Raw genomic sequence first — 55929 nt, 5'->3', positions numbered from 1 at the left:
AGGAGAACCTCTACCGGTGCTCTACTTCTACCATGGCTTTGGGGATACCGGGCTCTCGACAATCGAGCAGGGCCGCCTGCCGCAAATGATGGATAACCTGATGGCCGAGGGGAAAATCAAACCGATGCTGGTGGTCGTTCCCGACACCGAGACGGAGAGCGCTGAGGCCATTCCCGAAAATTTCCCCCCGGCAGAACGCCGGAAATCCTTCTACCCGCTTAATGCGAAAGCCGCAGACCGTGAACTGATGAGCGAGATTATTCCGCTGGTGGATACACGCTTCAACGTGCGTAAAGATGCTGACGGCCGGGCGCTGGCGGGGTTGTCACAGGGCGGCTATCAGGCGCTCGTATCCGGTATGAACCATCTGGAGAGCTTCGGCTGGCTGGGGACGTTCAGCGGCGTTACCACAACAACCGTGCCTGACGACGGCGTGGCCGCACGCTTTAAGCAGCCGGAGGCCATTAACCGTCAGCTGCATAACTTCACCGTCGTCGTGGGAGAGCGCGATTCGGTGACCGGCAAAGATATCGCCGGTCTGAAAGCGGAGCTGGAAAAGCAGGGCATCAAATTCGACTATAAAATGTACCCCGGTCTGAATCACGAAATGGATGTCTGGCGTCCGGCCTATGCTGAGTTTGTTCAAAAGCTCTTCAGATAAACCTGTCGCCCTCCCTGCCGGGAGGGTCTGCTTAACGCGTAATATCCCACCCGCGGGCCTTCCACAGCGCGGGTAGCTGCGCCAGATCGGTGAAGGTCGTGACTTTGGGATGATCGATCGGCTTGTTGTGCGGGTCGGCGCAGAAGTAAAACACCTCCATTCCCGCATCAATCCCCGACTGCGCGCCCGCAGACGAGTCATCCACCAGAATGCAGTTCTCTACGTTAACGTTCATCGCCTTTGCCGCATGGAACATCAGTGCCGGGTCCGGCTTCCAGCGCTGGATATCGTAGCCGCTGAACAGTTTTTCCGGGAAGTGGTGCAACATCTCAAGCTTGCCCAGCGAGTGCTGCATTTTGCTGACCGGACCGTTGGAGACCACGCAGATCGGCACCGTCATGGCATCCAGGAGCGCGTTTGCGCCCGGAATCACCTCCAGCTCCGAATCGAACAGGCGTGCAACCTCGGCGCGGTACACCGGTTCCAGAGCCGCTTTCTCCAGAACGACGCCGTGTTCTTCGTTAATGATGTCGATGATCTCGTAGAGCTTCACGCCCTTAAAGCGTTTAAACACCTCTTCGAGTTCCAGCGTAATGCCAAATTCCTGGAACATGGCCACATACGCGCGGGAACAAATGACCTCACTGTCGACCAGCGTACCGTCGCAGTCGAAAAATACCGCTTCAATTCCGGACATGCCTTTCCCTTTTAACCAGTTTAACGTTTACGTACGGCAGTTCACCGGAACGCAATCGTTGCCGTATAAGCAAATTCAATGAAAAAAGTATCACGTAACCGCCACTATTGTCGCATTTTGGTATAGGATAGCGACGAATTTTCCCTCCTTGTTCGGAAATTGATGATGAGTCAACAACACACTACCCAGACATCTGGTCAGGGTCTGCTTGAGCGCGTGTTTAAACTGCGCGAGCACGGCACGACGGCACGCACCGAAGTGATCGCCGGTTTCACCACCTTCCTGACGATGGTCTATATCGTTTTTGTTAACCCTCAAATTCTGGGCGTTGCTGGCATGGATACCAGCGCCGTCTTCGTAACAACCTGTCTGATCGCGGCCCTTGGCAGCATTCTGATGGGCGTGTTCGCTAACCTGCCGGTCGCGCTGGCACCGGCGATGGGCCTGAATGCGTTCTTTGCCTTCGTGGTGGTTCAGGCGATGGGTCTGCCGTGGCAGGTGGGTATGGGCGCCATCTTCTGGGGCGCGGTTGGCCTGCTGCTGCTGACCATTTTCCGCGTGCGTTACTGGATGATTGCGAACATCCCCGTGAGCCTGCGCGTGGGCATTACCAGCGGTATCGGTCTGTTTATCGGGATGATGGGGCTGAAAAACGCCGGTGTTATTGTGGCGAACCCGGATACGCTGGTGAGCATCGGTCACCTGACCTCTCATAACGTGCTGCTGGGCGTGCTGGGCTTCTTTATCATCGCGATCCTGGCTTCCCGCAATATTCATGCGGCGGTGCTGGTGTCCATCGTGGTCACCACGCTGCTGGGCTGGATGCTGGGCGACGTTCACTATAACGGCATCGTTTCCGCGCCACCGAGCGTCTCTACCGTTGTTGGTCATGTTGATCTGGCGGGTTCCCTGAACCTGGGCCTGGCGGGCGTGATTTTCTCCTTCATGCTGGTTAACCTGTTCGACTCCTCCGGTACGCTGATCGGCGTGACCGACAAAGCGGGTCTGGCAGATGAGAAAGGCAAATTCCCGCGCATGAAGCAGGCGCTGTTTGTGGACAGTATCTCCTCTGTGACCGGCTCATTTATCGGGACCTCGTCTGTTACCGCTTACATTGAATCCTCTTCCGGCGTGTCCGTGGGCGGCCGTACCGGCCTGACGGCGGTTGTGGTGGGTATTCTGTTCCTGCTGGTGATCTTCCTCTCGCCACTGGCGGGCATGGTGCCTCCGTACGCGGCGGCGGGTGCGCTGATCTACGTGGGGGTGCTGATGACCTCCAGCCTGTCTCGCGTGAAGTGGGATGATTTAACCGAAGCGGTGCCGGCGTTTATTACCGCCGTGATGATGCCGTTCAGCTTCTCGATTACCGAAGGTATCGCGCTGGGCTTTATCTCTTACTGCGTAATGAAGATCGGTACCGGCCGCTTCCGCGACCTCAGCCCGTGCGTCATCGTTGTGGCGCTGCTGTTTGTGCTGAAGATTGTGTTTATTGACGCACACTAAGGTGCGGTTTGTGGTGTCAGGTGGCGCTTCGCTTACCTGACCTACCGACGAGTGTAGGCCCGGTAAGCGCTAGCGCCACCGGGCTTTTTTATCAGGCTTTAACCCGCTTAATATAATCCCCGAACGCCGTCAGCTGGCCAGAGAGATGGTCGCGCGTGCTCTGATCCACCACCTCACCCGTTTGCGGGTCGACCTTGTTCTGAATCACTCCGCCCATAAATTCTGGCTTGTTCATCACCATCGCATCGAGGAAGACCAGGATCTGACGCAGGTGATACTGGCAGCGCGCGCCGCCAATCGCGCCCATGGAGCTGGTCTGGATCAGCACCGGTTTGCCTGACAGCGGCTGCTCAGGTAAACGGGACAGCCAGTCGATGGCATTCTTCAGACCACCGGGTACAGAGTAGTTGTACTCTGGCGTGACGATAACCACGCCGTCAGCCTGGCGGATCTGTTCGGCCAGCGCCTCAACGCTCTGCGGGAACCCTTCTTCCTGCTGTACGTCAGCATCATAAAGCGGAATATCGCCAATAGACGGCAGGGCGTTAATTTCCATACCTGCAGGCGCCAGCTGTGGCAGCGTGCGGGCGACCATCCCGTTAAATGAACCTTTGCGCAGGCTTCCCAGTAACGTAACGACTTTCAACGTATCAGACATGATTACTCCTGTTTCATCATGATGACCCTGATTGGATCAGCTTAGGGTAAATGCTTTTTCTGCCGGTAAACTGGTTAATCGCATCAGACGTGCGGCGGGCTCGTTGGCGCGCTCGGGCACATCAGGAAGGCTACGCCATCCCTGTTGACTGTCAAATTCCCAGATTTTCATGCGTTCGATGGCGGGGGTCACCGCGATGGACCAAATGAGCACATCCTCAGCGTCGCAGAGCGCTTCTACCAGCGTGGCCTGCGTGGCGCGCAGACGTCCAGAGCCAGGCAACAGCTGCAGCAGGCTGGCGTCGTCTGAGGCGCATCCGCAGAGCTTACGAATGCTCTGGCGCAAGGTAATGAGCTGCGCTCTGGCTTCGACAGGATCGTTCTGGTTGCGTACCCACAGCTTCTCATTGCTGGAGAGCGGATAGTCTTCATGCGCGTTACCACCGTGGAAGCTGCGCGTCGCGCGCTGAAGCTCCATATCGAGCCCACAGTCCCCTTCGGTGGTCAGCGCGACCCCAATGATATTGCCCGTGTAGGCAATGGAAAAACGAGGGAGATCCGGGTCAGCAAAGACCGGACGGCCTTCTGGCTGGGTTATGATATCCGGCAGCTCGCTGGTGCCGTACAGCATAAACAGCAGTTCCGCGAGAAGCGCCCGGGACGCTAAAAACCGCGACCTGCGGTGCTCCGGAAGCGTGAGTGCTTCACGGTGACAGGCTGAAGAAATTCTTGCCGATACGAGACGTCCTTCTGTCAGTATCCCTCTTGCAAAGTGCGTAGCCATTTTTCGCTCCTTGATAATGGTCGTAATCGGTTAAACGGTTACATGATTATCGCTTAACTTGCCTCCTGTTTTAATCAGTAAATGGGCGTAAGAGAAGCCTTAGGACCGAACTTTACATTTTCTTAGGCAAAAATTGGATCGCTCGCACCGTACAGCGCCTTGATGGTCTCCCGCAGCCAGAGGATTTTTGGATTGTGGCTGTTCCGTTTATGCCAGATCAGCGTGAAGGGCACGGTCAATTTTTCCGCCTGCTCCTCATCAATCGGAATGGGAAGGGCGATCAGCTTCCGCTGGTGGAGTTCATTGTAGTGGTGACAGTAGTGCGGGGCGGTGGCGATATAGTGATGGCCGGGCTGCGCCGCCATAAACATCGCCTGTTCGAAGCCCGGCAGGCTCATGGCGATCGTGCGCTCGCGTCCCATCTCCTTTAGCACCTCATCCAGCGCCCAGGTATCGCTGCGTTCCCAGAAGATGCTGATATGGGGATAGCGCAGGAAGGTCTCCAGATTCCACTCTTGCTGAAGCGCCGGATGATCCTCGCGCAGATAGACGCAGGGGCGGTCGCTGAACAGGATTTCGTAGTCGATAAACCACGGCATCAGCTTAAGCAGCTCGCGGGATCGCGGATGCGTTTCACGCCCGGTGAAGCCCAAATCCACCTCGCCACGCGTAATCGCGTCCAGCGAGTCGTAATCCCACTGGCGCATTTTCACCGTCGCCTGCGGATAGCGCTGGTTCACCTGCTCCAGCAGGGTATTGAAGCGGATCAGCATCAGCGGCGTTTCCGCGGCCAGCACGAACGTCAGCCCGCCCGGAGAGTCATGGTGGAATTTATCGAGGATCTGGTTGCCGATTTGCATCCAGTCAGCCAGATCCTGCTCCAGGCTCACCGTCAGCGGCGTCGGCAGCAGCCCTAGCGGCGTTTTGACAAACAGCGGATCATCGAACCAGTCGCGCAGCTTAGCCAGCGATTTGCTCACCGCTGACGGCGTCACGTTCATCCGCTTCGCCGCTTTGGTAACGCTGCGCTCCTGCAGCAAAAGCTGCAGGCACAGCAACAGGTTAAGATCGAGACTGCTGATGGGCTTCTTCATAGTGCGCCGCGGGCTGGATGACCATAAGTAAGGTAATGCAGACTATGCTACAGCCAATCAGAACCCCGATCAGCATATTCAGCGCGTTAAGCCCGATGACCGCCGCCAGCCAAATCCACAGCGACGAGCCGCAGACCTGCGCGATACCCAGCACCGAGCTGGCCACGCCTGCCCGCAGCGAGAAGGGACCAAGCGCCTGGCTCATCGCCACGCCAAAGCCAACCGAGAACCCGGCGCAAATGAGCGTAATGCCCACCAGCATCACCGCATGCGAGCTGGTGGTCGCCAGGATCGCGCCTGCGGCGAGGAATAAAACTTGTGAGGTCAGCATCAGCGTGCGCTGGCGGAAGATATTCAGCGCAAACGGGGTGGAGAACGACACAGCCATACTGACCAGAGCGGTTAATGCCATCACCGTGGAATACTCACCGCGATCGAAGCCCATGGTCTCCATCAGCAACACCGGGGAAACGTTTACATAGGTCAGGATCACCGCCATGCTTAACGTGGTCACGGCCAGACGGCTGAGGAAAAAGCGGTTGAGAAGCTTCTCTGCCGGGTGAATGGTTGCGGTATGGCCGGTATTCTGCGAGCCAGGGTGGGTCTCTTTTAGCACAGCGATCGACAGGATAAACACCAGCGCGCCCATCGCCGCCATGGTCCAGAACAGGCTCTGCCACGGGAATTTCAGCATGATCAGATAGCCCACGACCGGGGCCAGCACCGGGATGATGCAGGTAATGCCGTTCAGCATCGACAGCACTTTGGCGCGACGCTGGGCGCTTAAGGTGTCGCGCAAAATGGCAAACGCCACCACGTAGCAACCGCCCGCCCCGATGCCCTGGATAAAGCGCCCGGTCAGAAACACGGTGCTGTTTTGCGCCTGTGAGCAAAGAAGGGACGCCAGGGCAAAAACGATGGCTCCGGCGATAGCGACAGGCTGACGGCCTGCTTTATCCGCGATCTTCCCGGCAAAGACCATCGACGACGCCATCCCCGCAAGGTAGGCCGAAAACGCAATATGCAGCTGCGCTTCGCTGGCGCCCAGATCGCGGGCGATATGCGGTAATCCCACCAGATACATATCAATACCGGACGGATAAAGCAGAACTAATGCGAAACTACAAAACAGAAAACGCGCCATAAACCCCCCATAGATGCAGGCATGCAGGATAGAGGGTGAAAAGGGATTAGGCGAGTTGCCATTTGGACAATGGTGATTTCCCTGGAGGAAATCACCATGGATTAGCGGGAATTACTTACCAATACAGAAGCTCGAGAAGATCCGTCCCAGCAGATCGTCCGACGTAAACTCCCCGGTGATCTCGCTCAGATTCTGCTGCGCCAGACGCAGCTCTTCCGCCAGCAGTTCCCCCGCCCACGCGCCGATCAGCTGTGCTTTACCCTGAACAAGGTGGTTCGCCGCCTCTTCCAGCGCCTGAAGGTGACGACGACGCGCCAGGAAGCCGCCTTCCATGCTGGTGTCAAAGCCCATGCTCTGCTTGAGATGGTTACGCAGGTCGTCCACGCCTTCACCGGTCCGCGCCGACAGGCGAATAAGTGAGTGACCATTCACATCGCTGATACCGAGCGTTTCGCCGGTCACGTCCGCTTTGTTACGCACCACGGTGATCGGCAGTTTTGCCGGCAGACGGGCGATAAAGTCTGGCCAGATCTCCGCCGGGTCAACGGCGTCGGTCGTGGTGCCGTCCACCATAAACAGCACGCGGTCGGCCTGCTCGATCTCCTGCCAGGCGCGTTCGATACCGATGCGCTCAACCTCGTCGCTGGCATCGCGCAGACCGGCGGTATCGATGATGTGCAGCGGCATGCCGTCGATGTGAATGTGCTCGCGCAGCACGTCGCGAGTGGTACCGGCAATGTCGGTCACGATTGCCGCTTCACGTCCCGCCAGGGCGTTCAGCAGGCTTGATTTCCCGGCGTTAGGGCGTCCGGCAATCACCACCTTCATCCCTTCGCGCAGCAGGCTGCCCTGGCGCGCTTCGGCGCGAACGGCGTCGAGATCGGCCATCACCTGGTTGAGCTGGGCTTCAATTTTACCGTCAGAGAGAAAATCGATCTCCTCATCCGGGAAGTCGATAGCCGCTTCCACGTAGATGCGCAGGTGAGTAAGCGCTTCCACAAGGTGATTCACTCGCGCGGAGAATGCCCCCTGCAGCGAGTTCAGGGCGGAGCGGGCCGCCTGTTCAGAACTGGCGTCGATCAGGTCAGCAATCGCCTCCGCCTGCGCCAGGTCGAGCTTGTCGTTGAGGAAGGCACGTTCGGAGAACTCGCCCGGCTTCGCAATGCGCAGGCCCGGCAGGGTCAGGATCCGTTTTAACAGCAGGTCGAGGATAACCGGGCCGCCGTGGCCCTGTAGCTCCAGCACGTCTTCACCGGTAAAGGAGTTCGGGCCGGGGAACCACAGCGCAATGCCCTGGTCCAGCGGCGTGCCGTCGGTATCTTTAAACGGCAGGTAATCAGCGTAGCGCGGCTTTGGCAGCTTACCCAGTACCGCTTCGGCCACCTCGCGTGCCTTCAGGCCGGAGATACGCAGAATGCCTACACCACCGCGTCCCGGTGGGGTTGCCTGGGCGACGATAGTGTCGTTATGGCTCATGGTTGCTCTCGTTCAATACAAATAAAAAAGGCGGTCAATCGACCGCCCTTATTTTAGCGTTAACTTATCGGATCAGGACTTTTTCTTTTCGCGGCTATGCAGGCCACGTTTTTCCAGACCACGGTAAATCAGCTGCTGCTGGATAATGGTCACCAGGTTGCTGACGATATAGTACAGCACCAGACCTGACGGGAACCACAGGAAGAACACGGTGAAGATGACCGGCATAAAGGTCATAATCTTCTGCTGCATCGGGTCGGTCACGGTGGTCGGCGACATCTTCTGGATGAAGAACATCGTCACGCCCATCAGGATCGGCAGGATGTAGTACGGGTCCTGTGCGGACAGGTCATGGATCCACAGTGCGAACGGCGCGTGGCGCAGCTCAACGGAACCCATCAGCATGTAGTACAGTGCAAGGAAGATTGGCATCTGAATCAGCAGCGGGAAGCAACCACCCAGTGGGTTCACTTTCTCTGCTTTATACAGGGCCATCATCTCCTGGCTCTGACGCTGTTTGTCATCGCCCAGACGCTCACGCATTGCCTGAATCTTCGGCTGCAGCATGCGCATCTTCGCCATGGAGGTGTACTGCGCTTTGGTCAGCGGGTACATGATGCCACGAACGATGAAGGTGATAACGATGATGGAGAAGCCCCAGTTACCCAGGAAGCTGTGGATGAACTTCAGCAGCTTAAACAGCGGCTGAGAGATGAACCACAACCAGCCGTAATCCACGGTCAGATCCAGGTGCGGCGCAACAGCGGCCATTTTGTCCTGAATTTCCGGGCCGACCCACAGGGTGCTGGCCAGCTTACCGGTTTGACCCGGCTGTACCAGAACCGGCTGAGATTTGTAGCCGATGGCTGCAAGACCGTTACCCAGGTTCGCGGTGTAGAAGTTGTTGGTACCGTCGTTGTTTGGCACCCACGCCGTTGCGAAATACTGCTGCAGCATCGCCACCCAACCGCCTTTAGCGCTGACGTTCAGGTTTTCGTTATCGGCAATGGTGTCGAATTTGTATTTCTCGTACTTCGCGTCAGGCGTGGAGTACGCCGCGCCACGGAAGGTATGCAGCGCAAAGTTGCTGCTTCCGGTGTCACGGTGTGACGGCAGATTGATGGACTGCTTCAGCTGGCCAAAGGTCGACAGCTCCAGCGGTTTCGCACTGGCGTTCTGTACGCTGTAGCCCACGTTCACCGCATATTCACCGCGCTTCAGGGTGAAGGTTTTGGTGAAGGTGTTGCCTGCGGCGTCGGTGTACGTCATCGGGATCACGAGTTCGTTCTGACCATCAGCCAGCACAAAGGTGTCGTTCTCGACGTTATACAGTGGACGCGCACCGTTAGCCGGGTTATCCGGGCCATCACGACCGGTCAGGCCGCTCTGCGCCTGGTAGATAAACTCAGGCGTGGTTTCCAGTAACTGGAACGGTTCGTTAGACTTCAGCTCTTTCGGGTAGGTTAACAGCAGCGCCTGCTCAACATCACCACCACGGGTGTTGATAGTCAGCTCAAGCACATCGGTCTTAACCGTAATCTGTTTCCCCTGGCCACTGGCCGGTACGCCCTGGTCGGCGGCGCTACCCGCTGCGGTGGTCGTTGTCTGCGTGACCTGCTGTTGTGGTTGAGGATTTTTATCCTGCTCCCACGCCTGCCAGATCATGAAAGACACGAACAACAAAGCGATGATAAGAAGATTGCGTTGCGAATCCATCGTTAGTGTTCTCTGGTATCAAAGGGTCCTGGAGGGACGGGGTCGTCTCCACCTGGGTGTAAAGGGTGGCATTTTAATACGCGTTTCACCGTCAACCAACTGCCTTTTATCACTCCAAACCTGCGCAATGCCTCAATTCCGTAGCTTGAGCATGTTGGTGTGAAACGGCAGTGCGGCCCGAGTAGCGGACTAATCAGGCGTTGATAGACCCGAATGAGGGCTATCAGGACCCGTGAGCCAGGCGACAGTGGCGGCGCCATAATTTTTCCAACGCTTCCGAGAGAGCACGGTTATCGAGGTCGGCAACCCCTTTCTTCGCCACCACCACGAAATCCATTGAAGGCAGTTCGTGCTGACGTAAACGGAAGCTTTCACGCGTCAGACGTTTAATCCGATTGCGTTCATGCGCACGCTTAACATTTTTCTTGGCGACTGTGAGACCGATGCGGGGATGCCCCAGCGAATTTTGGCGGCCGAGGATGGTGATTTGCGGCGTGCCAGCCCGTTGTGGCTGCTGGAAGACGAAAGTGAAATGAGCGGGAGTTAACAAACGTAACTCCCTGGGAAATGCTAGCTTAACCACTCAGGGGTTAGCTTTATTACTTGGAAACGGTCAGACGAGCGCGGCCTTTAGCACGACGACGTGCCAGAACCTGACGACCATTTTTAGTAGCCATACGAGCACGGAAGCCGTGAGAACGGTTGCGCTTCAGTACAGACGGTTGAAAAGTGCGTTTCATGGCGATTTCTACCTAAACTTGAATAAATTCACTGACTTTTGCGTATACCCGAACGAGTTTCGAACGACTAACGCCTCAGCGTGGGTGATTAAAGAGGCCGGATTGTAATAATTGTACACTCCGGAGTCAATTCTCTTTCCTTATTTCCCGCGTATTTCCGCACGTTTTCGCGTGGAAAATGAGCAACGGACGACGCAGGAAGATGAGCATCACGCGCCGGGTCGAGGATTATACGGGCTCACCGACAAAGCGCAAGGATCGTCCCGGATCTTCGTTAGATCATTTAAGCAATAAATTGTCTGTGCTCATTAATTTTTCCAATATGCGGGCTAAATCGTGGGGCACTCGCGCCAGGATCGTTTACACTTAACCGGTTTCTGATCTTCCTGTGGATAAATCGGGAAGAATCTGTGAGAAACAGAAGATCTCTGGCTCAGTTTAGGCTATGATCCGCGGTCCCGATCGGGATCCCAGGATCCTGGTCAGGATAAATTGCAGATAGCAATTCGCACGTCCCCCTTTACACAGGGTCATGCCGATGTGCGCCAACAATCATGAATATTCAATAGTTTTCTTTTATTGTTCGAGTGGAGTCCGCCGTGTCACTTTCGCTTTGGCAGCAGTGTCTTGCCCGATTGCAGGATGAGTTACCAGCCACAGAATTCAGTATGTGGATCCGCCCGTTGCAGGCGGAACTGAGCGATAACACGCTGGCTTTGTATGCGCCAAACCGTTTTGTGCTCGATTGGGTAAGGGACAAATACCTTAATAACATCAATGGACTGCTGAACGATTTCTGCGGGTCAGATGCCCCACAGCTGCGCTTTGAAGTGGGTACAAAGCCGGTCACCCAAACCGTTCGTGAAACCGTGAACGTCGCAGCGCCTGCTCAGGCCGCTCCTGTTCCGGCCCCTCGCGTCGCACCCGCTCGTCAGGGCTGGGATAATGTTCCCGCACCGGCTGAGCCAACCTACCGCTCTAACGTAAACGTGAAACACACGTTCGATAACTTCGTTGAAGGTAAGTCGAACCAGCTGGCGCGCGCGGCGGCTCGCCAGGTTGCTGATAACCCCGGTGGGGCCTACAACCCGCTGTTTCTGTATGGCGGCACGGGTCTGGGTAAAACGCACCTTCTTCATGCGGTGGGCAACGGCATTATGGCGCGCAAGCCCAATGCTAAAGTGGTGTATATGCACTCCGAACGCTTCGTTCAGGACATGGTAAAAGCCCTGCAAAACAATGCGATCGAAGAGTTTAAACGCTACTATCGTTCCGTTGATGCGCTGCTGATCGATGACATTCAGTTCTTTGCCAACAAAGAACGATCGCAGGAAGAATTTTTCCACACCTTCAACGCCCTGCTGGAAGGTAATCAGCAGATCATTTTGACCTCGGATCGTTATCCAAAAGAGATCAACGGCGTTGAAGATCGTCTGAAATCCCGCTTCGGCTGGGGCCTGACCGTGGCGATCGAGCCACCGGAGCTGGAAACCCGCGTCGCGATCCTGATGAAGAAAGCCGATGAAAACGACATTCGCCTGCCGGGTGAAGTGGCGTTCTTCATTGCCAAGCGTCTGCGCTCCAACGTGCGTGAGCTGGAGGGGGCACTGAACCGCGTTATCGCCAATGCCAACTTCACCGGTCGTGCGATCACCATCGATTTTGTGCGTGAAGCGCTGCGCGATTTGCTGGCATTGCAGGAAAAACTGGTCACTATCGACAATATTCAAAAGACGGTGGCTGAGTACTACAAGATCAAAGTGGCAGATTTACTGTCTAAACGTCGTTCCCGCTCGGTGGCGCGTCCGCGTCAGATGGCGATGGCGCTGGCAAAGGAGTTAACCAACCACAGTCTGCCGGAAATCGGGGATGCGTTTGGTGGCCGTGACCATACGACCGTGCTGCACGCTTGTCGCAAGATTGAGCAGTTACGCGAAGAAAGCCACGACATAAAAGAAGATTTTTCCAATCTAATCAGAACATTATCATCGTGACGCTATGAAATTTACCGTTGAACGTGAACATTTATTAAAACCGCTGCAACAGGTGAGTGGCCCACTAGGTGGCCGCCCAACGCTGCCTATTCTCGGAAACCTGCTGCTTCAGGTCGCGGACGGTACGCTGTCGCTGACCGGTACAGATCTGGAAATGGAAATGATCGCGCGCGTTACGCTGACGCAGCCGCACGACGCGGGCGCGACCACGGTTCCGGCACGTAAATTCTTTGATATTTGCCGCGGGCTGCCGGAAGGCGCTGAAATCGCCGTGCAGCTAGAAGGCGACCGTATGCTGGTGCGCTCTGGCCGCAGCCGTTTCTCGCTCTCCACGCTACCTGCTGCGGACTTCCCGAACCTGGACGACTGGCAGAGCGAAGTGGAATTTACCCTGCCGCAGGCAACGATGAAGCGTCTGATTGAAGCCACGCAGTTCTCCATGGCGCATCAGGACGTTCGTTACTACTTAAACGGCATGCTGTTCGAAACCGAAGGTGAAGAGCTGCGTACCGTGGCGACCGACGGCCACCGTCTGGCGGTCTGTTCCATGCCGATTGGCGACTCACTGCCAAACCATTCGGTGATCGTGCCGCGTAAAGGGGTGATTGAGCTGATGCGTATGCTCGACGGTGGCGACACGCCGCTGCGCGTGCAGATCGGCAGCAATAACATCCGCGCTCACGTGGGCGACTTTGTCTTCACATCGAAGCTGGTTGACGGCCGTTTCCCGGATTATCGCCGCGTATTGCCGAAGAACCCGGACAAAACGCTGGAAGCCGGTTGCGATAGCCTCAAGCAGGCGTTTGCACGTGCGGCCATTCTCTCTAACGAGAAATTCCGCGGCGTGCGTCTGTATGTGAGTGAAAACCAGATCAAAATCACCGCCAACAACCCGGAGCAGGAAGAGGCAGAAGAGATTCTGGACGTCACCTACGCCGGGGCTGAGATGGAAATCGGCTTCAACGTTAGCTACGTGCTGGATGTGCTGAATGCGCTGAAATGCGAGAACGTGCGCATCCTGCTGACCGACTCCGTTTCGAGCGTACAGATTGAAGATGCCGCATCACAGTCGGCTGCCTATGTTGTCATGCCAATGAGACTGTAATGTCGCTCACCCGTCTGTTGATCCGCGACTTTCGCAACATCGAGAGCGCGGATCTCGCTTTATCCCCTGGCTTTAACTTCCTGGTTGGCGCGAACGGCAGCGGCAAAACCAGCGTGCTGGAAGCCATCTATACGCTCGGCCACGGCCGGGCGTTTCGCAGTTTGCAGATTGGTCGCGTCATTCGCCACGAGCAGGAATCCTTTGTTCTGCACGGGCGTTTACAGGGCGAGGAGCGGGAGACCGCCATCGGCCTGACCAAAGACAAGCAGGGCGACAGCAAGGTGCGCATCGACGGTACCGACGGTCACAAGGTGGCCGAGCTGGCGCTGCTGATGCCGATGCAGCTGATCACGCCCGAGGGGTTTACTTTACTCAACGGCGGCCCCAAATACAGAAGAGCGTTCCTCGACTGGGGATGCTTTCACAACGAAGCCGGATTCTTTAACGCCTGGAGCAACCTGAAGCGTCTGCTCAAGCAGCGTAACGCCGCACTGCGTCAGGTGACGCGCTACGCCCAGCTGCGTCCGTGGGACATGGAGTTAATCCCTCTCGCGGAACAGATCAGCCGCTGGCGTGCCGAATACAGCGCAGGTATCGCCGAAGACATGGCCGACACCTGCAAACAGTTTTTACCTGAATTCTCTCTCACCTTCTCCTTCCAGCGCGGCTGGGAGAAAGAGACGGACTATGCCGAGGTGTTAGAGAGAAGCTTCGAGCGCGACCGCATGTTGACCTACACCGCGCACGGCCCGCACAAGGCGGATTTCCGCATTCGTGCTGACGGTGCGCCGGTGGAAGACACGCTGTCGCGCGGGCAGCTCAAGCTCCTGATGTGTGCGCTACGCCTGGCACAGGGGGAGTTTCTTACCCGCGAGAGCGGGCGACGCTGCCTGTACCTGATAGATGATTTTGCCTCGGAACTTGACGACGCGCGGCGCGGGCTGCTTGCCAGCCGCTTAAAAGCCACGCAGTCGCAGGTTTTCGTCAGCGCAATAAGCGCTGAACACGTTATAGACATGTCGGACGAAAATTCGAAGATGTTTACCGTGGAAAAGGGTAAAATAACGGATTAACCCAAGTTGAAATGAGCGAGAAACGTTGATGTCGAATTCTTATGACTCCTCCAGTATCAAAGTCCTGAAAGGGCTGGATGCGGTGCGTAAGCGCCCGGGTATGTATATCGGCGACACGGATGACGGCACCGGTCTGCACCACATGGTATTCGAGGTGGTAGATAACGCTATCGACGAAGCGCTCGCGGGTCACTGTAAAGACATCGTGGTCACCATCCATGCGGACAACTCCGTCTCCGTCACCGATGACGGTCGTGGCATCCCAACCGGTATTCACCCGGAAGAGGGCGTCTCTGCGGCGGAAGTGATCATGACCGTCCTGCACGCAGGCGGTAAGTTCGACGATAACTCCTATAAAGTTTCCGGCGGCCTGCACGGCGTGGGTGTTTCGGTAGTAAACGCCCTGTCGCAGAAGCTGGAGCTGGTTATCCAGCGCGAAGGCAAAATCCATCGTCAGCTTTATACGCACGGCGTGCCGCAGGCACCGCTGGCCGTTACGGGCGACACCGACAAAACCGGTACCATGGTGCGTTTCTGGCCGAGCCTCGAAACCTTCACCAACGTCACCGAGTTTGAGTACGACATCCTGGCGAAACGCCTGCGTGAACTGTCGTTCCTGAACTCCGGCGTCTCGATTCGCCTGCGCGACAAGCGTGACAACAAAGAAGACCACTTCCACTACGAAGGCGGTATCAAGGCGTTCGTTGAGTATCTGAACAAGAACAAAACGCCTATTCACCCGAATATCTTCTACTTCTCCACCGAAAAAGACGGTATCGGCGTGGAAGTGGCGCTGCAGTGGAACGACGGTTTCCAGGAAAACATCTACTGCTTCACCAACAACATTCCACAGCGTGACGGTGGTACTCACCTTGCAGGCTTCCGTGCGGCGATGACCCGTACCCTGAACGCCTACATGGACAAAGAAGGCTACAGCAAGAAAGCGAAAGTCAGCGCCACCGGTGACGATGCCCGTGAAGGCCTGATTGCCGTTGTCTCCGTGAAGGTGCCGGATCCGAAGTTCTCCTCACAGACCAAAGACAAGCTGGTCTCTTCTGAGGTGAAATCGGCGGTTGAGCAGCAGATGAACGAACTGCTGAGCGAATACCTGCTGGAAAACCCGTCCGACGCGAAAATCGTGGTGGGCAAAATTATCGATGCGGCGCGTGCCCGTGAAGCGGCGCGTAAAGCCCGTGAAATGACCCGTCGTAAAGGCGCGCTGGACTTAGCTGGCCTGCCGGGCAAGCTGGCTGACTGCCAGGAACGCGACCCGGCGCTGTCCGAACTGTACCTTGTGGAAGGGGACTCCGCGGGCGGTTCTGCGAAGCAGGGCCGTAACCGTAAGAACCAGGCTATCCTGCCGCTGAAGGGTAAAATCCTCAACGTTGAGAAGGCGCGCTTCGACAAGATGCTCTCTTCTCAGGAAGTGGCGACGCTCATCACCGCGCTGGGCTGCGGCATCGGCCGTGACGAGTACAACCCGGACAAACTGCGCTACCACAGCATCATCATCATGACCGATGCGGACGTCGACGGCTCGCACATTCGTACGCTGCTGTTGACCTTCTTCTATCGTCAGATGCCTGAAATCGTTGAACGTGGCCACGTCTACATTGCCCAGCCGCCGCTGTACAAAGTGAAGAAAGGCAAGCAGGAACAGTACATCAAAGACGACGAAGCGATGGATCAGTACCAAATCGCGATCGCACTTGATGGCGCGACCCTGCACGCGAACTCGCACGCTCCTGCACTGGCCGGTGAGCCGCTGGAGCGGCTGGTGTCCGAGTTCAACGCCACGCAGAAAATGATTACGCGTATGGAACGCCGTTATCCGAAAACGCTGCTGAAGGAGCTGGTTTATCAGCCAACCCTGACCGAAGCCGATCTGAGCGACGAGCAGACCGTCACCCGCTGGGTGAACGCCCTGGTGACCGATCTGAACGAGAAAGAGCAGCACGGCAGCCAGTGGAAATGCGATGTTCAGCAGAACGCCGATCATCAGTTCGAGCCGATCGTTCGCGTGCGTACCCACGGCGTCGACACCGACTACCCGCTGGAGCACGAATTTGTGACCGGTCCGGAATACCGTCGCATCTGTACGCTCGGCGAGAAGCTGCGCGGCCTGATCGAAGACGATGCGTTCATCGAACGTGGCGAACGTCGTCAGCCGGTAGCCAGCTTCGAGCAGGCGCTGGACTGGCTGGTGAAAGAGTCCCGTCGCGGCCTCGCGATCCAGCGCTATAAAGGTCTGGGCGAAATGAACCCAGAGCAGCTGTGGGAAACGACCATGGATCCGGAAAGCCGTCGCATGCTGCGCGTTACCGTTAAAGACGCGATTGCTGCAGACCAGCTGTTCACCACCCTGATGGGTGATGCGGTTGAACCACGTCGTGCCTTCATCGAAGAGAACGCCCTGAAAGCGGCAAATATCGATATTTAATCGACGTTATACCGCACGATAACTGGCCGCGCTTTTAGCGCGGCTTTTTTATGGGCGCAGGCATATCCAGCGACATCACGGACGGTAAACGGCTCGCCAGCGTGTCTATGGCCATTCTTACCCTCAGCGGCAGGTGCGGCGTCTGCTGCCAGACCGCATGGACGTCAAAATGCACATCCGGCGCCTGCTTCAGGAGCGGGACGAGTTTTCCCTGATGGATTTCTTTAACGGCCATCCAGCAGGGGAGCCAGGCAATGCCGTGCCCGGTCAGCGCCGCGTCGCAGATGGCCTGCAAATCATCCATATTGAGTGATGAACGGGGAGTAAAGCTGTGTGAGGTCCCTTCATTATCCATCAGCTGCCAGGAGAGGACTCTGCCTGCGCGCAGATAGTTAATCGCCGTATGATGGGGTAAATCAGCCACGCTTTGCGGCTGGCCTTTCTTCTGCAGATAATCCGGCGCGGCACATAGCACCATGCGGTGTTCCCCCAGCTTTCTGGCGACCAGCACGCTGCTGTCCTGCAGCGTGCCGTTACGCACCGCCATATCAAACCCTTCCTCTACCAGATCCACCACGCGGTCGCTGAACGACATTTCAAGCTCAAGCCCGGGGTGTTCCTGCGCCAGTTCAATCAACAGCGGCGCGACGCACTGGCGACCAAAGAGCACCGGCATGGCAACACGCAGGCGACCACTGACCTGCTGTTTCCCTGTTTCAAGCAGCGACTCTGCGCCCCGAATCTCCTCCAGCGCGCGCAGGCAGCGCTCGTAGAACAGGGCGCCGTTATCGGTCAGCCGCTGGCTGCGTGTGGTGCGTTGAAAGAGCCGTACTCCGAGGCGTTCCTCAAGGCGAGCAATGCTTTTTCCCACCGCCGAGCGCGACAGGTGCAGGCGAACTGCGGCCTGTGCAAAGCTTCCTGCCTCCACGGCAGCGACAAAAACAGGAATATCTTTCAGCGTATCGGTCATGGATTGTATCCATTCAGGCATCAATAAAGAGAAAACTTATCGCCACTGGTGACGAAGAGTCAACGCTAGACTGTCGGTACTGAAGCTTATTTGATCGCAGGAGAGAGAAATGACACAGACAATGCAACGCTGGACGATGAACGCCCTCGGGCGCGAGAGCCTCACACTCACTCAGGAGCCCATTCCACAGCCAGGCCCGGGTGAAGTACGCGTGCGGGTGAATGCCGTTGCGCTCAACTATCGCGATAAAATGGTGATTGAAGGCACGATGCCGATTCCGCTCTCCTTCCCGTTTACCCCGGCGTCTGACATGGCGGGCGTCGTAGACAGCGTTGGTGAAGGCGTCACGCGTTTCCAGCCCGGCGCTCGCGTTATCTCAACCTTCTTCCCGGAGTGGATCGACGGTAAACCGCAGGCGGACGCGCGCAATTTGCCCTATAGAACGTCCGGCGGATACTTCCAGGGAATGCTGGCCGAGTATGTGATTGTGAAGGAAGACGCGCTGGCGGCATCGCCGGAAACCCTGGATGACGCAGAGGCCAGCACCTTACCCTGTGCAGGGCTTACCGCCTGGTTCGCGCTGGTGGAACGCGGCCAGCTGCGCGCCGGGCAATCGGTGCTGGTACAGGGGACGGGCGGCGTGGCGATTTTCGCCCTGCAAATTGCCAAAGCGCACGGCGCAGAGGTATTTGTCACCTCGGGGAGCGATGAAAAGCTGGAGTTGGCCAAAAAACTGGGGGCCAGCCAGGGCATCAACCGCCTGAAAGGCGACTGGGCTGAAAATACGCTGGCACTGACGCAGGATCGCGGTATCGACCATATTATTGAAACCGTGGGCGGGGAGAACCTGAAGCACTCCCTGCGCGCCGTTGCCGTTCATGGACGTATCTCGGTCATTGGCGTGCTGGCCGGCACTGACATTTCGCTCTCTGCTGGCGAACTGTTGCTGAAATCTCCCGTCATTCAGGGGATCGGTGTAGGACACCGCAGGGCGCTGGAAGATTTCGTCCGCGCTGTTGATGTCACCGGCCTGAAACCCGTGATTGAGCATCGCTACCGTTTTAACGAGCTTGAACAGGCACTTGAGCATCTGGATCGCGGTGCGTTTGGTAAAATCGTTCTCACTCGCGAGTAGGTCTTTATTCCCCGGGAGAAGCGTAAAAGGGGGCTTTTGTTGCGCAATATAGCTCTATTTTTGTGTGCTTAATCGCGTTAGCATGAGGCAGCACTCATTTATCCCGGGGAACTCATGGCTATCAAACTTATTGCAATCGATATGGACGGCACGCTGTTGCTGCCAGACCACACTATCTCTCCAGCCGTTAAGAACGCGATCGCCGCGGCACGCGCCAAGGGTGTGAATGTGGTCCTCACCACGGGGCGTCCGTATGCGGGCGTGCACAGCTACCTGAAAGAGCTGCACATGAATCAGCCTGGCGACTACTGCATCACCTATAACGGCGCGCTGGTACAGAAAGCCGCGGATGGCAGTACGGTTGCGCAAACCGCGCTGAGCTACGATGACTACCGGTTCCTGGAAAAACTGTCCCGTGAAGTGGGCTCCCACTTCCACGCCCTCGATCGCAATACGCTTTATACCGCCAACCGTGATATCAGCTACTACACGGTACATGAATCCTACGTGGCGACCATTCCGCTGGTGTTCTGTGAAGCCGAGAAGATGGATCCGGCCACCCAGTTCCTGAAAGTGATGATGATCGACGAGCCGGAGATCCTGGATAAAGCGATTGCGCGCATTCCGGCCGAGGTGAAAGAGAAATACACCGTGCTGAAAAGTGCGCCGTACTTCCTTGAAATCCTCGATAAACGCGTCAATAAAGGCACCGGCGTGAAATCGCTGGCCGACGCGCTGGGCATCAAGCCGGACGAAATCATGGCGCTGGGCGACCAGGAAAACGACATCGCGATGATTGAATTCGCGGGCATGGGCGTGGCGATGGATAACGCCATTCCGTCGGTGAAAGAAGTGGCTAATTTTGTCACCAAATCTAACCTCGAAGACGGCGTGGCTTACGCCATTGAGAAGTTTGTGCTGAACTAAACACCCGCTTGCTATACCCTGATGCGATAACAGCGCATCAGGGTATCCTCATGAAACAAATCACCTTCGCTTCCCGCAACCACCAGCTGACCAACATCAATATCTGGACGCCGGACAGCCAGTGGCTGGTCTATGACGTGCGCCCGTCAGGTGCATCGTTCACCGGAGAAACCATCGAGCGGGTCAACGTCGGCACGGGTGAGGTAGACGTGGTTTACCGCGCCACTGACGGCGCGCACGTTGGCGTGGTGACCGTTCATCCTGCGCAAGAGAAATACGTCTTTATCCACGGTCCGAAAAACCCGGATGCAGACTGGCACTACGATTTTCATCATCGTCAGGGGGTGATTGCGCATCACGGTCAGGTGAGCAACCTGGACGCGATGGATATCACTTCGCCGTACACCCCTGGCGCGCTGCGCGGCGGCAGCCACGTCCATGTCTTCAGCCCGAACGGCCAGCTCGTCAGCTTTACCTATAACGATCACGTGCTGCACGTGCGCGACCCTAAACGTGATTTACGCAACGTCGGCGTGGCGGCGCCTTACGGCCCGGTGAAGCCGCAGGGTAACCATCCCCGCGAATACCCGGGCGCTTACTGGAGCGTGCTGGTCAGCCGCACGACGCCCAACCCGCAGCCGGGCAGCGACGAGATTAACCGCGCCTATGAAGAGGGCTGGGTGGGCAACACCAGGCTGGCGTTTATCGGCGATACCCTCTCTGCGCAGGGCGAAAAAGTTCCGGAACTGTTTATCGTCGACCTGCCGGAAGAGGAGCAGAGCTGGAAACGCGCGGGCGATGCGCCGCTGCAGGGCACCGAAGAGACCCTGCCAGCCCCGCCTGCAGGGGTGAAGCAGCGTCGTTTGACCTTTACGCATCAGAGGGCTTATCCGGGTCTGGTGAACGTGCCGCGTCACTGGGTTCGCAGCAACCCGCAGGGAACGCAGATCGCGTTTCTGATGCGCGACGATAACGGCATTGTGCAGCTGTGGCTGATCTCGCCTGAGGGCGGCGAGCCGCGCCAGCTGACGCAGACCGCGAGCGGTATTCAGTCTGCGTTTAACTGGCATCCGGCGGGTGACCGACTGGGGTTTGTGCTCGAAAACCGGATCGCCTGCTGTGACGCGCAGACTGGAGAGGTGACGTTTTTGACGTCCGATCACGGCAATCCGCCGTCTGCTGATGCCGTCGTGTTTTCTCCGGACGGGCGCTTTATCGCGTGGATGGAAGAGACAGGAGGTTTCCGTCAACTTTGGTTAACGGAAACCGCGCAGAACTAGCGTGGAGGCATGTCAGCGGGCGGGATAACGGCGTTTGTCGCCAGATTCTCCTGCTCGCTTTTTTCTACCCGTGAGCGCACGGAGTTGTCCTTACGAAACATATCCCACGGCAGCAAAAGCGTATCCGCCACAGCCGTAAACGGCATATCCAGGATAACCAGGGATTTGGTGCCCCAGTTTGTATCGTCATCGGAGATCATCGCCGCGCTGGCGCGCGTCCCCGGATATGTTCCTTCTTTACCGCCGGTGTGAGACATCACGCTCGAACACCCGCAAAGTAAAACAACCCCGCTGAACGTCGTCAGCTTTATCAGAACATTTTTCATCATCACTCAGTCATCGTTAATGGCACTGCATAGACCTGCAACTCAGGGTTATAACGAGCCTTAACCAAAATGGATAGCCCGATAACCCCGCACTGTGGCAGCCATCGCAATTTAACCCTTTGTGCTGTTGTCCCAGTCTAAGCGAGATGCAGGAAAGTGCAAAAAAAAGTGCAGTCGTCGTGCTTGAAAAGCCCGGTTGCAGACCCATTTTAAGAATACGACCCGATAATGAACTCGCCTGATGGGTGTTCGGGGGGCGCAAAGGCCTGTCCATGGTGGAAGGCTTAATTTTCTCGCTGATTTCAGGAGTTTTATTTATGCGTAACTTCGATCTTTCTCCGCTATACCGTTCTGCAATTGGTTTTGACCGCCTGTTTAACCATTTAGAAAATAACCAAAGCCAGAGCAACGGCTACCCTCCATACAATGTTGAGCTGGTTGACGAAAACCACTACCGCATCGCCATTGCCGTCGCCGGTTTTGCAGAAAACGAACTGGAGATCACCGCGCAGGACAACCTGCTGGTGGTGAAAGGTTCCCATACGGCCGAGCAGAAAGAACGTACCTACCTTTACCAGGGCATCGCTGAGCGCAACTTTGAACGCAAGTTCCAGTTAGCCGAGAACATTCACGTGAAAGGCGCGAACCTGGTCAACGGCCTGCTGTTTATCGAACTGGAACGTGTGATTCCGGAAGAGAAAAAACCGCGTCGTATCGAAATTAACTAATTATGCGGGTCGCGCGAGCGGCCCATCCAGACTTGCTTGCCGTAACGGGAGCATATGCGAATCCATCCGGATTTGCAGGAACAACTGCGCACAAAATTAAACTGTGCCGAACTCGCTTCTCAGAAGGAGATTTAGTATGCGTAACTACGATTTATCCCCCTTACTTCGTCAGTGGATTGGTTTTGACAAACTGGCTAATGCCCTGCAAAACACCGCTGAGCAACAGACGTTTCCGCCGTACAACATCGAAAAAAGCGACGATAACCACTATCGCATCACCCTGGCGCTGGCCGGCTTCCGTCAGGAGGATCTGGATATCCAGCTCGAAGGCACGCGTCTGACCGTGAAAGGTACGCCAGAGAAACAAGAGACCGAGACCAAATGGCTGCATCAGGGGCTGGTTAATCAGCCGTTTAGCCTGAGCTTTACTCTGGCAGACCATATGGACGTCTCCGGCGCAACGTTTACCAACGGGCTGCTGCATATTGACCTGACCCGTAACGTGCCGGAAGCCATCGCGCCACAGCGTATCGCCATTAGCGACCGGCCGGCGTTAAACAGTTAACAAGCCCGCCGAACCTGTAGGTCGGGTAAGGCGCAGCCGCCACCCGACATCGCTCACAGACCGCACAAGGCCCTGCCCCGGCAGGGCTTTTTTGTGCGCCATCGCCCATACAACCGCCCACGGCTCTGAGAGAATCCTTAGCATAACTAAGGTTATGCCAAGGAAGTGGATCATGAGTGATATCGCGTTAACCGTCAGCGTGTTGGCCCTGGTCGCTGTTGTTGGCCTGTGGATAGGGAATATCAAAATCCGCGGCGTCGGGTTTGGGATCGGCGGGGTGCTGTTTGGCGGCATTTTTGTTGGGCACTTTGCCGACCAGCTCGGGCTGGTGCTGAGCGCCGAAATGCTCCACTTTACTCAGGAGTTCGGCCTGATCCTGTTCGTTTATACCATCGGGATTCAGGTGGGGCCGGGTTTTTTCGCCTCTCTTCGTGTCTCCGGCTTACGGCTCAACCTGTTTGCCCTCGGCATTGTGGTGATGGGCGGGTTGGTCACCGCCATTCTGCATAAAATCTTTGCTATCCCGCTGCCCGTGGTGCTGGGCATTTTCTCCGGGGCGGTCACCAACACGCCCGCGCTCGGTGCCGGGCAGCAAATCCTGCGCGATTTGGGCATCGAACCCGGCATCGTCGACCAGATGGGGATGAGCTACGCCATGGCCTATCCGTTTGGCATTTGCGGCATTCTGCTCTCCATGTGGCTGGTCCGCGTCCTGTTTCGCATTAACGTCGATAAAGAGGCAAAGGACCACGAAACCACCCTCACCAACGGCCATATGCCGATCAAAACCATCAACATTCGGGTTGATAACCCCAACCTGAACAATATGGCGATTCAGGACGTGCCGATCCTGAACAGCGCCAATATTATCTGCTCCCGCCTTAAGCGCGACGATATGCTGATGGTGCCCGCGCCCGGCACCATCATTCAGCAAGGCGATCTGTTGCACCTGGTTGGCCAGCCCGGCGATTTGAACAATGCCCGTCTGGTGATTGGTCAGGAAGTGGATACCTCGCTCTCCACGCGCGGCACCGATATGCGGGTGGAGCGCGTTGTGGTGACTAACGAGCACGTACTGGGTAAAAAAATACGCGATCTGCAGGTAAAAGAGCGCTATGACGTGGTGATCTCCCGCCTCAACCGTGCGGGTGTCGAGCTTGTCGCCAGCCCCGAGGCCAGCCTGCAGTTCGGGGATATCCTCAACCTGGTGGGTCGCCCCTCGTCCATCGACGCCGTGGCGGATATGGTGGGTAACGCCCAGCAGAAACTGCAGCAGGTGCAGATGCTGCCGGTGTTCATCGGTATTGGGCTTGGCGTGCTGCTCGGCTCTATTCCGCTGTACGTGCCGGGCTTCCCGGTTGCGCTCAAGCTGGGCCTGGCGGGCGGGCCGCTGATTATGGCGCTGATCCTCGGGCGTATCGGCTGCATCGGTAAGCTCTACTGGTTTATGCCGCCGAGCGCCAACCTGGCGCTGCGCGAGCTGGGCATCGTGCTGTTCCTGGCGGTGGTCGGGCTGAAGTCCGGCGGGGATTTCGTCGATACGCTGGTCAAAGGCGAAGGGATGAGCTGGGTCGGCTACGGCATCTTTATCACGGCGATTCCGTTGCTGACGGTGGGCATACTGGCGCGGATGTTCGCCAAAATGAACTACCTGACGCTGTGCGGCATGCTGGCGGGCTCCATGACCGATCCGCCCGCGCTGGCCTTTGCCAACAACCTGCACACCACCAGCGGCGCGGCAGCGCTCTCCTATGCCACCGTCTACCCGCTGGTGATGTTCCTGCGCATCATCACCCCGCAGCTACTGGCGGTGCTGTTCTGGGGGATGGGCTAGCAGGTCGTCCGGGTGGATGCGCCGCAGATGGTAGTCCACCTGGTAATCACTGGTATTGCGGAACATCACGGAATAATTGAGGAACTCGCCGCTATCGCTGTAGGAAAGGGAGGTGATACGCAGCAGCGGCGTCTGTTCCGGCAGGTTCATATAACCCGCCAGCTGCTTATCGGCCAGCACCGGCGTCAGGCTCTCGTAGTTGCCGCTGATGGTGATCCCGCACTCCTTCTCTATGTAATCAAACTTTGACCCTTCAAGATGCGCCAGCGACAGATTGCGAAACAGCTTCACCGGCATAAAACTGTCCTCCAGCATCAGCGGCTTTCCGTCCACGTAGCGCACCCGTCGGGAAAAGTAGATCCGCTCATCCACCTGAATTCGCAGCTGGCTGGCGATGGCGGGCGGGGCGGGCATCACTTCGAACTGCAGCACCTTGCTCTGCACTTCTTTTCCCTGCTGACGCAACACCTCCACCAGCCCGGTCAGGTTGGTGGTTTCGTGGTGAACGTCTTTGCGTGACACAAACGTGCCGCTGCCGTGCCGCCGTTCAACCAGCCCCCAGCTCACCAGCAGATCCAGCGCCTTGCGGATGGTCATTCGCGCCACGCCGAACTCCTGCGCCAGCGCTTTCTCGCCCGGCAGCGGACTGCCGATGTTGTAGTCCGACGAATTCAGCCGCAGCCGCAATCTGTCAGCAATGGATTTGTAGATCACCAGTAGACCTCTCTGCCCTTATCAGGGCGTGGATAGCGTCCTGACATGTCCATATTTACCGCAAAAAGTAGACCTGATTGGTCAAAATAAAACCATGAATGCGATCACGAATCGCAGCGGCACGCCATGTTCGCGCATCAGTAAGTTCTTATGCTCACCTCAGGCCAGCAAAAAACCATAAAGGCCTCTACCCCTACAGGTTGTTTCATGAGGATTTAAAAATGCTCAGTCAAATACAACGTTTTGGCGGTGCCATGTTTACCCCGGTGTTGCTGTTTCCGTTCGCCGGGATCGTGGTGGGAATAGCCATCATGCTTCGCAACCCGCTGTTTGTCGGCGAAGCCTTAACGGCCCCCGATCATCTTTTCGCGCAGATTGTTCACATCATTGAAGAGGGCGGCTGGGCGGTGTTCCGCAATATGCCGCTGATTTTTGCCGTCGGCCTGCCGATTGGCCTGGCGAAGCAGGCCCAGGGCCGTGCCTGTCTGGCGGTGCTGATTAGCTTCCTGACCTGGAACTACTTCATCAACGCGATGGGGATGACCTGGGGCCACTTCTTTGGCGTCGACTTCTCCGCCGAACCGACGGCCGGTAGCGGGCTGGCGATGATTGCCGGCATCAAAACGCTCGATACCAGCATCATCGGTGCAATCGTGATTTCAGGCATCGTCACCGCCATCCATAACCGCTATTTTGACAAGCCGCTGCCGGTGTTTCTGGGGATTTTCCAGGGCAGCTCGTTTGTCGTTATCCTCGCGTTCTTCGTCATGATCCCCTGCGCCTGGCTGACGCTGCTGGGCTGGCCGAAAGTGCAGATGGGCATTGAGTCCCTGCAGGCGTTCCTGCGCTCTGCCGGGGCGCTGGGCGTGTGGGTCTATACCTTCCTGGAACGCATTCTGATCCCAACCGGATTGCACCACTTCGTCTACGGTCCGTTCATCTTCGGCCCGGCGGCGGTGGAAGGGGGGATTCAGGTCTACTGGGCGCAGCATCTGCAGGAATTCAGCCAGAGCACCCTGCCGCTGAAAACCCTCTTCCCGGAAGGCGGCTTCGCCCTGCACGGTAACTCAAAAGTGTTCGGCTCGGTCGGGATTGCGCTGGCGATCTGGTACACCGCGTCGCCGGAAAACCGCGTCAAGGTCGCGGGGCTGCTGGTCCCGGCCACGCTTACCGCGGTGCTGGTGGGCATTACCGAACCGCTCGAATTCACCTTCCTGTTTATCTCGCCACTGCTGTTTGCCGTTCACGCCGTGCTGGCGGCGACCATGGCGACGGTGATGTACACCTTCGGCGTGGTCGGGAACATGGGCGGCGGCCTGCTGGACCAGTTCCTGCCGCAAAACTGGATCCCGATGTTCCATAACCACGCCGCGACGGTCTTTACCCAGATCGGCATTGGCGTCTGCTTCACCGGAGTTTACTTCGTGGTCTTCAAAACGCTGATTGCACGTCTGAACCTGAAAACCCCGGGCCGGGAGGAGAGCGAAATCAAGCTCTACAGCAAGGCCGACTATAAGGCGGCGCGCGGGCAAACCACCGCCCCGGCCGCGGCCAGCCAGCAGGTCGGGCAGGCCGCCGGATTCCTGCAGGCGCTCGGCGGCGCGGCCAACATCGAAAGCATCAACAACTGCGCCACCCGCCTGCGCATCGCCCTGGTCGATATGGCGAAAACGCAAAGCGATGACGTCTTCAAAGCCCTCGGCGCCCACGGCGTGGTGCGACGCGGCAACGGCATTCAGGTGATTGTCGGCCTGCACGTTCCTCAGGTGCGCGACCAGCTGGAATCGCTGATGAAAACCCCCTTAACGAATGAACAAACCACCCTGACAGAGGCTATATCATGAAAAAATTCTCAGTTGTCATTGCAGGCGGCGGCAGCACCTTTACGCCTGGTATCGTCCTGATGCTGTTAGCCAACCGTGACCGTTTCCCGCTGCGCGCCCTGAAGTTCTATGACAACGACGGCGCGCGTCAGGAGACCATCGCCGAAGCGTGCAAAATCATCCTTAAGGAGCAGGCCCCGGAGATTGAATTCAGCTACACCACCGATCCGAAAGCGGCCTTTAGCGATGTCGATTTCGTGATGGCGCATATCCGCGTGGGCAAATACCCGATGCGCGAAAAAGATGAAAAAATCCCGCTGCGCCACGGCGTGCTGGGCCAGGAAACCTGCGGCCCGGGCGGAATTGCCTACGGCATGCGCTCTATCGGCGGCGTGCTGGAGCTGGTGGATTACATGGAGCAGTACTCCCCGAACGCGTGGATGCTGAACTACTCCAACCCGGCGGCGATTGTTGCGGAGGCCACGCGCCGCCTGCGTCCGAACGCCAAAATCCTCAACATCTGCGATATGCCGATCGGCATCGAAGGGCGCATGGCACAGATTGTCGGCCTGAAAGACCGCAAAGAGATGCGCGTGCGCTACTACGGCCTGAACCATTTCGGCTGGTGGACGTCAATTGAAGACCTGAACGGCAACGATCTGATGCCGAAGCTGCGCGAATACGTGGCGAAAAACGGTTATGTTCCACCTTCAGAAGATGCGCATACCGAAGCGAGCTGGAACGATACGTTCGCTAAAGCAAAAGACGTGCAGGCGCTGGATCCGGATACCATGCCGAACACCTACCTGAAGTATTACCTGTTCCCGGACTACGTGGTCGCACATTCCAACCCGGAACGCACCCGCGCCAATGAGGTCATGGATCACCGTGAGAAGAACGTGTTCAGTTCCTGCCGGGCGATTATCGAGGCGGGAAAATCCTCCGCCGGCGATCTGGAAATCGATGAACACGCGTCGTACATCGTCGATCTGGCGACCGCGATTGCCTTTAATACCCAGGAACGCATGCTGCTGATTGTGCCAAACAACGGGGCCATCCATAACTTTGATGCCGATGCGATGGTGGAGATTCCTTGCCTGGTAGGCCATAACGGACCGGAGCCGCTCACGGTGGGCGATATTCCGCACTTCCAGAAAGGGCTGATGAGCCAGCAGGTGGCGGTGGAAAAACTGGTGGTGGATGCCTGGGAGCAGCGCTCGTACCAGAAACTCTGGCAGGCGATTACCCTGTCGAAAACCGTGCCGAGCGCGTCGGTCGCGAAAGCGATTCTGGATGACTTGATCGAGGCCAATAAGGGGTTCTGGCCGGAGCTGCACTGATCGTCCCGACCGGCATCGCCCGATGCCGGTCTCCTTGTCCTTGTCGATTTACGCTATGCTGAAGCCTGCCCGTTGCACGACAAGGAACCTTCATGAAAATTTCCCGCCTCGGCGAAGCGCCGGACTACCGCTTCTCGCTGGCTAATGAACGCACGTTTTTAGCGTGGATCCGCACCGCGCTGGGATTCCTTGCCGCCGGGGTGGGGCTCGACCAGCTCGCGCCTGATTTCGCCACCCCGCTGATTCGCGAGGTGCTGGCGCTGCTGCTGTGCCTGTTCGCGGGCGTGCTGGCAATTTACGGCTACCTGCGCTGGCTGCGCAATGAGAAGGCGATGCGTCTGAAGCAGGATCTGCCCTATACGCGTGGATTACTTATCATCAGCGCGATTTTGCTGGTGGTGGCGGGCGTGGTGATGGTGCTGGTGTTCTATGGCGGATAGCCGCAAAGCGCGACGCGAAGCGGACCCCGGCCTGCAGCCGGAGCGAACGTCACTCGCCTGGCTGCGCACGCTGCTGGGGTATGGTGCGCTGATTGCCCTGGCGATTAAGCACAACTGGCACCGCACCGGGGTGCCGTTCTGGATCTCGCTTGTTGTGCTGGCGCTGGTGGCGATCGTTTTATGGCGCTATACCCGCAGTCGTAACCTGATGGACGTGGCAAAAGAGGATGTTGTGCAGCCGAAGGCGGTGCGGGATAAGTTCCTGATCGCCCTGGCCGTGCTTTCTCTCTCACTGCTGTTTGCGATGACCCACATTCAGCAAATTGTGAGCTTTTAAAGCCCGGTGGCGGCTACGCCTTACCGGGCCTACAACTGCCGCGAACCGTAGGCCGGGTAAGGCGCAGCCGCCACCCGGCATAATTACTTCCCTTTAGCCAGATACTTCGCCATCTCGTCTTCCGGCACCATGCCGCCGCCGGTCGCCCACACCAGGTGGGTAACGCTGGCATCTGAAGGCACGCGCAGCGGTCCGGCCATGCCCGCCAGCGCGGACGGTTCCAGCCGAATGCCTTCCTCCTGCGCCAGCCAGCCGAGCATGTCGTACATGCTCTGATCGGAAAGCGTATAGAACCCGTCAAGCAGGCGCTCCATCGCGCGCCCCACGAAGCCGGACGCGCGTCCTACCGCCAGCCCGTCCGCTGCCGTTACGTTATCAATGCCCAGGTCCTGTACGGCAATCTCGTCGTGCAGGCCGGTGTAGACGCCCAGCAGCATGCACGGGGAGTGCGTGGGCTCCGCGAAGAAGCAGTGGACGTTGTCACCAAAGGCCAGCTTCAGGCCAAACGCCACGCCGCCAGGGCCGCCGCCGACGCCGCACGGCAGATAGACGTACAGCGGATGATCGGCATCCACCACGCGGCCCTGTGCGGCAAACTGCGCCTTCAGCCGCTCGCCTGCCACCGCGTAGCCCAGGAACAGGGTGCGGGAGTTTTCATCGTCAATGAAGAAGCAGTTCGGATCGCTTTCCGCCGCTTTGCGTCCCTGCTCCACCGCCACGCCGTAATCCTGCTCATATTCCACGACGATGACGCCGTGGCTGCGCAGTTTGGCTTTCTTCCACTCGCGGGCGTCGGCGGACATATGCACCGTCACCTTAAAGCCGATGCGGGCGCTCATGATACCGATGGACAACCCCAGGTTGCCGGTTGAGCCTACCGCAATGCTGTACTGGCTGAAGAAGTCCTTAAAGCGCGGCTCCAGCAGGATGCTGTAGTCATCCTCAACACTCAGTAATCCGGCGTCCAGAGCCAGCTTTTCCGCGTGGGTCAGCACCTCATAGATACCGCCGCGCGCTTTAATCGAGCCGGAAATCGGCAGATGGCTGTCTTTTTTCAGCAGCAGCGTGCCGGGAATAGACTTAGCAGATTCTTTCTCCAGCCGCGCCTGCATTGCCGGGATCGCGACCAGTTCGGATTCAATAATCCCACCCGTTGCCGCCGTCTCCGGGAAGGCTTTCGCCAGATACGGCGCGAAGCGGTTGAGTCGCGCATGGGCGTCGTCCACGTCGGCTTTGGTCAGCCCGACATAGGGTAGCCCTTCCGCCAGCGTGGTGGTGCGCGGGTTAAGCCAGGTGGTTTCTTTCAGGGCAATCAGATCCTCAACCAGAGGAAACTGTGCGGTTAAAGTAGTGATAGTTGCGTTTTCCATAATACGTCTCTTCGCGCTCAGATAATGAAAGAAAGCAGGAATGTGCCGCCAAGTGCAAGCACCGAGGCGATAAACGTCGCCGTCGTATAGTATTTGAAGGTCTCATTCAGGGTCGCGCCGCAGTACTGCTTCACCAGCCAGAAGAGGGAATCGGTGACGATCGTGCAGCCAATTGCGCCGGAACCGATGGCAATGGTAATGATCTCCGGACTGACGTTCGGGTAGAGCGGCAGCATCGGCGCGACGATGGCCGTGGCGCCCATCATCGCGACCGTCGCGGAGCCAACGGCGGCATGCAGCACCAGCGCCACCAGCCAGGCGAGCAGGATAGGGTGCATGTGCAGGTTCGAGAGAATATGCGCCAGCGAGTCCGCCAGTCCGCTGGTTTTCAGGATGGCGTTGAACGCGCCGCCCGCGCCGATAATCAGCAAAATGTTGGCGATAGAGCCAAAGCCGTGCTCCGTATGGGTCAGCATCGCGCCCATGCCCATGTGCTGGCGGATCCCCAGCAGGTAGTAGGCGACAAACACGGCGATAAACATCGCGGTGATCGGGTTGCCGATAAACTCCAGCAGCGTATACAGCGTGCCGTCTTTTGCCATATTCAGTTCGGCGATGGTCTTCACCAGCATCAGGGCAATCGGCAGCAGCACCGTGAACAGCGTGGCGCCCAGCGACGGCAGGGTATGCTCCTCCCGCACCTTCAGGTCTGAAAATTCCGCCGGAACCGGTTTAAACGGCAGACGATTGCCGAGTAGTTTCAGGAACAGCGGGCCGCCGACCAGAGAGGCCATCAGGCCCACCAGCAGGCCGTAGACGATCACCGTCCCGACGTCCGCCCCTAATTTATTGGTCACAAACAGCGCAGCCGGATGCGGCGGCACCACGCAGTGCACCGCCATCAGCGCGGTACAGAGCGGAATGGCCAGCTTAAGCAGCGACGTGTGGGTCTTTTTGGCGATGGAAAACGCCAGTGGGATCAGCAGGACCACGCCCACTTCCACGAACAGCGTAATGCCGCAGATCAGGCCCACCAGCACCATAATCACGTCTGCTGACAGCCAGCGGCAGCGCTGCAGGGCGATCCCGATGCGTTCTGCCGCGCCGGAAACCTCCATCATCTTGCCGAGAATGGTGCCCAGACCAATCACGGCCGCCAGGAAGCCCAGCGTGCCGCCAATCCCGCTCTCGATGGCGTTTACCATATCCAGCGGGCTCATTCCCATCATTGCGCCGACGAAAAAGCTCGCCAGCAGCAGCGCGAGGAACGGGTGAAACTTCAGTTTTACGATGGTTAAAACAATCAACACAATGCTGACCAGCAGCGTTGCCACAACCCAGACCTGAGATCCCATATCTCACCTCACCCTTATGTCATCTGGGGGTATTGGACGAAAAAGCGGCGTGGGCTGACAAACGATATAAATTGGCGTTCAGGTGAGCCAGATTGAATCAACTGAGTGACTGCGCTCTAAAAAACGCACTTAACTCGCATTAGGTTCACATAAATTCACCCTTAAACGGTATGCTGAGTGCAGAAACCACGCGTGAGAATTGTGATGACCGATGCAAATGAAGCCAGAAACCGGCTGCTCAACGGCTGGCAACTGTCGAAAATGTACACCTTTGAAGTGGCGGCCCGGCATGAATCCTTCGCGCTGGCGGCGGAGGAACTGTCGCTTAGCCCCAGCGCGGTGAGCCACCGCATTAATCTGCTGGAAGAGGAGCTGGGTATTCAGCTGTTTGTCCGTTCGCACCGTAAAGTCGAGCTGACGCAGGAGGGAAAGCGCGTTTACTGGACGCTAAAATCGTCCCTCGACACCCTGAATCAGGAGATCCTGGATATCAAAAACCAGGCGCTGTCCGGCACGCTGACGGTCTACTCCCGGCCGTCGATCGCCCAGTGCTGGCTGGTACCCATGCTGGGTGACTTTACCCGCCGCTATCCGTCAATATCGCTCACCGTCCTGACCGGCAATGATTACGTCAATATGCAGCGAACGGGTGTCGATCTGGCGCTCTATTTCGACGATACGCCGCCAAACCATCTGTCTCACCACTTCCTGATGGACGAAGAGATTTTGCCCGTCTGCTCGCCGCACTATGCCCGCGAGCATGAGCTGTTGAAAAACCCCGACAACCTCAGCCACTGCACGCTGCTGCATGACCGTCAGGCCTGGAGTAATGATTCCGGTACGGATGAGTGGCTGAGCTGGGCGCAGCACTTTGCGGTGAATATGCCGCCATCATCGGGCATTGGTTTCGATCGTTCCGATTTGGCGATCATTGCGGCCATTAATCACGTCGGCGTCGCGATGGGCAGAAAGCGGCTGGTGCAAAAACGGCTTGAACGGGGCGAACTGATCGCTCCGTTTGGTGACAAGACCCTGAAATGTCATCAGCAGTACTATATTTCGACGCTTTCGGGCCGTCAGTGGCCGAAAATTGACGCCTTTATCGGCTGGCTGAGAGAACTGGCAGGTTGAAGAATTATTACGCTTTCGCGCTACACCAAATGTGAAAAAGCGTGCTAAATACAGGTAATGCTTTCGATTTATCCAGGGTAAACCGTGTTAAAGCCTTTTATTGCCTGTGCATTACTGATCTCTTCCGGCTGGGCCATTGCCGCTGAGCCGCCGCTGACGGCCGCCCTTTATGCGCAGCAGCTGGGCGTCGGGATGGATGTGGACTGGGCGCGCACCGAGCGCGGCATACGTGAATTCGACCCGCTGGTGGTACGCGATTTTCGGGCTAAAGGCATTACCCACGTGCGCATCCGTGTCGCCGATGAGCCGACGGAAGCGCGGCTGATCCACCTGCGCAAGCTGGTGGAAGCCTGCGAGCAGTATGGCGTGATCCCGATAGTCGCGTATCAGGCGGATGAATATAAAAACGACCCGAAAGCCGATAACGAGAAAGAGACGGTCAACTGGTGGATTGCCGTGGCGCACTATTTCGGTCAGAGCTACCCGCTGCTGGGTTTTGACCTCATTTATGAGCCGGCCGACAAGCTCAACCACAATCTGGCGTCGTTAAACCGCGTCTATGAAAAAACCATCAAAGCGATCCACGACATCGACCCACAGCGCATGATCTTCATCGCGCCACGCCTGCGTGCCGCGCCGGAGGAGTTATCCAGCCTGAAGCTGCCCGCACACAGCCAAAACTATCTGCTGGCGGAGTGGCATATTTTCCCGTGGGGGCCGCTGAAGAATGGCGGTAAATACCCGTGGACGTCCGGCACGGCGGCGGAGAAAGCGGCAATCCGTAACCGCATCAATGCCGCGCTGCACTGGCAGCAAAAAACCGGGCACGTTAGCTGGGTTGGGGGCTGGGGCGTGGGAGAATCAAGCCGCTTTACGCCAACCGCCTCGCAAATAGCGTTCGCTACCTTTATGGCCTGCGAGCTGCAAAAGGCGAAAATCCCGTATGCGCTTAACGCGGATTTCCAGTTTTACGACGGGGAAGAGGGCGCCTGGCGGCCTGCGCCAGAGCCGTTATTGCAGGCGATGATCGCCCCTGTCTGTGAAAAGCCCGGCGAGAAGCCGGGCCATCATGCGGTTAAACCGGCTGCTCATGATGCGGGACACGCGACGCCAGCGGCAGCCAGCACAGTAAAATCAGCAGCCCCATCAGCGTCATCAACAGGCCCAAACTAGCCTGCCCGGTCTGCGGCATCATCGCCGAGAGCCAGGCCAGCGCGCCGGAACCGATGTTCTGCAAACCGCCCACCAGCGCGCCCGCCGTACCTGCGAGGAACGGGAACGGCTCCATCGCGCCGCTGGTAGCGAGCGGGAACAGCATCCCCGCGCCGAAGAAGAATAGCGCCGCCGGGATGAGCAGCGTCCAGACGGTCATCACGCCAAACAGCCCCGGGATCCACATCATCAGACCCGCCAGCAGACAGCTGATCACCGACTGCCACATCAGGGTGGAGAAGCGTTTGTTTGGTCGCCCGGCAAACCACGCGCCGAAGAACGCCGCTGGGATCGGCAGAATAAACAGAATGCTCACCACCATACTGCTCAGGCCAAGCCCCGCGCCCAGCAGTACACCGGAGCAGGCTTCAAACACCGCGATACCCGCCAGGCCGCCAATCAGCATAAGCAGGTAGCAGGTGAACGCGCCGTTGCCGAACAGCGTTTTATAGCTGGCGAGAAGCTTCGTGCGCGGCGCGTCCTGCGGGCGCGTTTCCGGCATCCAGCGCGCCATGCTGAAGGTGACAATCATGCAGAGCACCAGCAGGAAGGCGTAACAGGCGCGCCAGGACCACATCGTGTCCAGCAGGCCGCCGATCAGCGGGGCCAGCAGCGGGCTGACCAGAATGCCCATATTCAACAGGCTGTTGGCATGGCGCAGCTGGGTACCCTGATACATATCGCGCGGTAAGGTTCGCGCCATCACCCCGCCGACGCCGGTCCCGACGCCCTGCAGGGCGCTGGCGGCAATCAATACGGTCAGGTTATGGGTGGTCATCGCAATGACGGTCGCCACCATGAAAATGCTCATGCCCACCAGGATCACCGGGCGACGCCCGACGCGGTCGGAGAGCGGGCCGTAGAAGAGCTGCGAAACGCCATAGGTCAGCAGGTAAGCTGCCATTACGCTCTGTACTGCGCCCTCGCGGACGTTTAATTCCTTTGCCATGTCGGCAATCGCCGGAATGTAGATGGTTTGCGCCATCTGACCGACGGCCACCAGTAACACCAGCATCAACAATAAGTTAACGTTCCGTTGCTTTTTCATGTCGCTGAATACTTTTGCCAAAAGAGAAAAATGAAGAATAAGTGACTGCGCATTCCCATAAATGCGCGAGGAATCTACCACAGAGAGATGACAATTTAAGCATTGTTGTGGTGAATGAAAAAACCGGTAAAGGCAGGATTTGTAAACAAGAACGGCAACTAATGTTGCCAGTGCTTTACGCCAGACGCAGCAGAATGGCGCCGCCAGCAATGCCCAGCGCCGCCGCGATGCGCAGGCCCGCAACCTTTTCTTTTAAAAGCAAAAATGCGATCAGCGCGCCAAAGAGTATGGAAGTTTCCCGCAGCGCCGCGACCACCGCCAGCGGTGCCTGCGTCATTGCCCACAGCGCCAGACCGTACGAGCCCATGGTGCCAACGCCGCCGAGCAGCCCCTTTTTCCAGTGCAGACGCAGGTAGCCGGACGCCTCACGTCGACGCGCGACCATCGCCCAGCCCAGCAGGCAAAAGCCGTTCATAAAGAAAGTCCACAGCGTATAGCCCAGCGCGGTGTCTGACAGCCGCACGCCGGTGCCGTCCACCAGCGTATACCCGGCGATAAAACAGGCATTTAGCAGCGCCAGCCAGATCCCCTTGCGCGACTGCATGCGCCCGTTCATCGCCATCGCCAGAATCGACAGGCAAATTACCCCAATGCCGGACCAGGCGAGCCAGGAGAGACGATCGCCAAGCGCCAGCACGCTGATCAGCGCCACCAGCAGCGGTGCGGTGCCGCGCATTAGCGGATAGGTCTGGCTCATATCGGAGACCTGATAGGTCTTTGCCACCAGCACGGTGTACACCACCTGTAAGGCGCAGGAGACTAACAAAAACGGCCAGCTTGCGGCAGAGGGCTGTGGAGAGAAGGGGAGCAGCACCAGGGCAATCAGCGTGGCGGAGCCGCTGACGCTAATCGCGGAATAGAGCTTGTCCGTTCCGGCTTTGACAATGGCATTCCAGCTGGCATGCAGCAGGGCGGCGAACAGCAAAATGCAGAATACGGTGATGGTCATGGCGTATCGGGTGATGAATTGTCACTCAACTGTAACATTCACGCCCTGAAGCTGCCAGCCGGTTACACCGCACAAAAAAGGCGGTGCGTCACCCGCGGTTCGTCCGAGACCAGCGTAAAACCTGCCCGGCGATAAAACCCGTAGGCAGCGTCCGGCGCATGGGTGTTGAGGAAATCGAACCAGATGCTGGCATCGGCCATCACGACGGTTAAAAGCTGCTTGCCAATCCCCAGCCCGCGGCACTTCTCGCTGACGTAGAGATGGCGAATACGTCCAGCGCGCGGCTGCTGGCTGAACGGATCGCGGTTGAGGCCGCACACGCCCACCAGCTTGCCGTTAAGAAACGCACCTAACAGCTTTTCGCCCGGCGCGTTAAAGCGGTTCTCACCCCGCTGCCAGCTCTCTTCAAGCCTGCGCAGCATGTTAAAATTCAGTGCAATACTTTCCGCCTTCAGGGCGATATACCCGGGCTCATCCGGTGTGACAGGCTCAATTAACAGACGCGACATAGCATTCCCTCGTTATTAAAGAGGGGCGGTTGCCCGCCCCTCTCAGGTGCGACTTGAACCTGAATTACCGAAGGAATTTCAGGACAGCATCAAGCAGTTGCAGTACTGCAACAATGAGTTTGAGGATAAGTATCACCATATCCACTACGCTCATACGCGTCTCCTTTTGGTTAAAAGGAGCACGATGCTGGCGTACCTTTCCGCCGCCTGTTGCCAGCACCAGGATTGACGTAACACAGTGTGCTCACTTCAGGGGTTAAGGCACTGACGGCACCACCCGTTTCAGCCAGGACTTCGTTGCGCCGGTAGAACTGCGGCCCCCTCGCTCACTGCGAACACCCTCAGTATAGATAAATACTGTATGTATGAACAGTATTTTTTGGACAAAAATCGAAAGGCGATCCATACTCAAAAACGTCAAAATCCGTGCCGGAATTGCGCGTTCGTCTTCGATCGCGTATACTTTTTGCGTTGACGTAACACAGTGTGTTCTGCGGCGACCAACCGCAAAACCCTGATAAAAACCTCGCTTAGGCGGGGTTTTTTGTTTTCATCATCCAACAAACGAAACGTGATCCCTGACGCATTTTTGCGCAGATGAAAATTTTTCCATTGTCACGCCCCAAAACCTGTGTTTGTATAAATTCAATCAATGATTCCAAACACAGGTTCCCAATGACTTCATCCATCTTCACTTCGACCCTACTAAAAACTGCGCAACCAGCCGCAGTGGTCGTCGTGCGTGTGGTGGTGGTCGTCGGCAATGCGCCGTAGGGACTGGATCAACACACGAATCCAAAACCCCGCCGGCGCAAACCGGGCGGGGTTTTTCGTTTAGGACCCTCCCCGGAAAGTCGGCTCAGAAGAAAAGGACTGGAGCATGGCAAGTTCGGGCACAACATCCACCAAGACGCGTTTTACCGGCGCGCAGCTGATCGTTCATCTGCTGGAGCGACAGGGCATTACCACGGTTGCGGGCATCCCCGGCGGCACGGTGCTGCCGCTGTACGATGCGTTAAGCCAAAGCACGCAGATCCGCCACGTGCTGGCACGCCACGAGCAGGGGGCAGGCTTTATTGCTCAGGGCATGGCGCGCACGCAGGGTAAACCGGCAGTCTGTATGGCCTGCAGCGGCCCGGGCGCAACCAACCTGGTCACCGCCATCGCCGACGCGCGTCTCGACTCCATTCCGCTGATCTGCATTACCGGCCAGGTGCCGTCCTCGATGATCGGTACCGATGCGTTCCAGGAAGTGGATACCTACGGCATCTCTATCCCCATCACCAAACATAACTATTTAGTTCGCGACATCGCCGAGCTTCCTCAGGTTATCAGCGATGCGTTCCGCATTGCGCAGTCCGGCCGCCCGGGCCCGGTGTGGATAGACATTCCTAAGGATGTCCAGACCGCAGAAATTGAGATCGACGTTCTGCCTGAACCGGGCGAGCGTGCCCCCGCGCCAGCATTTAGCGCGGAGAGCGTGCGCGACGCCGCCGCCATGATTAACGCCGCCAAACGTCCGGTGCTCTATCTGGGCGGCGGGGCGATCAACGCCGCGGATGAAATCCGCCAGTTTGCGGAAAAAGCCAACCTGCCGACCACCATGACCCTGATGGCGCTCGGCATGCTGCCAAAAGCGCACCCGCTGTCCCTGGGGATGTTGGGCATGCACGGCGCGCGCAGCACCAACTACATCCTGCAAGAGGCGGATTTGCTGATTGTTATGGGCGCACGTTTTGATGACCGGGCGATTGGCAAAACCGAGCAATTCTGCCCGAATGCGAAAATCATTCACGTGGATATCGATCGCGCCGAGCTGGGTAAAATCAAGCAGCCGCACGTGGCGATTCAGGGGGACGTAGCCGAAGTGCTGGCGCAGCTGATCCCGCAAACCGAGGCGACCGGTCGCGCCGACTGGCGCCAGCTGGTGGCCGACCTGCAGCGCGAGTTCCCGGGCGCCATCCCAACCGAAGGCGACCCGCTGAGCCATTACGGCCTGATCAACGCCGTGGCCGCCTGCGTGGACGACAGCGCGATTATCACCACCGACGTGGGACAGCACCAGATGTGGACCGCCCAGGCCTACCCGCTGAACCGTCCTCGCCAGTGGCTCACCTCCGGCGGTCTGGGCACCATGGGCTTTGGTCTGCCTGCAGCAGTTGGTGCGGCGCTGGCGAATCCGGACCGCAAGGTCATCTGCTTCTCCGGCGACGGCAGCCTGATGATGAACATTCAGGAGATGGCGACCGCAGCCGAAAACCAGTTAGACGTGAAAATCATCCTGATGAACAACGAGGCGCTGGGCCTGGTGCACCAGCAGCAGAGCCTGTTCTACAAGCAGGGCGTGTTTGCGGCGACCTATCCGGGGATGATTAACTTTATGCAGATTGCCGCCGGCTTTGGCCTGCACACCTGCGATCTGAACGCGGAAGAGGATGCCCACGCGGCGCTGCAGGCGGCGATCTCGCGTCCGGGCCCGGCGCTGATCCACGTCCGTATCGACCCTGAACAAAAAGTGTATCCGATGGTGCCGCCGGGTGCGGCAAATACTGAGATGGTGGGAGAATAAGCCATGCAGAAACAACATGATAACGTCATTCTGGAACTCACCGTCCGCAACCACCCTGGCGTCATGACCCACGTCTGCGGGCTGTTTGCCCGCCGGGCGTTTAACGTGGAAGGCATTCTCTGTCTGCCGATTCAGGGCAGCGAGCACAGCCGCATCTGGCTACTGGTCAACGATGACCAGCGTCTGGAGCAGATGATGGCGCAGATCGACAAGCTGGAGGATGTCACCAACGTGGCGCGCAACCAGTCCGATCCCACCATGTTTAACAAAATTGCGGTGTTCTTCGAATAGATCGCTTAAGGTAGGCGTCTTTCGCTCTTGTAGGCCGGATAAGCGCAGCGCCATCCGGCTTTTTCAGACCGCAGGAACACACATGACCACCATCGCCCTTATCGACGACCACCTTATCGTCCGCTCTGGCTTTGCCCAGCTTCTCAACCTCGAACCGGATTTCCAGGTCGTGGCCGAGTTTGGCTCCGGTCGCGAAGCGCTGGCGGGCCTGCCGGGGCGCGGGGTGCAGGTCTGTATCTGCGACATTTCGATGCCGGATCTCTCCGGGCTGGAGCTGTTAAGCCAGCTGCCGAAAGGGATGGCGACCATTATGCTCTCGGTCCACGACAGCCCGGCGCTGGTCGAGCAGGCGCTCAACGCGGGCGCGCGCGGGTTCCTCTCCAAACGCTGTAGCCCGGACGAGCTGATTGCCGCCGTGCGCACCGTCTCCACCGGCGGCTGCTACCTGACGCCGGATATCGCCATCAAGCTGGCGGCCGGACGACAGGATCCGCTCACCAGACGCGAGCGTCAGGTGGCGGAGAAGCTCGCGCAGGGGATGTCGGTAAAAGAGATTGCCGCCGAGCTGGATCTGTCGCCGAAGACCGTGCACGTCCATCGCGCCAACCTGATGGAAAAACTCAACGTCAGCAACGACGTCGAGCTGGCGCGCCGCATGTTTGACAGCTGGCAATGAGTCCCGTGTTTTCGCGGCTGATCGCCGTCGTTGCCAGCTTTTTTATCTTCTCTGCCGCGTGGTTCTGCCTGTGGAGCATCAGCCTGCATCTGGTGGAACGTCCTGAACTGGCGGTGCTGTTGTTTCCCTTCGGCCTGCGACTGGGGTTAATGCTCCAGTGCCCGCGCGGCTACTGGCCCGTTTTGCTGGGCGCGGAGTGGCTGCTGCTGGTCTGGCTGGCGCAGGAAGTCGCTCTGGCGCATCTGCCATTATTGATGACCGGAAGCCTGCTTACGCTTCTCCCGGTTGCGCTCATTTCCCGCTACCGTCACCAGCGCGACTGGCGCACGCTGCTGCGCCAGGGGGCGGCGCTGATTGCCGCCGCGCTGCTGCAGTCCCTGCCGTGGGTTGGCGATAAGGAGATGCTCAACGCGCTGCTGCTCACCCTAACCGGTGGCCTGACGCTCGCGCCGACCTGCCTCGTTATCTGGCACTATCTCTCCAGCACCGTCTGGCAACCGCTTGGTCCGGGGCTGGTGTCCCAACCGGTGAACTGGCGCGCCAGGCATCTCATCTGGTATCTGCTGCTGTTCGTGGTGAGCCTCTGGCTTCAGCTCGGTTTACCTGCCGAGCTTTCACGCTTCACGCCGTTTTGCCTGGCGCTGCCGATTATCGCCCTGGCCTGGCACTACGGCTGGCAGGGGGCGCTGATCGCGACCCTGATGAACGCCATCGCGCTGATTGCCAGCCAGACCTGGCACGACCATCCGGTGGATCTGCTGCTCTCGCTACTGGCCCAGAGCCTGACCGGGCTGCTGCTCGGGGCGGGTATTCAGCGTCTGCGCGAGCTGAACCAGTCCCTGCAAACCGAGCTGGCGCGCAACCGGCGTCTGGCTGAACGCCTGCTGGAGACCGAAGAGAGCGTGCGACAGGAGGTCGCCCGCGAGCTGCACGATGATATCGGCCAGACGATCACCGCCATCCGCACCCAGGCGGGGATTGTCCAGCGTCTGGCGGCGGAAAACGCGGGCGTGAAGCAGGGCGGAGCGCATATCGAGCAGCTTTCACTGGGCGTGTATGACTCGGTGCGACGCCTGCTCGGCAGGCTGCGTCCGCGCCAGCTCGATGACCTGTCGCTGGAGCAGGCGGTGCGTTCCCTGATGCGCGAGATGGAGCTTGAAAGCCGCGGCATTGTCAGCCATCTCGACTGGCGAATTAACGAATCTGCGCTGAGCGAAGGCCAGCGCGTGACCCTTTTCCGCGTCTGTCAGGAAGGACTGAACAATATTGTTAAACACGCCAATGCCAGCGCGGTCACGATCCAGGGCTGGCAGCAGGACGAACGCCTGATGCTGATAATTGAAGACGATGGCTGCGGCCTGCCGCCGGGCTCCGGCCACCAGGGCTTTGGCCTGGCGGGCATGCGAGAGCGCGTCAAGGCGCTGGGCGGCACGCTAAACCTCTCCTGCACCCACGGGACGCGCGTCAGCGTCAGCCTGCCGCTACGGAGTTATCATGTTTAAAACCCCTGCCAGCGCCGCGCCGATTGGCGACAAAGCGGAAATCGACGCCCGCTACCGCTACTGGCGTCGCCATATACTGATCGCCATCTGGCTCGGCTACGCGCTGTTCTACTTTACCCGCAAAAGCTTCAACGCCGCCGCGCCGGAAATTCTCGCCAGCGGCGTGATGACGCGCACCGACATCGGCCTGCTGGCGACGCTGTTTTACATCACCTATGGCCTGTCGAAGTTCTTCTCCGGCATCGTCAGCGATCGCTCCAACGCGCGTTATTTCATGGGCGTAGGGCTGATCGCCACCGGCGTGGTGAACATCCTGTTTGGTTTCTCTACCTCGCTGTGGGCCTTTGCCCTGCTGTGGGCGCTGAACGCCTTCTTCCAGGGCTGGGGTGCGCCGGTCTGCGCCCGCCTGCTTACGGCATGGTACTCGCGCAACGAGCGCGGCGGCTGGTGGGCCGTCTGGAACACCGCGCACAACGTCGGCGGGGCGCTGATCCCGATGGTGGTGGGTGCCGCGGCGCTGCACTACGGCTGGCGCGCGGGGATGATGATTGCGGGTGGCCTTGCGATTGTCGCCGGGCTGTTCCTCTGCTGGCGCCTGCGTGACAGACCGCAGACCGTGGGTCTGCCTGCGGTGGGCGACTGGCGGCACGACGAGATGGAGATTGCCCAGCAGCAGGAGGGCGCGGGGCTGACCCGCAAGGAGATCCTCACCAAATACGTGCTGAAAAACCCCTACATCTGGCTCCTCTCGCTCTGCTACGTGCTGGTCTACGTGGTGCGCGCGGCCATCAACGACTGGGGCAATCTGTACATGTCCGAGACGCTCGGCGTGGACCTGGTCACTGCCAACTCGGCGGTCACGATGTTCGAACTGGGCGGGTTTATCGGCGCGCTGGTGGCGGGCTGGGGCTCGGATAAGCTGTTCAACGGCAACCGCGGCCCGATGAACCTGATTTTTGCCGCTGGCATACTGCTCTCCGTCGGGTCGCTGTGGCTGATGCCGTTCGCCAGCTACGTCATGCAGGCGGCGTGCTTCTTCACCACCGGCTTCTTCGTCTTTGGCCCGCAGATGCTCATCGGCATGGCGGCGGCAGAGTGCTCCCATAAAGAGGCGGCAGGCGCGGCGACGGGCTTTGTCGGGCTGTTTGCCTACCTCGGCGCATCGCTCTCCGGCTGGCCGCTGGCGCGGGTCATCGACATTTGGCACTGGAGCGGCTTCTTCGCGGTGATCGCCATCGCGGCGGGAATTTCCGCCCTGCTGCTGCTGCCGTTTTTACATGCGCAGGCCCCGCGTGAAGCCAGTGTGATGTGATGCGCCTCACCTTTTCACCCCGAGTGGCGCAAAACTAAGAAATTTTCCCGGTTTTACCTGGACGCTGTCTCAGGCATCTCTCCCGGCTGATTTTTACAATGCTGCAAAAATCAGCTCAGGAGTAAACCAACCATGCTGGCCTTCTTAAATCAGGTGCGCAAGCCGACCCTGGATCTGCCGCTCGATGTGCGGCGCAAAATGTGGTTCAAACCGTTCATGCAGTCCTATCTGGTGGTCTTCATCGGCTACCTGACCATGTACCTGATCCGCAAAAACTTTAACATCGCGCAGAACGACATGATCTCCACCTACGGGCTGAGCATGACGCAGCTGGGGATGATTGGCCTGGGCTTCTCCATCACCTACGGCGTGGGGAAAACGGTCGTGTCCTACTATGCGGACGGCAAAAACACCAAGCAGTTCCTGCCGTTTATGCTGATCCTCTCCGCCATCTGTATGCTCGGCTTCAGCGCCAGCATGGGCGCAGGGTCCGTTAGCCTGTTCCTGATGATCGCCTTCTACGCCCTGAGCGGTTTCTTCCAGAGTACCGGCGGGTCGTGCAGCTACTCCACCATCACCAAATGGACGCCGCGCCGCAAGCGAGGGTCGTACCTCGGCATGTGGAACATATCCCATAACCTCGGCGGGGCGGGTGCGGCAGGCGTGGCGCTGTTTGGCGCAAACTACCTGTTCGACGGCCACGTCATCGGTATGTTTATCTTCCCGTCGATTATCGCCCTGATTGTCGGCTTTATCGGCCTGCGCTTCGGCAGCGACTCCCCCGAATCCTACGGCCTCGGCAAAGCCGAAGAGTTGTTCGGCGAGGAGATCAGCGAAGAGGACAAAGAGACCGAAGAGAACGAGATGACCAAATGGCAGATCTTTGTTGAGTACGTGCTGAAAAACAAAGTGATCTGGCTGCTCTGCTTTTCAAACATCTTCCTCTACGTGGTGCGTATCGGCATCGACCAGTGGTCTACCGTGTACGCCTTCCAGGAGCTGAAGCTCTCTAAAGAGGTCGCGATTCAGGGCTTCACCCTGTTCGAAGTGGGCGCGCTGGTCGGCACGCTGCTGTGGGGCTGGCTCTCCGACCTCGCCAACGGCCGTCGCGCGCTGGTGGCCTGTATCGCGCTGGCGCTGATTATCGCTACCCTCGGCGTCTACCAACACGCCAGCAACCAGTACGTTTACCTCGCATCCCTGTTTGCGCTCGGCTTCCTGGTGTTTGGTCCGCAGCTGCTGATCGGCGTGGCGGCAGTGGGCTTCGTCCCGAAAAAAGCGATCGGCGCCGCCGACGGGATCAAGGGCACCTTCGCCTACCTGATCGGCGACAGCTTCGCCAAGCTGGGTCTGGGAATGATCGCCGACGGCACGCCAATTTTCGGCCTCACCGGCTGGGCGGGCACCTTCGCGGCGCTGGATGCGGCAGCGATCGGCTGTATCGTCCTGATGGCGATGGTTGCCGTGCTGGAAGAACGTAAAATTCGCCGTGAGAATCGTGCGCAGAAATTAAAAACAGCCTGAGTGTGCAGGTAACTTCTTTGCCCGGTGTGTGATGCCGGGCTTTTTTTATTTTTAGACTAGAAAGACTTCATCTACTCTATTAACATCGCTAACTCACATAAGTCGTGGTAATCTTTTAATGTAATAGGGTTTTCTTCATAATATTTAGCAAAGTAAATGTCAGTTGCCTGATTTATCTTATATTGATTCCCATAAGTATAATATGTTTCCTTTTCAATTTTTTCGTAATCATTCGGAGAATTATAAATATCTCTAAGTAGTTTTTCTTTCTTATTTCGATGATTGTGAACATTACCAAATTGCTGCCTTATTATTATAATTAAATTTAGTGGGTTTATTTTTTCTGAAAATATAAATTCATGAATTGGATGATTATTTAAAGATGATGATCTCAGGGATATATCTTCCGTCGATGTTTGAACAGTAAGATTTGATAAGGGTTTGAACACTTTGCTAATAGGGTCCTTGGAATTGTCTGAAAATAAATCAACCCCAGACAACATTTTTTTATAATATGATTCATGGCGTGTATATATAGCTAGTAAAAATGAAAGGAATACCAATTCAATATTTTTATTTGTATGACTATATATTGATTCAAGTCTTTCAAGCCATAAGTTTGCTGTTCTCAAATCCATAGAAAACCCATCTGCGATATTAGTTAAAACATCTATTACAACAGTTATCTTAGGGTTGTGTTTGTCATGAATTATTAAGTCGCAATTCTGAATGGTTTTGTTAAATGCAATTGAGTCTTTTACTTTTTTCTCAATGAAATCAAATAAACTCCTCTTTTTCAATGTTACAGATCGCATAAAAAACCTATCGAGATATCTTCTGGCATCAAAGCCAGATCCATATACAGAACAAATCGAGTGAATTAGTTGTTCTTTGTCGGTTGCAATAACAAACACAACATTTCTAATGTCAAATAGATGCTTTATTGTTTCAAGCATATCAATCGCATAATTCGGTCGGCAGCGATCTAATTCATCAATGAAAATGAAGAGCGGGTATGCATACTTGCCTTCATTTGTATCAATTACAGCCTCGAGCCACTCATGAATAGAAAGTTTGAAATTTTCGGCTGAAGAGTTTGCTTGCTCATGGGATTTTAGTAATTCATCTACTATTTTTGAACCAAGATCAGCTTCAGAGTCGAGATCTAGATCCGCAGTATCAATTCCAAGTTTGTTTTTAATAAAACACTTAGTTACTTCTGGCGCAATTGATTTCATCAATCGCCATGTGCCTTTAATTACATTGTTTTCTAAAATAGAGAGTTCTGTTTTAGTTGTTAGCGCTGATTTAATCTCTGAAACAACTGTCAGGAAAGGATCCCCAGAGTGATCATTTTTCCATGCATCAATATAAACTGTCGGATAAGTATTGGATATTTCATGCATCCATCTACGTATAAACCATGTTTTTCCTGCCCCCCATTGTGCGTCTAAGTTTAAAACATAATTACCATTTGTTCCTTTATCTACTAAAAAAGATGTTAAGAATCGAGCATATTCACTACGTTCGAGAGTGTCAGGTGGTAAGTCTTCAACTTTATCAGACCAATTAAAAGGTAGTTCTAAATGCTTTGTCATTTTTCTATCCTGTGTATTGACTTAAACAAATAAAAATAAACCTAAAAGAATTTCATGCTATGTTGGTGATGAATTTCAAACAATATATATCTTTTTTATATATTGTCTCAAGATTTTGGAAGCCACTTCGTAAAAATGAAATTGCTTCACCTGTCATTAGCTAAATCCCTTTACCAACTCTTTCTCAAGGCATAAATTGCCCTCGTTGCAGCAAACCTGCAACCGGGCGTAGGAACCTGAATAAATGCACAAAATGACATTTTTTTGTCAGGGCAGTGCACATCTGGATAGAATCATGGTGGCGCTGACGGAGCAGCCGACAGGCTGGCCGGTTTCTTTGTGCATCGGTACTTCCTACCTTCGTCAGCGTCACCACCCTCGGGCGTAGGAACCCAGGTGGTGATAATTCCCTAAAATTGCGCAAAGAGGCTGCCTTATGGCTACTATCCCAACCCTTACTTTCCCAGAACATCACGACGAATTTATCTATCAGCTAATCTCTCATCCGCTTCCCTCTAACGCAGATCTTTTTGATGTTGCAGATTTCAGCGCTGCGTTTGCGAGCGTGCTTGTTGAAACGGACGATGCCGCAGAACGTAATGCCTTATGTGGACGCTTACTAAATGCGCTTATGCATATGGAAAAGCTTTGCGAAAATGATCTGCCAGTGCATTTAATCGACAAGCTTTCTGCGGAAGAATTACCCGCTTCCACTATGCCTGATTGCTGGCAGGAAACGGATATTCCGGTTTCTTATGCAATAGCTCTTACACAGGCTCTGCTAGGTAACAACCTGCCTGACCCAGTAGAAAAAGCACTGACAGGGCTTTTGCATGACCTGGTTTACCTGTTGGCTGAATATGTGAAAGAACCATATCTTCCTCTGCATTAACCATTCTGGTCATCCCGTTGTTGAGCGGCAGGCTTTACACCTGCCGCTGGCTCACATCCAGCAAAAGCCAACCCTCAGCCACCTTTGCACCGTATTAAGGTGTGTTCATTCAGCGTGTGCAAATCCGCTTTCATAGCGATTTTCCACCTCTTTTCCGTTCACTATTATGTTTATGCCTGCTGTCGACGCGGTGCGTTTCCCGCTATGATGAGCGGCTAGTCAAAGGAGAACGCATGGTCTGGATAATGCTGGCAACGCTTGCCGTGGTGTTTGTGGTGGGATTTCGCGTCCTGACCTCAGATTCCCGCCGCGCCATCAAACGTTTAAGCGAGCGTCTGGGCATCACCCCGATGCCGGTCGAGTCGATGATCGATCAGTTCGGTAAAACGCCGGGCAATGAGTTTATCCGCTACCTTGAGCGCCCCGACGAGGCGCATTTGCAAAACGCCGCACAGGTGCTGCTGATCTGGCAGGTCTGCATTGTCGACGGCAGTGAAGAGAACCTGCACACGTGGCACCGCCTGCTGCGTAAAGCCCGCCTGGCCGCGCCGATCACCGATGCGCAAATTCGTCTGGCGCTCGGCTTTATGCGCGAGATGGAGCCCGATCCGCAGGAGCTGAACGCCTTCCAGCTGCGCTATAACCAGCTCTTCCTGCCGGAAGAGGGCGTGTTTTACCTGCACTGATCTCCTCTAAAAACCACAAAAGTTGTCTAAACGTTAAATTCGTCACACTTTTGATGATAAACTGCGCGACTTTTCCGCACGTTTTTATCTTCAGGTGACGCCATGACAGAACATATCCAGCCCTCGACCAGACCGCAGACCAGCGAAGTTTCACGCCCCAACTGGTCGGCCGTTTTCGCCGTGGCATTCTGCGTCGCCTGCCTGATTACCGTTGAGTTTCTGCCGGTGAGCCTGCTGACGCCGATGGCGCAGGATCTGGGCATTTCCGAAGGCGTGGCGGGGCAGTCCGTTACCGTCACCGCCTTTGTGGCGATGTTTGCCAGTCTGTTTATCACCCAGGTGATTGGCGCCATCGACCGCCGCAAAGTGGTCATTCTGTTCAGCGTACTGCTGACGCTCTCCTGCCTGCTGGTCTCCTTCGCGGAAAGCTTTACCCTGCTGCTGCTGGGGCGCGCCTGTCTGGGGCTGGGGCTCGGCGGCTTCTGGGCGATGTCCGCCTCGCTGACCATGCGCCTGGTGCCTGCGCGCACCGTGCCGAAAGCGCTGTCCGTCATCTTTGGTGCGGTCTCTATCGCACTGGTGATTGCCGCGCCGCTGGGCAGCTTCCTCGGCGGGATTATCGGCTGGCGTAACGTCTTCAACGCGGCGGCAGTGATGGGCCTGCTCTGCGTTATCTGGGTGTGGAAGGCGCTGCCGTCCCTGCCGGGCGAAGCGGCGCACCACAAGCAGAACATGTTCAGCCTGCTGAAGCGCCCCGGCGTGCTGGCGGGGATGACCGCGATCTTTATGTCCTTTGCCGGGCAGTTTGCCTTCTTCACCTATATTCGCCCGGTGTATATGACCATGGCGGGCTTTGACGTCGACGGCCTGACGCTGGTGCTCCTGAGCTTCGGTATTGCCAGCTTTGTCGGCACCTCTCTGTCGTCCCAGTTCCTTAAGCGCTCCCTGAAGGTGGCGCTGGCGGGGGCGCCGCTGGTGCTGGCAGTGAGCGCCACGGTGCTGGTGCTGTGGGGCAGCGATAAGTGGGTCGCGTCTGCGATTGCGATTATCTGGGGCTTTGCCTTTGCGCTGGTGCCGGTGGGCTGGTCGACGTGGATCACCCGCTCGCTCGCCGATCAGGCGGAAAAAGCCGGGTCGATTCAGGTGGCGGTGATCCAGCTGGCAAACACCTGCGGCGCGGCGATTGGCGGCGTGGCGCTCGACCACCTGGGGCTGACGTCACCGCTGGTGATTTCCGGCACGCTGATGCTGTTGACCGCGCTGCTGGTGGCGGGCAAGGTTAAAGCACGTTGATTGATAAATAGTCACTTCATCGATATACTTGTACCGTAACTTGTACAGGAGGGAATATGCAGGTTGTGACGTTTACCGAAGCACGAAGCCGACTCAAAGATGTGTTGGACGACGTGAATGACAACGTGGAGACAACCATCATCAGCCGCCGAAACGGGGGTGATGCGGTGGTTATGTCTCTGCAGCACTACAACTCGATGATGGAAACCATCCATCTGATGAGTTCGCCTGCTAACGCCAGCCGACTGATGGAGTCAATCGCACAGGCAAATACCGGAAAAACCACGCAGAGGGATCTGATTGATGACCAGGCTACTGATTTGGACTGATAACGGCTGGGATGATTACCTGTGGTGGCAGGAGCAGGACAAGAAAACGCTTCGCAGAATCAATAAATTGATTGAAGATGCGAAGCGTCAACCCTTCGATGGCCTGGGTAAGCCGGAACCCCTTAAAGGTAACCTTTCCGGATACTGGTCCCGTCGAATCAATGATACTGACCGTCTGGTTTACGGGGTGTCAGATAGCGCTCTTACTATTTTAATGTGCCGCTATCACTATTATTCGTAGATCACGCCGATGTCCTCACCCGTCTTCTTGAATCCATCGAAATCAGCACCACCGACGACACGATTAGCAGCGTCCCCAGCCAGTCCGGCAGGGTAAACGCCACGCCCAGCAACATCACCGACAGCAACGCGCTGCTCAGCGGCTCGGCGCAACTCAGAATGCTCGCCTTTGGCCCGCCGATCATCTGTGCGCCTTTCAGATACAGGCTGAACGTCAGCGCGGTGCCGATCACAACCAGATAGAAAAACGCCAGCAGCAGGCTGCCGTCAATGACGAAGGTCGTCCCGCGCCCGGCGTAGAACGGCGTCAGCATTAACCCGGCAATCAACATACTCCAGCCGACAATCGGCAATGTGCCGTAGCGGGCAATCAGCGTTGACGGATAGGTGGTGTAAAACGCCGCGGCAAACGCCGAGGCGATGCCGAAGAACAGCGCGGCTGGCGAGATGGAGAGCGAGGTTGGGTCGCCGTGGGTCACCAGCAGGAACGTCCCGACAAGCGAGGTCACAATTGCGGACAGAACAAACACGCCGGGGCGCGTTTTCCGCGCCAGCGCAAACCACGCCACGATAATGGTTGGCGACAGAAACTGCAGCACGGTGGCGGTAGCGGCGTTGGATTTTTCAATCGTCAGCAGGAAGGTGAGCTGCACGGTGAGCGCGCCGACCAGCGAGAAAAACAGCAGGCTGAGGGCGTCTTTGCGATGCTTGATGACCGAGAAAATCTTGTCGCCGTGAACGAAGGAGAGCGTCAGGAGGATCACGCCGGTAAACAGCAGGCGAACCATGGTCAGGTAAGGCGAAGAAATGTGGCTTTTCTCCATGATGTACTGCGCGCAAACGCCGGAACTGCCCCATAAAACGGCGGCGATCAGGACGTTCAGCATCCCTTTACGTGTGGAACCCATTTTCTCCCCTGCTATGTTGATTTTTTTCTAGCATAACATGGGATCTTGCCGGGTGGCGCTGCGCTTACCCGGCCTACAAAACCTTGTAGGCCCGTGCAAGCGCAGCGCCGCCGGGCGAAACAAACGACGCTCTACTAGAACCACGCCTCCCACATCGCGCCGACGTTGAAGTCGTCGAGCGTCTCGTCTTTGGTGTTGTTCACGCGCGCGGTGCGTGCGTTATCCACTTTGCCGCCGGTCACGTAGAAGCGCAGCATCGGACGGAACTCTGGCCCCATGGCGATAGACATGTTCTGCGACAGGGTCAGCTTCCAGCCCTTGTTGTCGCCGCCGTTATCGTAGTCAACGTGCTGCCAGCCTGCTTCCAGCCAGGTGGAGTGAACGTCGTTCCACCAGTGCATCGGGCGCACGATGGCGTTGTAGTTCTTACGGTTGTCGGTCTTATCGCGGCTGTTGTCATAGTCGTGGAAGGCGAGGATGTACTCCACCTGCGTCGCCTGGGTGAATTTATACAGCCCTTCGAAGCTGGCGTAGACCGTGGTCAGATCCTCGGTTTTGTTGAACACGCTGTTGTCCGCGTTATCGGAGTAGCGGGCGATCACCTTGTTCACGCCGCTGTCGTTGGTGTGGCTCAGCACCACGCCGCCCTGCCAGGCGTTCAGACGCTCGTCGCTCTCCACCGCTTTCGAGTCAAAGCCGTAGTTGGCGTACAACTCCATATCCAGCGGACCGAGCTTCATGCCGTGGATTTTAGACGTCGCGGCGTAGTTGCCTTTGTCGCCCGTACCGGAACCGCCGGTACAGGTGATGCGCGACGGGTTCGCTTCGTCTTCCATCACTTCCGGGCTACAGGATTCCACCGCCGCCACGGCGGCGACGTCAAACTGCACGCCGCCGATGTCGAAGTTCTTCACCCCGGCGCCCTGGCCGTCGTGGTTCATCCAGAAGTAATCGTTGATGCCCTGCTGCGGACGCTGGTGGAAGTCACGACCGGCCCAGAAGTAGGCGTTCGGGTTGGAGGCCATAATATTGGTCACCCCGGCATAGGCCTTTTTCAGGTTAACTTCGTCGCCCCAGTGGTCGATCATCACGTTGATGTCCCAGATGGCGCCGTTTTCGCCCTTGAAGGCTTTAGAGAGCTGGAACTCGCCGCCGTTGCCTTCGTTACCCAGACGACCAATCGCGGACGCGCCGTTGTAGGAGCCATCGACAGCCACGTATTTCTGATCGGCGGCCTGGAAGTGCGCGCCGTAGCGGGCGTAGCCGGTAAATTTAATCCCGAACGGAATCGCCATGTCCGGGGATTGCGCCGCGCTTTGCGGCTCGGTCACCACGTCCGCTTTTTTCGCGACGGCGGCATCCATTTTTGCCTGGCGCTCGGCCAGGGCTTTATCCACCGCTTTCGCCACAATGGCGTCGATTTGCTCCTGGGTGAATTCTTGTGCGAGCACGGAAATTGGGCAAAGCGCGGCGATAACCGCCATGGTTAATGGAAGTTTTTTAATCGTATTCATGGTTATCTCAATATAGTTTAATTTTATTCAGACAATAACCATCCCGCTCCGATCTGACAGAATATGTCGCTATCATCAGAACAAGTGGATTTCTAGTTTTAGGTACAGAGGTATCACATTAATTTATTTCGCCATAGACTATCTCTGATATAAATGAATAATTTCTTCAGACAATTCACGCGCTAATAGCGAATTCATTAAATGATCCTGCGCGTGCACCATAATTAAGGTCATCGGCTGGCGAGCTTCACCCGCGTCCTGCTCGATCAGTTTGGTCTGCATCTTGTGCGCCTGGCGCGCATAGCCGTCGGCTTCGCGCAGCAGGCTTTTGGCTTCGTCAATGTTGCCCTGGCGCGCCGCGTGCAGCGCCTCAAGGCACAGGCTGCGGGACTGGCCAGCATTGACGATAATTTCCATAACGGCTTCTTCTAATGCGATCATTATCATTACTCTTTTTCAAAACTATTATTTAAGGCGGTGGTGGCAAACCACTCTCCGCTTTTCTTAATGGTGCGCTGCTGCGTCTCCAGATCGAGCTGGATAAATCCGTAGCGATTTTTATAGGCATTGCACCACGACCAGTTATCGATAAATGTCCACATATGGTAGCCAAGACAATTACACCCTTTGCTAATGCCTTTATGCAGCCAGGTTAAATGCTCAGAAATAAACTCAATGCGGTATTGATCGTTAATCTGGCCATTTTCAATAAAGCGCTGCTCGTTTTCGACGCCCATCCCGTTTTCAGAAATAAAGCAGCGGGGGTTACCGTAATTGTCGCGCAGGTTAATCAGAATATCGTAGATACCTGGCGCGTAGATTTCCCAGCCGCGGTAAGGGTTCATCTTGCGGCCCGGCATCTCGTAGCTATCAAAGAACCATTCCGGCATAAACGGCGCCTGCGGGTTCACCGCGCTGTCGCGGCACTTCACGCGACGCGGCTGATAGTAGTTAATGCCGAGCAGGTCGATTTTCCCTTCCGCAATCAGGAAACCGTCTTCCGGCTTGCAGGCGGGCAGCTGGTCGTAAGATTTCAGCAGCGCCACCAGATCCGCCGGATACTCCCCGCGCAGCACCGGGTCGAGGAAGCTGCGGTTAAACATCAGATCCGCAACGTGCGCCGCCTTCACGTCAGCCGGGTTTTGCGAGCGCGGATACGACGGCGTCAGGTTCAGCACGATGCCGATCTCCCCCGCGTAATGCCCGGCGCGGTAAGCCTGAACTGCCTTCGCATGCGCCAGCACCGTGTGATACGCCACGGTGGCCGCCCGGCGGAAATCCACCACGTTCGGATAGTGGAAGTCGTACAGATAACCGCCTTCCACCGGCACGATCGGCTCGTTGAAGGTAAACCAGTGCAGCACGCGGTCGCCGAACAGCTCGAAGCAAATCTGCGCATAGCGGGCGTACGCGTCCACCACGTCACGGTTTTCCCAGCCGCCTATCTCCTGCATCGCCATCGGCATGTCGAAATGGAACAGGGTGATGAACGGCGTGATGCCATGTTCATTCAGCTCATCAATGACCTGATGATAAAAATCGACCGCGTCCGGGTTCACTTCACCGATACCGTCGGGGATCAGGCGCGCCCAGCTAATCGAGGTGCGAAAGCTGTTGTGGTTCAGCTGTTTCAACAGCTGAATGTCCGTTTTCCAGTGCTGATAAAACGTGGAGGTCTGCTGCGGCCCCACGCCGTTGTGAAAACGGTTCGGCTCGCGGGCAAACCAGTAATCCCACGTGGTTTCACCCTCTCTTGCCCCTTCCGTCTGGAGAGCGGAGCTTGCGCTGCCCCACCAGAAGTTATCGGGAAATGCGTATTTCATGACCCTTCCTCTTTGACTTAATTGCTTGTGGCTTCAGCGGCACCCACGGTTGCAGCCTGGGCTTTCTGCTCTTCGTTTTTCATCAGCGTACGTTCATAGGCGCGCAGGAACGGCAGGTACATCAGCGCCGACATCACCATGCAGACCAGGCACATTACCACCGGGCTCAGCGCCCAGTTCGCCGCCCACGAGGCGCCAATCGGTGCAGGGGTAGTCCACGGGGTTAACGAGACGACCTGCGCCAGCCAGCCGAGCTTGGTTGCACCGTACGCCAGGCAGGCGTTGACCAGCGGAACGCACACGAACGGGATAAACAGCATCGGGTTCATGATGATCGGCGCACCGAACAGAATCGGTTCGTTGATGTTAAAGAAGCTCGGCACCACGCCCATTTTGCCGATGGTGCGCAGGTGCGTAACGCGGCTGCGCAGCAGCAGGAACGCCAGCGGCAGGGTGGAACCGACGCCGCCAATCAGCAGATAGTGATCCCAGAAGCCCTGCAGGTAAACGTGCGGCAGCGCCGCGCCTGCGGCCAGTGCCGCCTGGTTTGCCGAGAGGTTGGCCATCCAGAACGGGTTCATGATGCCGGTAACAATCAGCGAGCCGTGGATACCGGCAAACCAGAAGATCTGGCACAGCAGCACGGAGAGCAGAATGGCGGGCAGGGAGTCAGACGCGGACACCAGCGGCTCCAGCAGGTGCATGATCGCCTGCGGGATAATCATCCCGGTCTGCGCTTCAATGAACAGGTTCAGCGGATGCAGCGTGCCGATCACCACCATCACCGGGATCAGGATCTCAAACGAACGCGCCACGCCGGTGGGCACTTCCTTCGGCAGGCGGATGGTGACGTTGTTCTGCTTCAGCCAGGCGTAGACGCGGGTGGCGTAGATCGCGGTAATCAGCGCGGTGAAGATGCCCTGGCCGGAGAGATACTGGGTCGAGATTTTGCCGTCGGCATACGGCGCGGCGACCAGCAGGAAGGCCATAAAGGCCAGCAGGCCGGACATCACCGGGTCGAGGTTAAACTGACGCCCCAGGCTCGCCCCAATCCCTACCGAGATGAAGAAGGTCATCACGCCCATGCTGAGGTTAAACGGCAGCATCAGCTGTTCGCGGTAGGTCTGGGAGAAATCCAGCCAGCCGCGGGCGAAGCTGTTGGTGGTATCCGCCGAAAACGGCGGGAAGATGAACACCAGCATAAACGAGCCGATGATCATAAACGGCAGCGCGGCGGTAAAGCCGTCGCGGATGGCAATCACATACTTTTGCTGACCGAGCTTCGCGGCCAGCGGGGTGATTGACTGCTCAATTACCGCGACCATGGATTGATATAACGAACTCATGTGAACACCTTTTAGTGTGCCGCTTCGATGAGCGACAGAGCAAAGTCCAGTACTTTATCGCCACGCTGCATGCCGTAGTCCATCATGTCGATGGGCTGCACCGGAATGCCATGCGTCGCCGCCTTGTCTGAGAGTGTCTGTAACATGTATTTCACTTGCGGTCCGAGAAGTACCACCTGGTATTGCGGAAACTGCGTATCAAATTCGGAAACACCGTACGCATCAATCTTCACCGGCAAACCACGTTCTTTCGCGACATCGACCATTTTGCTGACCAACAGGCTGGTGG

56 protein-coding genes, 1 pseudogene and 1 other annotated feature (2 of these 58 running past the window's edge) are annotated in these 55929 nt (G+C 57.0%); of the genes and pseudogenes, 30 read left to right on the top strand and 27 right to left on the bottom strand.

Annotation, left to right across the window (positions count from 1 at the left end):
• Positions 1-661, top strand: partial view of an esterase gene (locus ACMGGE_RS16735; protein ID WP_420293976.1) — the 3' portion only. It extends 515 nt beyond the left edge of the window; the window shows 661 of its 1176 coding nt (coding positions 516-1176); the start codon falls outside the window, past its left edge; its stop codon occupies positions 659-661.
• A 31-nt stretch (positions 662-692) separates the two neighbouring features.
• Here the strand turns inward: ACMGGE_RS16735 and yieH are convergent, their stop codons facing one another.
• Positions 693-1358 carry a 6-phosphogluconate phosphatase gene (yieH, locus tag ACMGGE_RS16730; RefSeq protein ID WP_032648584.1) on the bottom strand — a complete coding sequence of 222 codons (666 nt, stop codon included), beginning with the start codon at positions 1356-1358 and terminating at the stop codon, positions 693-695.
• A gap of 165 nt (positions 1359-1523) precedes the next feature.
• Here yieH and adeP point away from each other — a divergent pair, with 165 nt between their 5' ends.
• Positions 1524-2861: an adenine permease AdeP gene (gene adeP / locus ACMGGE_RS16725; RefSeq protein ID WP_021242668.1), complete on the top strand. Its 1338-nt coding sequence runs from the start codon at positions 1524-1526 to the stop codon at positions 2859-2861.
• A gap of 91 nt (positions 2862-2952) precedes the next feature.
• Here the strand turns inward: adeP and ACMGGE_RS16720 are convergent, their stop codons facing one another.
• The 10 genes and pseudogenes from ACMGGE_RS16720 to ACMGGE_RS16675 form a co-directional block, all read right to left on the bottom strand.
• Positions 2953-3519, bottom strand: a complete 567-nt coding sequence (locus tag ACMGGE_RS16720) for an NADPH-dependent FMN reductase (protein ID WP_048030312.1) — start codon at positions 3517-3519, stop codon at positions 2953-2955.
• A 36-nt stretch (positions 3520-3555) separates the two neighbouring features.
• Positions 3556-4302, bottom strand: a complete 747-nt coding sequence (locus ACMGGE_RS16715; RefSeq protein WP_334755307.1) for a phosphopantetheinyl transferase — start codon at positions 4300-4302, stop codon at positions 3556-3558.
• Positions 4303-4424: 122 nt separating this feature from the next.
• Positions 4425-5396: an HTH-type transcriptional regulator YidZ gene (gene yidZ, locus ACMGGE_RS16710; RefSeq protein ID WP_045909359.1), complete on the bottom strand. Its 972-nt coding sequence runs from the start codon at positions 5394-5396 to the stop codon at positions 4425-4427.
• On the bottom strand, positions 5365-6540 hold the full coding sequence (locus ACMGGE_RS16705; protein ID WP_420293975.1) for an MFS transporter: 1176 nt from the start codon (positions 6538-6540) through the stop codon (positions 5365-5367). Before ACMGGE_RS16705 ends, yidZ begins: the two co-directional genes overlap by 32 nt.
• Before the next feature lie 111 nt (positions 6541-6651).
• Entirely contained in the window at positions 6652-8016 is a 1365-nt protein-coding gene (gene mnmE, locus ACMGGE_RS16700; protein WP_021242672.1) for a tRNA uridine-5-carboxymethylaminomethyl(34) synthesis GTPase MnmE, read from the bottom strand.
• A gap of 72 nt (positions 8017-8088) precedes the next feature.
• Positions 8089-9732, bottom strand: a complete 1644-nt coding sequence (gene yidC / locus ACMGGE_RS16695; protein ID WP_023617679.1) for a membrane protein insertase YidC — start codon at positions 9730-9732, stop codon at positions 8089-8091.
• Positions 9733-9734: 2 nt separating this feature from the next.
• Entirely contained in the window at positions 9735-9992 is a 258-nt protein-coding gene (yidD, locus tag ACMGGE_RS16690; RefSeq protein ID WP_001307474.1) for a membrane protein insertion efficiency factor YidD, read from the bottom strand.
• Entirely contained in the window at positions 9956-10315 is a 360-nt protein-coding gene (rnpA, locus tag ACMGGE_RS16685) for a ribonuclease P protein component (protein ID WP_024907873.1), read from the bottom strand. The genes yidD and rnpA overlap by 37 nt, the downstream gene beginning before the upstream one ends.
• A gap of 16 nt (positions 10316-10331) precedes the next feature.
• Positions 10332-10472, bottom strand: a complete 141-nt coding sequence (rpmH, locus tag ACMGGE_RS16680) for a 50S ribosomal protein L34 (protein ID WP_000831330.1) — start codon at positions 10470-10472, stop codon at positions 10332-10334.
• A gap of 228 nt (positions 10473-10700) precedes the next feature.
• Positions 10701-10751, bottom strand: a pseudogene (locus ACMGGE_RS16675) (hypothetical protein); the annotation flags it as partial.
• A 320-nt stretch (positions 10752-11071) separates the two neighbouring features.
• On the opposite strand from ACMGGE_RS16675, the gene dnaA reads away from it, so the two are divergent.
• Genes dnaA through gyrB form a run of 4 tightly spaced genes read left to right on the top strand, consistent with a single transcriptional unit; the run spans position 11072 to position 17084 of the window.
• A complete protein-coding gene (dnaA, locus tag ACMGGE_RS16670) occupies positions 11072-12466 on the top strand; it encodes a chromosomal replication initiator protein DnaA (RefSeq protein ID WP_039267117.1) in 1395 nt (464 codons plus the stop codon).
• A 4-nt stretch (positions 12467-12470) separates the two neighbouring features.
• Positions 12471-13571, top strand: coding sequence for a DNA polymerase III subunit beta (gene dnaN, locus ACMGGE_RS16665; RefSeq protein ID WP_008500170.1), 1101 nt, complete (start codon positions 12471-12473; stop codon positions 13569-13571).
• Entirely contained in the window at positions 13571-14644 is a 1074-nt protein-coding gene (recF, locus tag ACMGGE_RS16660) for a DNA replication/repair protein RecF (RefSeq protein WP_048030318.1), read from the top strand. Before dnaN ends, recF begins: the two co-directional genes overlap by 1 nt.
• Positions 14645-14672: 28 nt before the next feature.
• A complete protein-coding gene (gyrB, locus tag ACMGGE_RS16655) occupies positions 14673-17084 on the top strand; it encodes a DNA topoisomerase (ATP-hydrolyzing) subunit B (RefSeq protein WP_048030320.1) in 2412 nt (803 codons plus the stop codon).
• A gap of 34 nt (positions 17085-17118) precedes the next feature.
• Here gyrB and ACMGGE_RS16650 read toward each other — a convergent pair whose 3' ends face one another.
• Positions 17119-18054, bottom strand: a complete 936-nt coding sequence (locus tag ACMGGE_RS16650; RefSeq protein WP_023616016.1) for a LysR family transcriptional regulator — start codon at positions 18052-18054, stop codon at positions 17119-17121.
• Between the two features lie 109 nt (positions 18055-18163).
• Between ACMGGE_RS16650 and ACMGGE_RS16645 the strand changes: the two genes are divergently transcribed.
• The 3 genes from ACMGGE_RS16645 to ACMGGE_RS16635 all read left to right on the top strand — a co-directional run bounded on the left by ACMGGE_RS16645 (position 18164) and on the right by ACMGGE_RS16635 (position 21396).
• Positions 18164-19189, top strand: a complete 1026-nt coding sequence (locus tag ACMGGE_RS16645) for an NAD(P)-dependent alcohol dehydrogenase (protein WP_325819431.1) — start codon at positions 18164-18166, stop codon at positions 19187-19189.
• A 114-nt stretch (positions 19190-19303) separates the two neighbouring features.
• Positions 19304-20116 carry a sugar-phosphatase gene (gene yidA / locus ACMGGE_RS16640; protein WP_008500165.1) on the top strand — a complete coding sequence of 271 codons (813 nt, stop codon included), beginning with the start codon at positions 19304-19306 and terminating at the stop codon, positions 20114-20116.
• 50 nt (positions 20117-20166) lie between these two features.
• Positions 20167-21396 carry a DUF3748 domain-containing protein gene (locus tag ACMGGE_RS16635; protein ID WP_420293974.1) on the top strand — a complete coding sequence of 410 codons (1230 nt, stop codon included), beginning with the start codon at positions 20167-20169 and terminating at the stop codon, positions 21394-21396.
• Here the strand turns inward: ACMGGE_RS16635 and ACMGGE_RS16630 are convergent.
• Positions 21393-21725 (bottom strand): YceK/YidQ family lipoprotein, encoded by a 333-nt coding sequence (locus tag ACMGGE_RS16630; protein WP_032662055.1) that lies wholly within the window; start codon positions 21723-21725, stop codon positions 21393-21395. The genes ACMGGE_RS16635 and ACMGGE_RS16630 overlap by 4 nt on opposite strands.
• 249 nt (positions 21726-21974) lie before the next feature.
• Positions 21975-22046 (top strand) — a sequence feature (ROSE (Repression Of Heat Shock gene Expression) occurs in the 5'-region of heat shock genes and acts as an RNA thermometer to modulate expression.).
• Between ACMGGE_RS16630 and ibpA the strand changes: the two genes are divergently transcribed.
• From ibpA to ACMGGE_RS16615, 3 genes are all read left to right on the top strand, one after another.
• Complete coding sequence (ibpA, locus tag ACMGGE_RS16625) at positions 22040-22450, top strand: small heat shock chaperone IbpA (protein WP_008500162.1); 411 nt, start codon at positions 22040-22042, stop codon at positions 22448-22450. (Overlaps the previous feature by 7 nt.)
• A 136-nt stretch (positions 22451-22586) precedes the next feature.
• On the top strand, positions 22587-23015 hold the full coding sequence (ibpB, locus tag ACMGGE_RS16620) for a small heat shock chaperone IbpB (RefSeq protein ID WP_008500161.1): 429 nt from the start codon (positions 22587-22589) through the stop codon (positions 23013-23015).
• 172 nt (positions 23016-23187) lie between these two features.
• On the top strand, positions 23188-24849 hold the full coding sequence (locus ACMGGE_RS16615; protein ID WP_023618234.1) for a putative transporter: 1662 nt from the start codon (positions 23188-23190) through the stop codon (positions 24847-24849).
• Here ACMGGE_RS16615 and ACMGGE_RS16610 read toward each other — a convergent pair.
• Positions 24817-25563 carry a GntR family transcriptional regulator gene (locus tag ACMGGE_RS16610; protein WP_023618235.1) on the bottom strand — a complete coding sequence of 249 codons (747 nt, stop codon included), beginning with the start codon at positions 25561-25563 and terminating at the stop codon, positions 24817-24819. The two genes, ACMGGE_RS16615 and ACMGGE_RS16610, sit on opposite strands and share 33 nt — an antisense overlap.
• Positions 25564-25784: 221 nt before the next feature.
• Between ACMGGE_RS16610 and ACMGGE_RS16605 the strand changes: the two genes are divergently transcribed.
• From ACMGGE_RS16605 to ACMGGE_RS16590, 4 genes are all read left to right on the top strand, one after another.
• The gene (locus ACMGGE_RS16605; RefSeq protein WP_008500158.1) at positions 25785-27407 is read left to right on the top strand and encodes an alpha-glucoside-specific PTS transporter subunit IIBC; all 1623 of its coding nucleotides are present in this window, start codon (positions 25785-25787) and stop codon (positions 27405-27407) included.
• Entirely contained in the window at positions 27404-28726 is a 1323-nt protein-coding gene (locus ACMGGE_RS16600) for a 6-phospho-alpha-glucosidase (protein WP_252078000.1), read from the top strand. The genes ACMGGE_RS16605 and ACMGGE_RS16600 overlap by 4 nt, the downstream gene beginning before the upstream one ends.
• Before the next feature lie 92 nt (positions 28727-28818).
• Positions 28819-29166 carry a DUF202 domain-containing protein gene (locus ACMGGE_RS16595; protein WP_025756985.1) on the top strand — a complete coding sequence of 116 codons (348 nt, stop codon included), beginning with the start codon at positions 28819-28821 and terminating at the stop codon, positions 29164-29166.
• Positions 29156-29503, top strand: coding sequence for a DUF202 domain-containing protein (locus tag ACMGGE_RS16590; RefSeq protein ID WP_045909368.1), 348 nt, complete (start codon positions 29156-29158; stop codon positions 29501-29503). The genes ACMGGE_RS16595 and ACMGGE_RS16590 overlap by 11 nt, the downstream gene beginning before the upstream one ends.
• A gap of 83 nt (positions 29504-29586) precedes the next feature.
• Here ACMGGE_RS16590 and dsdA read toward each other — a convergent pair whose 3' ends face one another.
• Together dsdA and dsdX are read right to left on the bottom strand one after the other, a co-directional pair.
• Positions 29587-30873: a D-serine ammonia-lyase gene (gene dsdA, locus ACMGGE_RS16585; protein WP_420293973.1), complete on the bottom strand. Its 1287-nt coding sequence runs from the start codon at positions 30871-30873 to the stop codon at positions 29587-29589.
• A gap of 17 nt (positions 30874-30890) precedes the next feature.
• On the bottom strand, positions 30891-32228 hold the full coding sequence (gene dsdX, locus ACMGGE_RS16580) for a D-serine transporter DsdX (protein ID WP_024907381.1): 1338 nt from the start codon (positions 32226-32228) through the stop codon (positions 30891-30893).
• A gap of 204 nt (positions 32229-32432) precedes the next feature.
• Here dsdX and dsdC point away from each other — a divergent pair, with 204 nt between their 5' ends.
• On the top strand, positions 32433-33359 hold the full coding sequence (gene dsdC / locus ACMGGE_RS16575) for a DNA-binding transcriptional regulator DsdC (RefSeq protein ID WP_420293972.1): 927 nt from the start codon (positions 32433-32435) through the stop codon (positions 33357-33359).
• Positions 33360-33443: 84 nt separating this feature from the next.
• Positions 33444-34532, top strand: a complete 1089-nt coding sequence (locus tag ACMGGE_RS16570; protein WP_420293971.1) for a cellulase family glycosylhydrolase — start codon at positions 33444-33446, stop codon at positions 34530-34532.
• On the opposite strand, the gene emrD is transcribed toward ACMGGE_RS16570, so the two are convergent.
• The 4 genes from emrD to tisB form a co-directional block, all read right to left on the bottom strand.
• The gene (gene emrD, locus ACMGGE_RS16565) at positions 34435-35619 is read right to left on the bottom strand and encodes a multidrug efflux MFS transporter EmrD (protein WP_048226801.1); all 1185 of its coding nucleotides are present in this window, start codon (positions 35617-35619) and stop codon (positions 34435-34437) included. The genes ACMGGE_RS16570 and emrD overlap by 98 nt on opposite strands.
• Before the next feature lie 175 nt (positions 35620-35794).
• Positions 35795-36628 (bottom strand): EamA family transporter, encoded by an 834-nt coding sequence (locus ACMGGE_RS16560; RefSeq protein ID WP_045909373.1) that lies wholly within the window; start codon positions 36626-36628, stop codon positions 35795-35797.
• Between the two features lie 62 nt (positions 36629-36690).
• Positions 36691-37137 carry a GNAT family N-acetyltransferase gene (locus ACMGGE_RS16555; protein WP_025910712.1) on the bottom strand — a complete coding sequence of 149 codons (447 nt, stop codon included), beginning with the start codon at positions 37135-37137 and terminating at the stop codon, positions 36691-36693.
• 64 nt (positions 37138-37201) lie between these two features.
• Complete coding sequence (gene tisB / locus ACMGGE_RS16550; RefSeq protein ID WP_023309830.1) at positions 37202-37291, bottom strand: type I toxin-antitoxin system toxin TisB; 90 nt, start codon at positions 37289-37291, stop codon at positions 37202-37204.
• Between the two features lie 521 nt (positions 37292-37812).
• Here tisB and ivbL point away from each other — a divergent pair.
• From ivbL to uhpT, 7 genes are all read left to right on the top strand, one after another.
• Complete coding sequence (gene ivbL, locus ACMGGE_RS16545) at positions 37813-37911, top strand: ilvB operon leader peptide IvbL (protein WP_057979964.1); 99 nt, start codon at positions 37813-37815, stop codon at positions 37909-37911.
• A 106-nt stretch (positions 37912-38017) separates the two neighbouring features.
• Positions 38018-39706 carry an acetolactate synthase large subunit gene (ilvB, locus tag ACMGGE_RS16540; RefSeq protein WP_235400575.1) on the top strand — a complete coding sequence of 563 codons (1689 nt, stop codon included), beginning with the start codon at positions 38018-38020 and terminating at the stop codon, positions 39704-39706.
• Between the two features lie 3 nt (positions 39707-39709).
• Complete coding sequence (gene ilvN / locus ACMGGE_RS16535; protein ID WP_008500144.1) at positions 39710-39997, top strand: acetolactate synthase small subunit; 288 nt, start codon at positions 39710-39712, stop codon at positions 39995-39997.
• Positions 39998-40079: 82 nt separating this feature from the next.
• Positions 40080-40673 (top strand): transcriptional regulator UhpA, encoded by a 594-nt coding sequence (gene uhpA, locus ACMGGE_RS16530; RefSeq protein ID WP_022646555.1) that lies wholly within the window; start codon positions 40080-40082, stop codon positions 40671-40673.
• Positions 40670-42175, top strand: coding sequence for a signal transduction histidine-protein kinase/phosphatase UhpB (gene uhpB, locus ACMGGE_RS16525; protein ID WP_045907947.1), 1506 nt, complete (start codon positions 40670-40672; stop codon positions 42173-42175). The genes uhpA and uhpB overlap by 4 nt, the downstream gene beginning before the upstream one ends.
• Entirely contained in the window at positions 42168-43487 is a 1320-nt protein-coding gene (locus ACMGGE_RS16520) for an MFS transporter (RefSeq protein ID WP_126288224.1), read from the top strand. Before uhpB ends, ACMGGE_RS16520 begins: the two co-directional genes overlap by 8 nt.
• Positions 43488-43619: 132 nt before the next feature.
• Positions 43620-45011, top strand: coding sequence for a hexose-6-phosphate:phosphate antiporter (gene uhpT / locus ACMGGE_RS16515; RefSeq protein ID WP_039024528.1), 1392 nt, complete (start codon positions 43620-43622; stop codon positions 45009-45011).
• A gap of 71 nt (positions 45012-45082) precedes the next feature.
• Here uhpT and ACMGGE_RS16510 read toward each other — a convergent pair whose 3' ends face one another.
• Complete coding sequence (locus ACMGGE_RS16510) at positions 45083-46609, bottom strand: KAP family P-loop NTPase fold protein (RefSeq protein WP_420293970.1); 1527 nt, start codon at positions 46607-46609, stop codon at positions 45083-45085.
• A 436-nt stretch (positions 46610-47045) separates the two neighbouring features.
• Here ACMGGE_RS16510 and ACMGGE_RS16505 point away from each other — a divergent pair, with 436 nt between their 5' ends.
• From ACMGGE_RS16505 to ACMGGE_RS16485, 5 genes are all read left to right on the top strand, one after another.
• On the top strand, positions 47046-47501 hold the full coding sequence (locus ACMGGE_RS16505) for a hypothetical protein (protein WP_420293969.1): 456 nt from the start codon (positions 47046-47048) through the stop codon (positions 47499-47501).
• Between the two features lie 233 nt (positions 47502-47734).
• On the top strand, positions 47735-48187 hold the full coding sequence (locus ACMGGE_RS16500; protein ID WP_008500140.1) for a DUF1198 domain-containing protein: 453 nt from the start codon (positions 47735-47737) through the stop codon (positions 48185-48187).
• A 102-nt stretch (positions 48188-48289) separates the two neighbouring features.
• Complete coding sequence (nepI, locus tag ACMGGE_RS16495) at positions 48290-49480, top strand: purine ribonucleoside efflux pump NepI (RefSeq protein WP_420293968.1); 1191 nt, start codon at positions 48290-48292, stop codon at positions 49478-49480.
• Between the two features lie 56 nt (positions 49481-49536).
• Positions 49537-49809, top strand: coding sequence for a type II toxin-antitoxin system Phd/YefM family antitoxin (locus ACMGGE_RS16490; RefSeq protein ID WP_041911702.1), 273 nt, complete (start codon positions 49537-49539; stop codon positions 49807-49809).
• A complete protein-coding gene (locus tag ACMGGE_RS16485) occupies positions 49784-50050 on the top strand; it encodes a Txe/YoeB family addiction module toxin (protein ID WP_041911701.1) in 267 nt (88 codons plus the stop codon). Before ACMGGE_RS16490 ends, ACMGGE_RS16485 begins: the two co-directional genes overlap by 26 nt.
• 1 nt (position 50051) lies before the next feature.
• Here the strand turns inward: ACMGGE_RS16485 and ACMGGE_RS16480 are convergent, their stop codons facing one another.
• The 6 genes from ACMGGE_RS16480 to ACMGGE_RS16455 form a co-directional block, all read right to left on the bottom strand.
• Positions 50052-50957, bottom strand: coding sequence for an EamA family transporter (locus ACMGGE_RS16480; RefSeq protein WP_008500138.1), 906 nt, complete (start codon positions 50955-50957; stop codon positions 50052-50054).
• A gap of 134 nt (positions 50958-51091) precedes the next feature.
• A complete protein-coding gene (locus ACMGGE_RS16475) occupies positions 51092-52471 on the bottom strand; it encodes a carbohydrate porin (RefSeq protein ID WP_420293967.1) in 1380 nt (459 codons plus the stop codon).
• A gap of 138 nt (positions 52472-52609) precedes the next feature.
• Positions 52610-52912: a PTS lactose/cellobiose transporter subunit IIA gene (locus ACMGGE_RS16470; protein WP_420293966.1), complete on the bottom strand. Its 303-nt coding sequence runs from the start codon at positions 52910-52912 to the stop codon at positions 52610-52612.
• 5 nt (positions 52913-52917) lie between these two features.
• Positions 52918-54294 (bottom strand): glycoside hydrolase family 1 protein, encoded by a 1377-nt coding sequence (locus ACMGGE_RS16465; RefSeq protein ID WP_420293965.1) that lies wholly within the window; start codon positions 54292-54294, stop codon positions 52918-52920.
• A gap of 17 nt (positions 54295-54311) precedes the next feature.
• Positions 54312-55640: a PTS sugar transporter subunit IIC gene (locus ACMGGE_RS16460; protein WP_048226755.1), complete on the bottom strand. Its 1329-nt coding sequence runs from the start codon at positions 55638-55640 to the stop codon at positions 54312-54314.
• 11 nt (positions 55641-55651) lie between these two features.
• Positions 55652-55929, bottom strand: partial view of a PTS sugar transporter subunit IIB gene (locus ACMGGE_RS16455; RefSeq protein WP_008500132.1) — the 3' portion only. It continues 37 nt past the right edge of the window; only the last 278 of its 315 coding nucleotides appear in the window; its start codon lies off the right edge, out of view; the stop codon is at positions 55652-55654.

Source organism: Enterobacter sp. BNK-22, from assembly GCF_048684805.1.
Classification (GTDB): Bacteria; Pseudomonadota; Gammaproteobacteria; order Enterobacterales; family Enterobacteriaceae; genus Enterobacter; species Enterobacter quasiroggenkampii.
Note: the sequence above shows the minus strand (reverse complement) of the source record. Positions and strands in the feature narration are given on the sequence as shown.

What these genes read in the sequence shown, in the direction of transcription:
- ACMGGE_RS16460 (WP_048226755.1), bottom strand. Translation starts at nt 55,640, where the DNA reads ATGAGTTCGTTATATCAATCCATGGTCGCGGTAATTGAGCAGTCAATC.
- ACMGGE_RS16470 (WP_420293966.1), bottom strand. Translation starts at nt 52,912, where the DNA reads ATGATCGCATTAGAAGAAGCCGTTATGGAAATTATCGTCAATGCTGGC.
- ilvN (WP_008500144.1), top strand. Translation starts at nt 39,710, where the DNA reads ATGCAGAAACAACATGATAACGTCATTCTGGAACTCACCGTCCGCAAC.
- mnmE (WP_021242672.1), bottom strand. Translation starts at nt 8,016, where the DNA reads ATGAGCCATAACGACACTATCGTCGCCCAGGCAACCCCACCGGGACGC.
- ACMGGE_RS16650 (WP_023616016.1), bottom strand. Translation starts at nt 18,054, where the DNA reads ATGACCGATACGCTGAAAGATATTCCTGTTTTTGTCGCTGCCGTGGAG.
- ACMGGE_RS16630 (WP_032662055.1), bottom strand. Translation starts at nt 21,725, where the DNA reads ATGATGAAAAATGTTCTGATAAAGCTGACGACGTTCAGCGGGGTTGTT.
- ACMGGE_RS16595 (WP_025756985.1), top strand. Translation starts at nt 28,819, where the DNA reads ATGAAAATTTCCCGCCTCGGCGAAGCGCCGGACTACCGCTTCTCGCTG.
- yidA (WP_008500165.1), top strand. Translation starts at nt 19,304, where the DNA reads ATGGCTATCAAACTTATTGCAATCGATATGGACGGCACGCTGTTGCTG.
- ACMGGE_RS16600 (WP_252078000.1), top strand. Translation starts at nt 27,404, where the DNA reads ATGAAAAAATTCTCAGTTGTCATTGCAGGCGGCGGCAGCACCTTTACG.
- tisB (WP_023309830.1), bottom strand. Translation starts at nt 37,291, where the DNA reads ATGAGCGTAGTGGATATGGTGATACTTATCCTCAAACTCATTGTTGCA.
- ACMGGE_RS16485 (WP_041911701.1), top strand. Translation starts at nt 49,784, where the DNA reads ATGACCAGGCTACTGATTTGGACTGATAACGGCTGGGATGATTACCTG.
- ACMGGE_RS16720 (WP_048030312.1), bottom strand. Translation starts at nt 3,519, where the DNA reads ATGTCTGATACGTTGAAAGTCGTTACGTTACTGGGAAGCCTGCGCAAA.
- dsdX (WP_024907381.1), bottom strand. Translation starts at nt 32,228, where the DNA reads ATGGGATCTCAGGTCTGGGTTGTGGCAACGCTGCTGGTCAGCATTGTG.
- ACMGGE_RS16645 (WP_325819431.1), top strand. Translation starts at nt 18,164, where the DNA reads ATGACACAGACAATGCAACGCTGGACGATGAACGCCCTCGGGCGCGAG.
- ACMGGE_RS16715 (WP_334755307.1), bottom strand. Translation starts at nt 4,302, where the DNA reads ATGGCTACGCACTTTGCAAGAGGGATACTGACAGAAGGACGTCTCGTA.
- ACMGGE_RS16590 (WP_045909368.1), top strand. Translation starts at nt 29,156, where the DNA reads ATGGCGGATAGCCGCAAAGCGCGACGCGAAGCGGACCCCGGCCTGCAG.
- yidC (WP_023617679.1), bottom strand. Translation starts at nt 9,732, where the DNA reads ATGGATTCGCAACGCAATCTTCTTATCATCGCTTTGTTGTTCGTGTCT.
- uhpB (WP_045907947.1), top strand. Translation starts at nt 40,670, where the DNA reads ATGAGTCCCGTGTTTTCGCGGCTGATCGCCGTCGTTGCCAGCTTTTTT.
- ACMGGE_RS16560 (WP_045909373.1), bottom strand. Translation starts at nt 36,628, where the DNA reads ATGACCATCACCGTATTCTGCATTTTGCTGTTCGCCGCCCTGCTGCAT.
- yieH (WP_032648584.1), bottom strand. Translation starts at nt 1,358, where the DNA reads ATGTCCGGAATTGAAGCGGTATTTTTCGACTGCGACGGTACGCTGGTC.
- ACMGGE_RS16480 (WP_008500138.1), bottom strand. Translation starts at nt 50,957, where the DNA reads ATGGGTTCCACACGTAAAGGGATGCTGAACGTCCTGATCGCCGCCGTT.
- nepI (WP_420293968.1), top strand. Translation starts at nt 48,290, where the DNA reads ATGACAGAACATATCCAGCCCTCGACCAGACCGCAGACCAGCGAAGTT.
- emrD (WP_048226801.1), bottom strand. Translation starts at nt 35,619, where the DNA reads ATGAAAAAGCAACGGAACGTTAACTTATTGTTGATGCTGGTGTTACTG.
- dsdC (WP_420293972.1), top strand. Translation starts at nt 32,433, where the DNA reads ATGACCGATGCAAATGAAGCCAGAAACCGGCTGCTCAACGGCTGGCAA.
- ACMGGE_RS16635 (WP_420293974.1), top strand. Translation starts at nt 20,167, where the DNA reads ATGAAACAAATCACCTTCGCTTCCCGCAACCACCAGCTGACCAACATC.
- ACMGGE_RS16555 (WP_025910712.1), bottom strand. Translation starts at nt 37,137, where the DNA reads ATGTCGCGTCTGTTAATTGAGCCTGTCACACCGGATGAGCCCGGGTAT.
- ACMGGE_RS16465 (WP_420293965.1), bottom strand. Translation starts at nt 54,294, where the DNA reads ATGAAATACGCATTTCCCGATAACTTCTGGTGGGGCAGCGCAAGCTCC.
- uhpT (WP_039024528.1), top strand. Translation starts at nt 43,620, where the DNA reads ATGCTGGCCTTCTTAAATCAGGTGCGCAAGCCGACCCTGGATCTGCCG.
- yidZ (WP_045909359.1), bottom strand. Translation starts at nt 5,396, where the DNA reads ATGAAGAAGCCCATCAGCAGTCTCGATCTTAACCTGTTGCTGTGCCTG.
- rpmH (WP_000831330.1), bottom strand. Translation starts at nt 10,472, where the DNA reads ATGAAACGCACTTTTCAACCGTCTGTACTGAAGCGCAACCGTTCTCAC.
- yidD (WP_001307474.1), bottom strand. Translation starts at nt 9,992, where the DNA reads ATGGCGCCGCCACTGTCGCCTGGCTCACGGGTCCTGATAGCCCTCATT.
- ACMGGE_RS16490 (WP_041911702.1), top strand. Translation starts at nt 49,537, where the DNA reads ATGCAGGTTGTGACGTTTACCGAAGCACGAAGCCGACTCAAAGATGTG.
- ACMGGE_RS16500 (WP_008500140.1), top strand. Translation starts at nt 47,735, where the DNA reads ATGGTCTGGATAATGCTGGCAACGCTTGCCGTGGTGTTTGTGGTGGGA.
- dsdA (WP_420293973.1), bottom strand. Translation starts at nt 30,873, where the DNA reads ATGGAAAACGCAACTATCACTACTTTAACCGCACAGTTTCCTCTGGTT.
- ivbL (WP_057979964.1), top strand. Translation starts at nt 37,813, where the DNA reads ATGACTTCATCCATCTTCACTTCGACCCTACTAAAAACTGCGCAACCA.
- recF (WP_048030318.1), top strand. Translation starts at nt 13,571, where the DNA reads ATGTCGCTCACCCGTCTGTTGATCCGCGACTTTCGCAACATCGAGAGC.
- uhpA (WP_022646555.1), top strand. Translation starts at nt 40,080, where the DNA reads ATGACCACCATCGCCCTTATCGACGACCACCTTATCGTCCGCTCTGGC.
- ibpB (WP_008500161.1), top strand. Translation starts at nt 22,587, where the DNA reads ATGCGTAACTACGATTTATCCCCCTTACTTCGTCAGTGGATTGGTTTT.
- ACMGGE_RS16505 (WP_420293969.1), top strand. Translation starts at nt 47,046, where the DNA reads ATGGCTACTATCCCAACCCTTACTTTCCCAGAACATCACGACGAATTT.
- ACMGGE_RS16475 (WP_420293967.1), bottom strand. Translation starts at nt 52,471, where the DNA reads ATGAATACGATTAAAAAACTTCCATTAACCATGGCGGTTATCGCCGCG.
- ilvB (WP_235400575.1), top strand. Translation starts at nt 38,018, where the DNA reads ATGGCAAGTTCGGGCACAACATCCACCAAGACGCGTTTTACCGGCGCG.
- dnaN (WP_008500170.1), top strand. Translation starts at nt 12,471, where the DNA reads ATGAAATTTACCGTTGAACGTGAACATTTATTAAAACCGCTGCAACAG.
- gyrB (WP_048030320.1), top strand. Translation starts at nt 14,673, where the DNA reads ATGTCGAATTCTTATGACTCCTCCAGTATCAAAGTCCTGAAAGGGCTG.
- ACMGGE_RS16605 (WP_008500158.1), top strand. Translation starts at nt 25,785, where the DNA reads ATGCTCAGTCAAATACAACGTTTTGGCGGTGCCATGTTTACCCCGGTG.
- ACMGGE_RS16615 (WP_023618234.1), top strand. Translation starts at nt 23,188, where the DNA reads ATGAGTGATATCGCGTTAACCGTCAGCGTGTTGGCCCTGGTCGCTGTT.
- ACMGGE_RS16705 (WP_420293975.1), bottom strand. Translation starts at nt 6,540, where the DNA reads ATGGCGCGTTTTCTGTTTTGTAGTTTCGCATTAGTTCTGCTTTATCCG.
- ACMGGE_RS16520 (WP_126288224.1), top strand. Translation starts at nt 42,168, where the DNA reads ATGTTTAAAACCCCTGCCAGCGCCGCGCCGATTGGCGACAAAGCGGAA.
- ACMGGE_RS16510 (WP_420293970.1), bottom strand. Translation starts at nt 46,609, where the DNA reads ATGACAAAGCATTTAGAACTACCTTTTAATTGGTCTGATAAAGTTGAA.
- ibpA (WP_008500162.1), top strand. Translation starts at nt 22,040, where the DNA reads ATGCGTAACTTCGATCTTTCTCCGCTATACCGTTCTGCAATTGGTTTT.
- adeP (WP_021242668.1), top strand. Translation starts at nt 1,524, where the DNA reads ATGAGTCAACAACACACTACCCAGACATCTGGTCAGGGTCTGCTTGAG.